Genomic DNA, 51,925 nt, shown 5'->3' with positions numbered 1-51,925 from the left:
GGGTGGGCAAACCAAGCGATTGTCGTGCCTTCTGGCGCCATGCACCGCTTTGGCACATCGATTGCTTGGGTAAGGCCCATGCACCTGGACGCCAACCACCTCGTCAGCCGGCCCGAAGCGCCCGCCACCACCGGCGCCTGGCGCGACCCGCTCGCGCTGCTGCTGGCCTCCACCGGGGAGGGGGTGTTCGGCGTGGACCTCGACGGCCTGTGCGTGTTCATCAACCACGCCGGGGCCCGCATGATCGGCTTCGAGCCGGCCGAGCTGCTGGGCTCCAACATGCACGACCTCACCCACCACTCGCACGCCGATGGTGCGCACTACCCGGTGGAGGACTGCCCGATCTTCAACGCCTTCCGCCAGGGCCTGCCCTGCCGCATCGACAGCGAGGTGTTCTGGCGCCGCGACGGCAGCAGCTTCCCGGTGGAGTACTCCAGCCACCCCATCGTGGACGGCGGCGAGGTGCGCGGCGCGGTCGTCACCTTCGTCGACATCACCGAGCGCAAGCGCGCCGCCGACGCCCTGCGGCGCGCCAAAGACCAGCTGGAAGAGCGTGTAGGTGAGCGCACGCTCGCGCTGGCCACCGCATTGAAGCAGGTGCGTGAACTGGCCGCCCGCTCGGAAACCGTGCGCGAGGACGAGCGCACCCGCATTGCGCGCGAGGTGCACGACGAGCTGGGCAGCCTGCTGGTGGCGCTCAAGATGGACGTGAACTGGATGGACAAGCGCCTGTCCGAGCAGGAGCAGCGCAGCGCCGACGCCGCGCACGACATGCGCGAGCGCATGCGCTGCAAGTGCCAGAACATGAGCCGGCTGATCGAGACCGCGGTGGACAACGTCGGCCGCATCATCACCGACCTGCGCCCCAGCATCCTGGACCACCAGGGCCTGTGGGCCGCGCTGGAGTGGCAGGCGCAGGAATTCGTGCAGTCGGCCGAGCTGGCGCTGGACTGGCACCTGGCCGTGGCCGAGGCCCCCGAGCCGCCCGAGCCCCTGGCCATGGCGGTGTTCCGCATCTTCCAGGAGATGCTCAGCAACGTCGGGCGCCACGCGCACGCCGACCGCCTGGGTGTCCACATCGTCGTGCGGGGGACTGCCTTGCGGCTGACCGTGCAAGACAATGGCGTGGGTGCACCGCCGCAGGCCTTCGAGGCCGCGAATGCCTATGGCGTGATGGGCATGCGCGAGCGGGCGCGCCATTTCGGTGGCGATATTCAAATAGAGAGCGCACCAGGCCAGGGCACCCGCATGTGCCTGACGGTGACGCTGCTCCCGGAGACACAGGCACAGACATGAACACCTCTTTCGACCTGCTGGCCGAGACCATCCGCGTGCTGATCGGCGACGACCACCGCATCGTGCGCGAAGGGCTCAAGCAGATCCTGGCCGACGCGCCCGATGTGCAGGTGGTGGCCGAGGCCCAGACCGGGCCGGACGTGCTGGCGCAGGTGCGCGAGCTCGGCGGCAGCCTGGGGCTGGACCTGGTGCTGCTCGACATCGCCATGCCCGGGCTCGACGGCCTGGACGTGCTGCAGGCCATCAAGCGCGAGCACCCGCGCCTGCCGGTGCTCATGCTCAGCACCTACCCCGAGAAGCAGTACGCGGTGCGCTGCATCCGCCTGGGTGCCTGCGGCTACCTGAACAAGAGCGCCGACCCCGACGACATGCTCGCCGCCGTGCGCAAGGCCGCCGGCGGCGCGGTGTTCGTGAGCCAGGCCACGGCCGAGGCGCTGGCCGCCGCCGTGGGCAGCGCGGGCGCGCAGGGCGGGCCCGAGGCACTCTCGCACCGCGAGTACCAGGTCTACCGCCTGCTCACCCAGGGCCGCACCGTGAGCGAAATTGGTGCACAGCTCGGCCTGGCGCCCAACACCGTGAGCACTTACCGTGCGCGCGTGCTCGAAAAGACCGGCGCGAAGAACGACGTGGAACTCGCGCTCTACGCCGAACGCCACGCGCGCGCGCCCAAAAGCGCCTGAGATCGCCTGAAAGGCCGCGTTTTGTAGGGCTGGCCCTACACCGCGTCGGTCGGCGCGGCACGACTTGCGCCACGCAGCGCGCGGCACCCGGCTTCTGGCCCGGTGCTTGCAAAGAGCCCCTCGTCTTCAACACACGAGGTGCGCCATGTCCGACTTCTTCGATCCCTACAACGCCGATCGTCCGCTCATGATGAAGTGCAGCTGCGGGCGCGAGCACACCGTGGCCGACCACCACGCCGAGGTGGCCGCCGACAGCGCCGCCATCGAACTGCGCCGGCGCAGCGAGACCGCCGAGTTCGAGGCCTACAGCAACGAGTTCATCGAGGCCACCCTGGTCAAGGCGCTGTTCCCGCAGGACGAGGTGCGCCGCCGCTTTCTGCGCGCGGTGGGCAAGGGCACGGCCATGGCCGCCATCGCCAGCGTGCTGCCGGTGACCAGCCTGCAAGCCCTGGCGCAGGAGGCCGGCACCAAGAAAGGCACGCTGGAGAAGACCAACCTCAAGGTCGGCTTCATCCCCATCACCTGCGCCACGCCGCTGATCATGGCCCACCCGCTGGGCTTCTACAGCAAGCAGGGCCTCAACGTCGAAGTCACCAAGACGGCGGGCTGGGCCCTGGTGCGCGACAAGATGATCAACAAGGAGTACGACGCCTCGCACTTCCTCTCGCCCATGCCGCTGGCCATCTCGCTCGGCCTGGGCAGCAACGCCACGCCGATGAACGTGGCCACCATCCAGAACATCAACGGCCAGGCCATCACGCTGAGCCTGAAGCACAAGGACAACCGCGACCCGAAGAACTGGAAGGGCTTCAAGTTCGGCATTCCGTTCGACTACTCGATCCACAACTTCCTGCTGCGCTACTACCTGGCCGAAGCCGGCCTGAACCCCGACACCGACGTGCAGCTGCGCGTGATCCCGCCGGCCGAGATGGTGGCCAACCTGCGCGCGGGCAACATCGACGGCTTCCTCGGCCCCGACCCCTTCAACCAGCGCGCGGTGTTCGACGAGGTCGGTTTCATCCACGTGCTCACCAAGGACCTCTGGAACGGCCACCCCTGCTGCGCCTTCGGCACCAGCACCGAGTTCATCCAGAAGAACCCCAACACCTTCGCCGCGCTCTACCGCGCGGTGCTCACCTCGGCCGCCATGGCGCGCGACCCGAAGAACCGCGAGCTCATCGCCAAGGTGATCGCGCCCAGCCAGTACCTCAACCAGCCCGAGGCCGTGCTCACGCAAGTGCTCACCGGCCGCTTCGCCGACGGCCTGGGCAAGATCCAGACCGTGCCCGACCGCGCCGACTTCGACCCCATGCCCTGGCAGAGCATGGCGGTATGGATGCTCACGCAGATGCAGCGCTGGGGCTACATCAAGGGCGAGGTGAACTACCAGCAGATCGCCGAGAAGGTTTTCCTCATCACCGACGCGCGCAAGCACATGAAGGAACTCGGCCAGCCCTTCGCGGCCGGCCCGGGTTATGCCAAGCACACCATCATGGGCAAGGTGTTCGACCCGGCCAAACCCACCGAGTACCTGAAGAGCTTCGCGATCCAGAAGGCGGCCTGAGCATGAAAGTCGCGAGCCTCAACCTGCGCGCCGCGCTGGTCTCCCTGCTGCTGTTCGCCGTCTTCATCGGCGCCTGGCAGCTCTCCACCAGCGGGCCCAGCATCGGCGGTTCTTCGGCCGGCATGACGGCCGAGGAGATCGAGTACGCCAAGATGATGGGCAAGGACCCCGGCGCGGCCAAGAGCACCGGCTTCCCGCCGCCGATCGAGGTGGCGAAGGCGAGCTGGGCGCAGCTGGCCGACCCGTTCTACGACAAGGGCCCGAACGACAAGGGCATCGGCATCCAGCTCGCGCACTCGCTGGCGCGCGTGGGCCTGGGCTTCGTGCTGGCCATGGCCGTGGCCATCCCGCTGGGCTTTCTCATCGGCATGTCGCCGCTGATGCGCAAGGCCTTCGACCCCTTCGTGCAGGTGCTCAAACCCATCAGCCCGCTGGCCTGGATGCCGCTGGCGCTCTACACGCTCAAGGACTCGGACGTCAGCGGCATCTTCGTCATCTTCATCTGCTCGGTCTGGCCCATGCTGATCAACACCGCCTTCGGCGTGGCCTCGGTCAAGCGCGAGTGGCTCAACGTGGCCAGCACGCTGGAGGTCAACCCGATCCGCAAGGCCTTCCAGGTGATCCTGCCGGCGGCCGCGCCCACCATCCTCACCGGCATGCGCATCAGCATGGGCATCGCCTGGCTGGTCATCGTGGCCGCCGAGATGCTGGTCGGCGGCACCGGCGTGGGCTACTTCGTGTGGAACGAGTGGAACAACCTCTCGCTCACCAACGTGATCTTCGCCGTGCTGCTCATCGGCGTGGTCGGCATGCTGCTCGACCTGATGTTCGCCCAGCTCCAGAAGGCGGTGACCTATGTGGAGTGAGTCCAGCGTGCGCGAAGGCGCGGTGGCCACCCAGCCCGCCGCACCGGCCCCAACGAAAGCCCCCAAGATGACCGGTTTCCTCCAGGTTGAAAAACTCGCCAAGGCCTACCAGGCCGACAAGCCGGTGTTCGCCGACGTGTCCTTCGCCATCGACAAGGGCGAGTTCGTCTGCATCATCGGCCACAGCGGCTGCGGCAAGACCACCATCCTCAACGTGCTCGCGGGCCTGGACACCGCGAGCTCGGGCCACTGCTTCATGGACGGCCGCGAGATCGCCGGCCCCAGCCTGGAGCGCGGCGTGGTGTTCCAGAGCCACGCGCTCATGCCCTGGCTCACGGTGCGGCAGAACATCGCGTTCGCGGTGAAGTCGCGCTGGCCCGACATGCCGCGCGCCGACCTCAACGCCCACGTCGAAAAGTTCGTCGCGCTCGTGGGCCTGAGCCCGGCCATCGACAAGAAGCCCAGCCAGCTCTCGGGCGGCATGAAGCAGCGCGTGGGCATCGCGCGCGCCTTCGCCATCCAGCCCAAGATGCTGCTGCTCGACGAGCCCTTCGGCGCGCTGGACGCGCTCACGCGCGGCACCATCCAGGACGAGCTCATGGGCATCGTGCGCGAGACGCGGCAGACCGTCTTCATGATCACGCACGACGTGGACGAGGCCATCCTGCTGGCCGACCGCATCCTGCTCATGAGCAACGGCAGCGAAGGCGCCAACGGCTACGTGCCCGGCGGCATGGCCGAGGTGGTGGTCAACCCGCTGCCGCGCAGCCGCACGCGCGCGCAGCTGCACCACCTGGATGGTTATTACGACCTGCGCAACCACATCGTGGATTTCTTGGTCTCGCGTGCGCGAGCCCATTGAACCCCCCGCGTCGCCTTCGGCGCCTCCCCCTCAGAGAGGGGGGCGACACCTGGGGCCGGCGGAGCCGGACCCGCGGTGTCCCTGGATCGACCCCTTTCACTCAACCGTTTCATCAACAAGAGGCAACACATGAACCGACTCGACGTCACCGAAAAGATCATTTCCACCAAGGTGTCCAAAGGCATCAGCTGGGCCGACGTGGCCAAGAAGGTGGGCCAGTCCAAGGAATGGACCACGGCGCTGTGCCTGGGCCAGATGACCGCCTCGCCCGCCCAGGCCAAGGTGGTGGGCAAGATCTTCGGGCTCTCCGTGGAAGAGCAGAAGTGGCTGCAGGTCGTGCCCTACAAGGGCTCGCTGCCCACGCCCGTGCCGACCGATCCGCTGATCTACCGCTGGTACGAGATCGTCAGCGTCTACGGCACCACCATCAAGGAGCTGATCCACGAGGAGTTCGGCGACGGCATCATGAGCGCGATCGACTTCAGCATGGACATCAAGCGCCAGGCCGATCCGAAGGGCGACCGTGTGAACGTGGTGCTCTCGGGCAAGTTCCTCCCGTACAAGCAGTACTGATGGAACCGCGCCCGCCGCTGCCGCCGTTCACGCGCGGGTCGGCCACCGAGAAGGTGCGTCTGGCCGAGGACGCGTGGAATTCGCGCGACCCCGACCGCGTCGTCAAGGTCTACACCGAGGACACGCGCTGGCGCAACCGCGCCGAGTTCCCGGTGGGCCGCGACGCGGTGCACGCCTTCCTGGTGCGCAAGTGGGCGAAGGAGCTGGACTACCGGCTCATCAAGGAGCTGTGGGCCTTCGAGGCGAACCGCATCGCGGTGCGCTTCGTCTACGAATGGCGCGACGACTCGGGCCACTGGTTCCGCTCGCACGGCAACGAGAACTGGCAGTTCAACGACCTGGGCTACATGGAACAGCGCCACGCCAGCATCAACGACCGGCCGATCCACGAGAGCGAGCGGCTGTTCCACTGGCCGCTCGGCCGGCGGCCCGACGACCACCCGGGGCTGAGCGCGCTCGGGCTGTGAGCGCGGCCCTCAGGCCGCGGGTGTTCCGGGGGCCTGCAGCTCCAGCCAGTCCTGGAAGGCCTTCATGGCCGCGCTCTTGCGCCGCGTCTTCAGGCGCGTGAGCCAGTAGCCGCCCACGTCCACCTCGGCCTCGAACAGGCGCACCAGCCGCCCGCTCTGCAGGTCGCGGGTGAACAGCGACACCGGCAGCAGGGCCACGCCCGCGCCCTGGGCGGCGGCATCGGCCAGCACCAGCGAAGAGTCGAACATCGGCCCGGTGAGCAGCGGCGCGCGCCCGCCCACTGCCTCGAACCACTGCGCCCACTCGTCCGAGCGGTAGGAGCGCAGCAGCGTCTCGCGCCCCAGGTCGGCCACCGCGCGGATGCGGTGCGCCAGGGCCGGCGCGCCCACCGGCGCCAGCGGCGCGGCCAGCAGGTGCCGCGTCTGCAGGCCGGGCCACTGGCCGTCGCCGAAGCGGATCGCGCAGTCCAGGCCCTCGGCCGCGAGGTCGATACGGTTGTTGTGCGTGAACAGCCGCAGCTCCACGAAGGGGTGGCGCGCCTGGAAGTCGCGCAGGCGCGGCAGCAGCCAGCCCACCGCGAAGGTGCCCACCGCACCCACCGACAGCACCTCGCGCTTGTGCGCGCCCTTGAAGCTCTCCAGCGTGGCCGAGACGCGCGCGAACGCGTCCACCAGCGTGGGCAACAGGGTCATGCCCTCGTCGGTCAGCGCCAGGCCGCGTGGCACGCGCCGGAACAGCGGCTTGCCCAGGCGCTGCTCCAGGTTCTTCACATGCTGGCTCACGGCGGTCTGCGTGAGGTTGAGTTCCTGCGCGGCGCGCGTGAAACTCAGGTGCCGCGCCGACACCTCGAAGGCGCGCAGGGCGTTGAGTGGCAGGTCCATCGCTTTAATCCCCAAGTTTTTCCGTGGTGTGGCCTCGATTATTCCCGTTTGAACGGGTTGGTCGTCCTGCCTACGATGCAGGCCTGATTCACGAGGAACCACCATGACCGACCGACGCACCTTCTGCCTGGCCTCCAGTGCCACCCTGCTGGGCCTGATCCACGGAAATACTTGGGCCGACACCGGTGCGCTGCAGGACGCCCTGCGCGACATCGAGGCCACCGCTCGGGGCCGCTTGGGCGTGCACCTCATCGACACCGCCACCGGGCGCGAACACGGCTGGCGCGCGGACGAGCGCTTTCTGATGCTCAGTTCGTTCAAGCTGCTGGCCAGCGCGCTGGTGCTGGACCGGGCGGACCGGGGCGAAGAGTCGCTGGAGCGGCGCATCCGTTACCGCCGGCAGGACCTCGTGTCGTGGTCGCCCGTGACCGAGCGCCACGTGGGCGGCGAGGGCCTGAGCCTGGCGCAGCTGTGCGAAGCCACCATCACCACCAGCGACAACACCGCCGCCAACCTCATCCTGACCAGCTACGGCGGCCCGGCCGCGCTCACCGCCTACGCGCGCCGGCTCGGCGACCGCGTGACCCGGCTGGACCGCACCGAGCCCGAGCTGAACCGCCGAGCCGCGAGTGGAGAGCCCTGGGACACCACCACGCCGCGCGCCATGGCGCACACGCTGCGCGCGCTGCTGGTGGGCGACGCGCTGGCGCCGGCCTCGCGCGCGCGGCTGCTGCAATGGCTGCTGGCCAACACCACCGGCGGCAAGCGCCTGCGGGCCGGGCTGCCGGCGGGCTGGCAAGTGGGTGAAAAAACCGGCACCGCCGGCGACGACGCCAACGACATCGGCATCGCCTTCCCGCCACAGCGCGCGCCGGTGATCGTGACCGCCTACCTCGCCGAGAGCGCCACCGACGGCGCGACGCGGGAGGCGGCGCTGGCGGGTGTGGGGCGGTTGCTGGCGCGGCTTTGACGACGCAGGGTCAGTGGGGCTGTGACTTTGGAAACAGCACCACGCCGGGGAGACCTTCAAAGTGGGCATCGCAGGTGAGCAACTCAGCCCGTTGTTGCACGGCGGTGGCATACACGATGGCGTCGGCTGTGGCCAGCTTGTGCTGCCGATGCAGATCGGCGGCCAGCAGGGCGGTGGCGGTGTCCAAGGGCATCACCTGGCATTTCATGGTGTAGGCCACCACCTGATCGGCCTGCGACTCGCCGAGTTCGCGCCACAACCATTTGGACAACTCCAGTTGCACGATGGTGGGCACGATACACAAATCTTTGACCGGGATTTCCTTCTCCAGCTTCTTGCCGATCGGCGAGGCAACCAACCACTCGATCCAGGCGGAGGTGTCGATCACCCGCAAGGGCGCGGCCATCAGTAGCGGTCCTTGCGGTCGCGGTAGCCATCTTTGCGAGCGCCCTTGGCGATGCCCGCGAGTTCCTGAAGCTCAGGCACGGGCATGACCAGCACACCCTTGTTCTTGGGGATGAACACGAACTCCTGACCGGCTTCCCAATGCAACTCGTCTCGAACGGCCTTGGGAATGGAAATCTGGAACTTGCTGGAAAGCGTGGCGGTGGCAGACATGTCTGGCTCCTGGTGTATCGATCTTAATTTGGTAAGAATACACCAGATGCCCTTCTGCCGTGGACCCGGCTAGCCCGGCAGCGGAATCCACTCCTGGTTGTCCTCCGGCGGCAGCGGGATGCGGCCGGCGGCCCAGTCGGCCTTGGCCTGCTCGATGCGTTCCTTGCGCGAGGACACGAAGTTCCAGAAGATGTGGCGCTCGCCCAGCGGTTCGCCGCCGAAGATCATCAGCGTGCTCTTGGTGTGCGCGGTGATCACGGCGTCGCTGTCGTCGCCGAACACCAGCAGCTGGCCGGGCACGTAGGTCTGACCGCCGTACTCGACTTCACCGCGCGCCACGTAGGCCGCCTGTTCGCGGTGGCCGCCCGGCAGGGCCAGGCGCGCGCCGGGCTGCCACTCGGTGTGCAGGTAGAACAGCGGCGAGTGCGTGCGCACCGGGCTTTTCATGCCGTAGGCCTCGCCCGCGATCAGGCGCATCCACACACCCCCCTCGTCGCGCACCGGCAGGTCGGCGGCAGGGTAGTGGGTGAAGGCCGGTTCGGTTTCTTCATCGGCCTCGGGCAGCGCCACCCACAGCTGCATGAGCTCGAGCCCGCCGCCGGCGAAGGAGTCCGGGTGCTTGAAGCGCTCGGAATGCGAGATGCCGCGCCCGGCCGTCATCCAGTTCACGTCGCCCGGGTTGATGAGCTGGTGCACGCCCAGGCTGTCCTGGTGCGAGACCTGGCCGCTGAGCAGGTAGCTCACGGTGGACAGGCCGATGTGCGGGTGCGGCCGCACATCGGCGGCGCGCGTGTCCTCGGCCGCCAGCGTCACCGGCCCGGCGTGGTCCACGAAGATCCACGGGCCGACCATGCGGCGCTTCGCGTAGGGCAGCACGCGCCGCACCTTCAGGCCGTGGCCCAGGTCGGCCTCGCGGGCGGTGATCACCATTTCAAGCATCTCTTTTCCTTTCGTGGGTTCAGGCCGTGGCGCCAGCGATGCGGCCCATCTTGCCGCTCTGGAAGTCGGCAAAGGCCTGGTGGATCTCGGCCTCGCTGTTCATCACGAACGGACCATACCCCACGATGGGCTCGTCGATCGGTTCGCCCGCCAGCCAGAGCACGGTGGCGTCTTCCAGCACCTCGAAGCTCACGTCCTGCCCGTCGCGCGAATGCACGGCCATCTGCGCGGCGCTCACTTCCTTGCCGTCGGCCAGGCGCAGCCGGCCGCGCAGCACGAAGGGCGCGGTGGTGTGGCCTTCGGCCGCCGGCAGCGTCACGGTGTGGCCGGCCTTCAGCCGCAGGTCCCAGACCTGCATGGGCGTGAAGGTGCGGGCCGGGCCTTGCGTGCCCAGCAGTTCGCCCGCGATCACGCGCGCCGTGCCGGCCCCATCGGGCAGGTCGATCTGCGGAATCTGATCGCGCGTGATGCCCTGGTAACCCGGCGCGGCCATCTTGTCGCGCGCGGGCAGGTTCACCCAGAGTTGCACCATCTCGAACGGGCCGCCCTGTTTCGCGAAGTGCTCGCCGTGGTACTCCTCGTGCACGATGCCCGAGGCGGCCGTCATCCACTGCACCTCGCCGGGGCCGATGGTGCCGCCGCCGCCGCTGGAATCGCTGTGCGAGACCTCACCGTCGTAGACGATGGTCACGGTCTCGAAGCCGCGGTGCGGGTGCTGGCCCACGCCCCGGCGCTTCGTGGTGGGCTCGAATTTCGTCGGGCCGCCGTAGTCCAGCAGCAGGAAGGGCGAGAAGCGCTCCGCCGCGCCGTTGTACGAAAAGATGCTGCGCACCGGAAAGCCGTCGCCGACCCAGTGGCCGCCGGCGCTGCGTTGGATGAAAGAAACGGTTTTCATGGGGGTGTTCTCCTGTATGAAAGAGCACTGTACCGGGCTGGCGTTCCCTTGATAAGCCGGTAAGATCACAAATCATTTTTCAATGAGATGAACAATCAACACCCCGACCTGAACGACACCCTGGTGTTCGTGCGCGTGGCCCAGGCCGGCGGTTTCAGCGCCGCCGCGCGGCTCATGGGCATGCCCACGTCCACGCTGAGCGTGCGCGTGTCGCGGCTGGAACAGCGCCTGGGCGTCACGCTGCTGCAGCGCACCACGCGCCGGCTGCGCCTGACCGAGGCCGGCCAGGCCTACCTGCGCCAGGCCGCGCGCGGGCTGGACGAGATCCTGCAGGCCGAAGCCCAGCTCGACGCCGGCAAACACGAGGCCCAGGGCCTGCTGCGCATCACGCTGCCGATCGACATGGGCGACGAGCAGCTGCTGGGCATCCTGAGCGGCTACCGCGCGCGCCACCCCGGCGTGGCGGTGGAGCTGGTGTTTTCCGACGCCCGGCTCGATCTGGTGGAGCAGGGGCTGGACCTGGCGCTGCGCGCGGGCGAGCTGGCCGACTCCAGCCTGGTGGCGCGCCAGATCGGCCAGGCGCGCTGGGCGCCCTTCGCCCACCCCGACTACCTGGCGCGCGCGCCCGCCTTGCGCCAACCCAAAGACCTCGCGCAGCACGCCGCCCTGTGCTTCAGCCCGCTCGGGCGCGACAGCTGGACGCTTTCGCGCGGCAAGGCCCGGGTGCAGGTGCCGCTGCGCAGCGCCTTCGCCGCCAACGACATGCGGCTGATCCGCCGCCTCGCGCTCGACGCCCAGGGCGTGGCCCTGTTGCCGGACTACGTGTGCCGGCGCGAGGTCGACCACGGCCAGCTGGTGCCGCTGCTGCCGGGCTGGCACGCGCGCACCGACCCTATCCACCTCGTCTACCCGGGCCAGCGCTTCGTGCCGGCCAAGCTGCGCCACTTCATCGACGAAGCCGGGCCGGCCCTGGCCGCGCTGTTCGACCGCTGAGCCCGGCGCTAAGCTTCTCGTCCCATGCGCATCGAAGACCTCCGCCAACGCCTGCGCGCGCTCGGCGCCAACCCCCGCCACGAGCAGCGCGTGCTGCGCCTGTGGTCGCAGGCCCTGCCGCAGGACGCGGGCCGGCGCCAGGTCGAGCACTTCCTGCCCGCCACGCTGGTGGCGGCCTTGCCGGCGCTGGCCGAGGAGCTCGCGGGCCTGGCGGTGCTGCGCTCCGAACACCCGGGCGAGGACGGTTCGGCGCGCCTGCTGGTGGCGCTGGCCGACGGCCAGACCGTGGAGAGCGTGCTGCTGCCGCGCGACGGCCTGTGCGTGTCCACTCAGGTGGGTTGCGCGGTGGGCTGCGTGTTCTGCATGACGGGCCAGGGCGGCCTGGTGCGCCAGGTCGGCAGCGCCGAGATCGTGGCGCAGGTGGCGCTGGCGCGCACGCGCCGCGTGGTGAAGAAGGTGGTGTTCATGGGCATGGGCGAGCCCGCTCACAACCTGGACAACGTGCTCGAAGCCATCGACCTGCTGGGCACCGTGGGCAACATCGGCCACAAGAACCTGGTGTTCTCCACCGTGGGCGACCCGCGCGTGTTCGAGGCCTTGCCGCAGGGCCGGGTGAAGCCCGCGCTGGCGCTCTCGCTGCACACCACCAAGGCCGATCTGCGCGAGCAGCTGCTGCCGCGCGCGCCTCGCCTCGCGCCCGAGGCACTGGTGGACGCGGGCGAGCGCTACGCGCGCGCCACCGGCTACCCCATTCAATACCAGTGGACGCTGCTCGAAGGCATCAACGACGGCGACGACGAGATCGAGGGCATCGTGCGGCTGTTGCACGGCAAGTACGCCATCCTCAACATGATCCCGTACAACACGGTGGACGACCTGCCGTACCGGCGCCCGAGCTGGGCCCAGGCGGCCGAGATCGCGCGCCGCCTGCACCGGCGCGGCATCCTCACCAAGCTGCGGCAGTCGGCCGGGCAGGATGTGGAAGGCGGCTGCGGCCAGCTGCGCGCGCGGGCGGAAAAACCCGCGCGCCGCACGATCCCGCTGCGCGCGCAAGGCACCCCCAGCGCCTGAGGGCGGTCAGGGCTGTCCGGGGCCCTGACCCGGCGGCGGCGTGAACACCACCTGCACGCCAAAACCGCGCCGCGCGGTGGCGAAGCGGCGCACGTGGTGGCGCCAGGCCAGGCCGTGTCGGTCCTCTTCGCAGTGCTCCAGGTAGGGCGGGCGGGTGTCGTCGTCGAACAGCATGGCATGGGGCAGGCGCGCCAGACATTCCAGCGCTTCCAGGCGGCCGTCGGTGAGGGCGATCACCCCGCCGCCATCGAACTGGTGGAAGAGCGGGGCGCCGTGGCACGCGCTGGCGCGCACGAAGGCGTGGACCTCCTCGTGGCGGGCGGTGGGGATGAGCAACGGGCTCAGCCGCACCAGATCGCTCGTGCCGAAGTCGCGCTGGCCGCGGCCGCCCGGCCGGGGCCGGCCGAAGAACACCTGGCGCAGCCGTTCGCGGGCGGGGTCGTGCGCGGCCACGGCGATGAAGTGGTGCGTGAAACGCGCGTCGTCGGTGCCTGCCGTCAGCGCGTCGTTGCGGTTCAGCAGCTGCCAGACCAGCAGCGCCAGCAGCACCTCGATCTGCTGCTCTCCCTGGGTCAATGCCAGGCGGTGCACGGGCCGCTCCAGCCGCAGCGAGTGCGGGTCCATCGCTTCGTGCGCCATGAGGGTGTCCTGGATCGCCCGGCGCTGCCGGTCATGAAAGCCCTGCCCGCCGCGCAGGCAGATCGCTTCCTGGCCAAACCACCAGCGCAGCAGGGCCGTGGTGGTGGGGGTGAGGCGGGGTGCCACAGCCTGGGTCATCTTTGTCCTCCTTGAGACAATGTGAACAAATCAATCAATATGTGAGTTCAAAACTCAAATGAATATTAATCGCGCGAGCGGCCGAAAACTAGCGTTCGGTGCATGAATCAGAAGCTCGAATTCGCTCAACGGCTGCGCGAAGCCATGCTGGCGGTGGGTCTGCAGCCCCGGCCCGGCGTGCTGCACAACCTGTTCAATGCCCGCTATTGGGGGACCTCGGTGTCCTTTCAGGCGGTGTCGTGCTGGCTCAAGGGCCAAGCCATTCCCGCGCAGGACAAGCTGCAGCTGCTGGCCGAGATCCTGAAGGTGGAGCCCGAGGTGTTGCGCTACGGCCCGGATGTGCGCCGCCGCGTGCAGGAGAAGCGCAAGCGCTGGGACGAGGCCCTGAGCTTCGAGGAGCGCGAGATGTTCGACGCCTACCTCAACCTGCCGGTGGGGCAGCGCAAGGTGGTGCGCGAGGTGATCCTCGCCTTCGCGCTGGCGCACGAGAAGACCCAGGGCTGAGCGCGCGCGCCGCTCAGCTCAGTGCAGCGTGAGCGGGTGCGAGGTGGTCTTGACCCGCACCACCGCCGCGCGCGGTGCGTATGGCGCGCGGGCCGTGCCGCAGAGCTCGGCCGCGATGGCCCGGGCCTGGCGCGCGATCGGTTCGATGAAGCGGCTCGGCTGCCCGTTCACCGCGATGCAGTCGCCCAGGGCGTGGATGCGGTCGTCGCTGGTGCGCAGCGTGGCGGCGTCCACCGCGATGCCCTGGTCCCACGCAAGCCCGGCGCTGCGCGCCAGCCGGGTCGGCGTCTGCAGGCCGGCGGCGGCGATCACCTGGTCGGCCGCGAAGCGCTGGCCGCAGGCGGTGGTGAGCCGGTAGCGGCCGGCCACCGGCTCCAGCCGCGCCACCTGCACGCCCCCCACGAAACGGATGGCCAGGTCTTTCCAGGCATCGAGCAGCGGCGCGCCCGCCTGCTCGGCGGGCCAGCGCGCCAGCGGTGCGGCCTGCACGTCCAGCAGGGTGATGCGGTGGCCGCCGAGCGCGAGGTCGTTGGCGAGTTCGCTGCCGATCAGGCCGGCGCCGACGATGGCCACGTCCTTCGTTGAATTCCCCAGCGCGGCGCGCAGCCGCCGGTAGGCGTCGAGGTGGTTGATGCGCCAGCACAGCGCGGCGGGCAGGGCCGGCGGCAGCGCGGCCTGGGCGCCATGCGCCAGCACGAGGTGGTCGTAGCGGAGCACGCCGCGCGTGGTGCGCAGCGTGCGCGTGTCGGGGCAGATGCGCACGGCCTGGGTGTGGGCGAGCAGGCGCAGGTTCAGGCGCGCGGCCGCCGCGGGGCCGCTTTCCTTGGCGAGGGTGTCGGGCGCGAGCCCGCGCGCCAGCGAGACGGACAGCAGCGGCTTGTCGTACAGGTCGCCCGCGCACTGGCTCACCAGGGTGATCGGTCGCTTCGCGTCGAGCGCGCGCAGCGCCTCGGCCATCTGCCAGCCGGCGCGGCCCGCGCCCACGATCACCACGCCGGCCGCGCCACCGCGCGCGGCCACCGGCGCGCTGCGGGGCAGGGCGGCGCGCAAGGCCTCCAGAGAGGGCGGCGTGTAAGGCCGGAAGTCGGCCTTGGTCACGCCGCACAGCGGGCAGGCCCAGTCGTCGGGGATGTCGGCGTAGCGCGTGCCGGGCGGCAGGTCGCCGTCGGGGTCGCCGTCGGCTTCGTTGTAGAGGTAGCCGCAGGCGTCGCAGAGGTAGGTCTGGTAGGGCGCGAGCGCCTGCATGGCCGCCGCGACCGGGGACAAGGAGGGGGCGGTGTTCATGACGGCATCACCTCGGCGGACAGGCGCGCGATTTCCTTGCGCAGGTGCTTGATGGCGGGCGTGACGATGGCCACGAAGTGCGATTCGCGCACGCGGCGCTGCACGTCCGAACTCATGAGGTAACCGCGCGCGCCCTGGTGCAGCAGGGCCGACTGCGCGGCGCGCAGGCTCAGCTCGGCGCCGTGGGCGCGCGCGTCGAGCACGTCGATGAAGAAGTCCACGCTGTCGTTGAACGGCGTGTCGGCGAGTGCCATCACGCGCGCGGTCAGCGCGTCCAGCTCGGCCTGCAAAGCGTCGGGCCGGTCTTCGAGAAACTGGTTCACGTGGCCCAGCTGCGCCTCCACCGCCCACATGCTGTCGATCGCGCCCTGCGCCACGCCCACCGCCATGCCGCACTGGAGCAGCACGAAGGCCGCGCGGATGCGCGCGATGAAGGGTTTGGCCGGTTCGGCCATGCGCTCGTTCGCGCCGATGAACACGTCCTTCAGGCGCAGCGCGTAGGTGCCGGTGCCTTCCATGGCCGAGAAGCTCGGGCAGTCGCGCAGCTCCACGCCGGGCGCGTCGCAGCGCAGCAGGAACATCAGCTCGTGGCCCAGTGGCTCGCCCTGCGCATCCACCACCGCCGCGAGCGCGCCGCAGGCGTGGCCCGGGCCGAGGTTGCTGACCCAGGGCAGGGTGCCGCTGACCAGGTGGCCCCCCTCGACCGGCGTGGCCTTGAGCAGCAGGCTCTCGATCTGCGCATAACTTTTCATGGGGTTGGACATGGCGGTGCCGCCCAGGGCCTCGCCGCTGGCCAGCGCCCGCAGCGCCGCGCCGCCCAGCGCCGGGTTGCCGCTGGCCTGCATGTACAGGCCGCAGACCAGCTGGCACCAGACCATGAAGCCGGTGGCGCCGCAGACGCGCGAGACCTCGGCCATGGCGCGGATCGCCAGGCCGTAGTCGGCGCGCCCGGCCGGTGCGTCCAGGTGGGCCCCCAGCGCGCCGAGCGCGCCCAGCTGCTGCAGCACCTCGCGCGGGTAGTGGCCTTCGCGGTCGATGGCTTCCACCACCGCGGCCAGCGGGCCTTGCGCCACGGTGCGCACCGCGGCCAGCAGCGCGTCGGCCGTTGTTTCGTGGGTCAGTTCGCGGGGCAGGTCGTTCGGGTTCATGCGCGGTCCAGGAGGTTGAAGGGGCAGGCAGGCAGGCGGCGGCGCTCAGGCCAGGTCGACCGTCATCGGGATCGGGTTGCGCATCGTGTTGGCCACGGGCGAATAGAAGTTGGCGTGTTGCACGATCTCGTCGAGCACCTCGCGCGGGGCGTCGCCTTCCACCAGCACCTTCACGCGGATGGCCTGGAAGCCCATCTCGGGCGGCGTCTTCTCCAGCGCGCCGCCAGCGCCCCAGGCGGCGGGGTTGCCGATGTCGCCCTCGAGGAAGACTTCCAGCCGGCTGAGCTTCACGCCCTTCCAGGTCGCCACCGCGGTGATGCCCACCGCCAGGCAGCCGCCCAGGCCCGAGAGCACGATTTCGCCGGGGGCCGGCGCGGTGTCCTGGCCGAACAGGTGCAGCGGCTCGTCCACCACCACCGGCGCGTGCTGGCCCACGGTGGAGAGCGAGCGGTACTGGCCCTCCATCACGGTGTGGACCTTGTTGGTGCCGCGGCTGGCCGGGTTGGCCTTGCCCTTGGCGGCGAAGGCGGCGAGGCCGGCGCCGTCGATCGGGCGCAGCCACGCCTTCACGGTGGTGCTGGCGGGGGCGGTGGGTTCAAGGGTGTCGGTGGCGGACATGGGGTCTCCAGGGTTGAAAAAACGGGAAGGGTTGAGATCAGGCGGCGAGCGCCAGGCTGGGTTTCTTGCTCGACTTCGCCACCGGCAGGCCGGTCTCGATCGGCAGGCTCTCGTCGCGCGACCACTCGTTCCACGAGCCGAAGTACATGCGCACGTCGCTGAAGCCGGCCTGTTTGAGGGCGAGGAAGGTGTTGGACGCGCGCGCGCCCTTGAAGCAGTAGAGGTAGACGGTGTCGTCGGGCGCGATGCCGGCGGTGGCGCACTCGGCCTTCACCTCGTCGGGCGTCTTGAACACCGGGCCCTGGGCGGACGGCTTCATGAAGCGGTACCACTCGACCCACTTGGCGCCGGGCAGGCGGCCCTTGCGCGGCGCGAAGTCCTTGCCGTAGGGCGAGGAGCTGTCGCCGATCCACTCGTCCACGTCGCGCACGTCGAGCAGCACGGTGTCGGTGCCCAGCGCGGCCTGCACGTCGGCCTGGGTGAGCATCACGTCGCTGCCCGCCAGCTCGGGGAAGGTGGCCGGCGTGGGCGTGGCGGCCTCGGTGGAGACCGGCAGGCCCGAGGCCTTCCAGGCGCTGAAGCCGCCGTTGAGCACCTTGATCCTGGGGTAGCCCAGCCAGGTCAGCAGGTAGTAGCCGCGGCAGGACTGGCCGTAGCCGCTGTTCATCGCGTCTTCGTAGAACACGGCGGTCTCTTCGCCCGAGAGGCCGGCGGCGCCCAGCGCGGCGGCGAAGGTGGCCTTGAGGGCTTGCAGGCCTTCGGGCGTGGAGGTGGCGAGGTAGGTGAAGACCTCGCGCAGGTTCACCGCACCGGGGATGTGGCCGGCGGCGAAGGTCTCGGCGTCGCGGGTGTCGATGACCACCACGGGTTCGGACGACTGCAGGGCCTGCAACTGGGCGGGGGCGATCAGGATGGCGTCGATGCTCATGGAAACCTCACGAAAAAGCGGCCGGCGGGATTGCCTGCGGTGCCTTCTCGCAACCCGCGTGCCAGCCTCGTGAAGTTGCCTGAAATGGCTTTCAAGTCATTGTTTTAGTTGAATTTTGTGCTATCAAAAGCACAGCGATAGCACCGGCGCCAAGTGCCTTTGGCCTTCAATGTGTCGACACAATGTCGACACATTGCGCCTCAGGTGTCGTCCCCCCTTCGGGGGGAAGGCGCCGAAGGCGGCGCAGGGGGGAGCTTCTTCATCCTGTAGGCGAACTGGCGCAGCGTGAGGCCCAGGCTTTGCGCCGCGCGCGACTGGTTGCCCTGGTGCCGGGCCAGCGCCTCGCGCAGGGCCTGGGCGCTGTGCGACTGCGCGCTCTGGTAGTCGCGCACCAGCGGTTCGGTCTCCCCGGTGGGGGCCGCCGCGCCCTGGGCCTGGGGCATGAAGCGCTCCAGCGTGGCGGCCGTCACCAGGGTGTGGTCGGCCAGCAGCACCAGGCGCTCGATCAGGTTGCCCAGCTCGCGGATGTTGCCCGGCCAGTCGTGCGCCTCCAGCCGCGCCAGCGCGTCGGGCGCGAGGTTCACGTTGCGCTGGTGCGCCTGGTTGGCGCGGTTCACGAAGTGCAGGGCCAGCGCGCGCACGTCCTCGCCGCGCTCGCGCAGGCTGGGCAGGCGGATCGGGATCACGTTGAGCCGGTAATACAGGTCCTGCCGGAAGCGCCCGGCCTGCACCTCGCGCGCGAGCTCGCGGTTGGTGGCCGCCACCAGGCGCACGTTCACCTTGAGTTCGCGCGTGCCGCCCAGGCGAACCAGCGTGCCCTCCTGCAGCGTGCGCAGCAGCTTGGACTGCATGGCCAGCGGCAGCTCGCCGATCTCGTCGAGGAAGATGGTGCCGCCGTGGGCCTGCTCGAACCAGCCCGCGCGCGCGGTGTTCGCGCCGGTGAAGGCGCCGCGCTCGTAACCGAACAGCTCGGACTCGAACAGCGTTTCGGGAATCGCCGAGCAGTTGACCTTGATGAAGGGCTGGTCGTGCCGGCCGCTGGCCAGGTGCACCGCGCGCGCGAACAGCTCCTTGCCGGTGCCCGACTCGCCCAGCAGCAGCACCGTGGCCTGCGACTGCGACACGCGCTCGAGCTCGCCCAGCGCTTGCAGCAGCGCGGGCGAGCGGCCGATCAGGCCGTAGCGGGCGCTCGCGCTGTCCAGCGCGCGGGCCAGGGCCGCGTTGCGCGCCAGCAGCTGGCGCGTCTGCTCGGCCACCAGCTGTTCCAGCCGCAGCAGCTGCCCGGCCAGCGTGGCCAGGATGCGCAACACGGCCAGGTCGTCGTTCAGGTGGCGCTGGCGGCTGCGGATGCGGTGGCAGGCCAGCACGCCGATGGTGGCGCCGTTGACCTCGATCGGCAGCGCGATGAAGGCCACGGTCTGCGGCGGCAGGCGCTCGCGCGGCACCGTGCGGAACAGGAACAGCGGTTCGGCGTCCACGTCCTGCACGATGGCCGGCAGGCCGGTGGCCAGCACGCGCCCGGTGATGCCCTCGCCCCAGCGGAACACGCCGCGCTGCACCTCCTCGGCCGTGAGGCCGTAGGCGTGGCGCACCGAGGCCGTGCGCTCTTCGCCCGGCGCGGCCTCGCCGGCCAGCACCATGCGGCCCCGGTTCAGGCCCAGCAATTCGCTCATCAGGTGCAGCATCTCGCGCAGCACGAAGGCCGGCGCCAGGCTGCGGCCCACCAGCTTCATCACCTCGCGCATGAGCAGCAGCTCCTGGGCGTGCCAGTCGGTTGCGGGGCTGTCGGGGTCGCTGGGGCTGGAAGGCATGGGCGCGGGGCAAGCAAACATCGCACCAATGGCGGGCGAAGCCCTCCCTGGCGAGCTAAAATCGCCGCTTCTCAAGGAGCGTTGCAGCGCCGGCGGGCTTTTCGGCCCCCACCGTGCGTCAGGCTTGAGTGGGCGCGAACAGGCCCAAACGGCGCTCACCGGTCTGTTTTTCGCAAACTGCCTTGGTGAGCCTCATGTCCTCCGAATCCGCTTCCCCGTCGTCGTCGTCGTCCACCCCCGTGCCGCCCATGCTGCTCTCCGGCCTGGAGCCGCTGCGCATCGAGCCGGGCAGCCTGTTCGTCAACGTGGGCGAGCGCACCAACGTCACCGGCTCCAAGGCCTTCGCCCGCATGATCCTCGAGGGGCGCTTCGAAGACGCCCTGGCCGTGGCGCGCCAGCAGGTGGAGAACGGCGCCCAGATCATCGACGTCAACATGGACGAGGCCATGCTCGACAGCAAGGCCGCCATGGTGCGTTTCCTCAACCTGATCGCCGGCGAGCCCGACATCGCGCGCGTGCCGGTGATGGTGGACTCCTCCAAATGGGAGGTGATCGAGGCCGGCCTGCGCTGCGTGCAGGGCAAGGGCGTCGTCAACTCCATCTCCATGAAGGAAGGCCTGGACGAGTTCAAGCGCCAGGCGCGCCTGGTCAAGCGCTACGGCGCGGCCGCCGTGGTCATGGCCTTCGACGAAAAGGGCCAGGCCGACACCTACGAACGCAAGGTCGAGATCTGCGAACGCGCCTACCGCGTGCTGGTCGATGAGGTGGGCTTCCCGCCCGAAGACATCATCTTCGACCCCAACATCTTCGCCATCGCCACCGGCATCGAGGAACACAACAACTACGCGGTGGACTTCATCAACGCCACGCGCTGGATCAAGCAGCACCTGCCGGGCGCCAAGGTCAGCGGCGGCGTGTCCAACGTGTCGTTCAGCTTCCGCGGCAACGACCCGGTGCGCGAGGCCATCCACACCGTGTTCCTGTACCACGCGATCCAGGCCGGCATGGACATGGGCATCGTCAACGCCGGCATGGTGGGCGTGTACGACGAGCTCGAGCCCGAGCTGCGCGAGCGCGTGGAAGACGTGGTGCTCAACCGCCGGCCCGATGCGGGCGAGCGCCTGGTGGAGGTGGCCGAGAGCGCCAAGGGCTCGGCCAAGGACGACAGCAAGAAGAACGAATGGCGCGCGCTGCCGATCCGCGAGCGGCTGAGCCACGCGCTGGTGCGCGGCATCAACGACTTCATCACCGAAGACACCGAAGAGATGTGGCGCGAGATCGAGGCCGGCGGCGGCCGCCCGCTCAACGTGATCGAAGGCCCGCTGATGGACGGCATGAACGTGGTCGGCGACCTGTTCGGCCAGGGCAAGATGTTCCTGCCGCAGGTGGTGAAGAGCGCGCGCGTGATGAAGCAGGCCGTGGCGCACCTGCTGCCCTACATCGAGGCCGAGAAACTGGCCCTGCAGGCGGCCGGCGGCGACGTGAAGCCCAAGGGCAAGATCGTGATCGCCACCGTCAAGGGCGACGTGCACGACATCGGCAAGAACATCGTCACCGTCGTGCTCCAGTGCAACAACTACGAGGTCGTGAACATGGGCGTGATGGTGCCCTGCCACGAGATCCTGGCCATGGCCAAGGCCGAGGGCGCCGACATCGTGGGCCTCTCGGGCCTGATCACGCCCAGCCTGGAAGAGATGCAGTACGTGGCCGGTGAGATGCAGAAGGACGAACACTTCCGCGGCCGGGGCATCCCGCTGCTGATCGGTGGCGCCACCACCAGCCGCGTGCACACCGCGGTGAAGATCGCGCCGCATTACGACGGCCCGGTGGTCTACGTGCCCGACGCCTCGCGCAGCGTGAGCGTGGCGCAGGGCCTGCTGTCCGACCAGGCCGCGGCCTACATCGCCGAGGTCAATGCCGACTACGAGCGCGTGCGCACCCAGCATGCCAACAAGAAGCAGGTGCCGCTGTGGCCGCTGGAGCGCGCGCGCCTGAACAAGACGCCGATCGACTGGAAGGCCTACACGCCGCAGAAGCCCAAGTTCATCGGCAAGCGCGTGTTCAAGAACTTCGACCTGCACGAGATCGCCAAGTACATCGACTGGGCCCCGTTCTTCCAGACCTGGGACCTCGCCGGCCCCTTCCCCGAGATCCTGAAGGACGAGGTGGTGGGCGAAGAAGCGCGGCGCGTGTTCAGCGACGGCAAGCGCATGCTGCAGCGCCTCATTGAAGGCCGCTGGCTCAGCGCCAGCGCGGTGGTGGGCCTGTACCCGGCCAACAGCGTGCACGACGACGACATTGAGCTCTACACCGACGAGAGCCGCCGCGAAGTCGCGTTGACCTGGCACGGCCTGCGCCAACAGGCCGAGAAGCACGAGATCGACGGCGTGATGCGCCCCAGCCGCTGCCTGGCCGATTTCGTCGCGCCCCAGGGCGAGGCCAACGACTACGTGGGCATGTTCGCCGTGACCGCCGGCCTGGGGGTGGAGAAGAAGGAAAAGCAGTTCCTCGACGACCTCGACGACTACTCCGCCATCATGCTCAAGGCCCTGGCCGACCGCATGGCCGAGGCGCTGGCCGAGTGCATGCACCACCGCGTGCGCACCGACCTCTGGGGCTACGCGGCCGACGAGGCGCTGAGCAACGAAGAGCTGATCAAGGAAAAGTACCAGGGCATCCGCCCCGCGCCGGGCTACCCCGCCTGCCCGGACCACTCCGTCAAGCGCGCGATGTTCGACGTGCTGCAGTGCGAGGACATCGGCATGGGCCTGACCGAGAGTCTGGCCATGACCCCGGCGGCCAGCGTGAGCGGCTTCTACCTCGCCCACCCGCAGAGCACCTACTTCAACGTCGGCAAGATCGGCGACGACCAGGTGGACGACCTGGCCGAGCGCAGCGCCGTGGCGCGCAACGAGCTGCAGCGCTGGCTCGCGCCGAACCTGTGAGGACGGAGAACGATGACGTCGAAGAACCCACTGCCCAACGACGATCTGCTTTGGAAAGGCGTGTTGCTCGCCGCCATTGGCCTGATCGTGCTGATCGCACCCCACCGCCTCCAGTCGCCGGCGCTGCGGGACATCGTCGCGGGCTCGGCGGGCCTGGGCTGGCTGGCGCTGGTGTTGGGCGCCGGGTGCCTGGCGGTGTGGGGATGGCGCGGGTACAGGCATTGGAAGCGCCAGTAGGTCACCGACCTTGTCACCGGGCGTTGCGGCGGCGCGTGCCGGGAACCTCCTCATGCGGCGGCGGCTCTGCCTTCCGTACATCCCCTTTTTGATGTTGGCTTCTTAAAACCTTTTCACCATGAACCTGCTCAACAACCTTTTCAACCACCCCCGGCTCGGCGTCATCCTGTTGCGCTGGACGCTCGCGCTCCTGATGGTGCTGCACGGCTGGGCCAAGATCACCGGCGGCGTGGGCGGCATCGAAGGCATGCTGGTCGCCAAGGGCCTGCCCGGCTTCCTCGCCTATGGCGTGTACCTGGGCGAGTTCGTGGCGCCGCTGTTCCTGCTCGCGGGCGTGTGGGTGGTGCCGGCGGCCCTGGTCATCGCGATCAACATGGCCTTCGCCGTGGGCCTGGCGCACATGGGCCACTGGTTCGATCTCACCAACACCGGCGGCTGGCGCCTGGAACTGCAGGCCTTCTTCTTCGTGACCGCGCTGGTGGTGGCCTTCACGCACCGCATCGGCCCGAACAAGTGAGGTTGGCGGGGCACCAAGCCCCATCACAGGTCTGACGAGATCCGCTGCTGTGCGTTGAACTGCAGGATCAGTTCCTGGGCAGTTTGCAGCAGCGCTTCCTCTTCCAGGGAGAGGGCGCACAGCGAGCCCTCATCGCTCGCCGCCAGCAACATCCTGGTCAATGCCACGGCGCAGAGAATGCGCATTGCCTGAGGCGATTCCTTGCGCATGAACGCCATGACCAGCACAGTGGTCGTCAGGGCCCAGCCCTGGAGGCGTCCATCGGACAATCCCGGCAGGTCGTTGAATGCGAGTTCAATGACCTGCCGGGCCAGGGTCGCTGGGCGACCCAGAGAAACACCCATGTTGCGGCACAGTTCAAACTGCGTTTGAATGGCCGCTTCGGCCTTGCGCCTTCGGAACACTTCCGGCGCTCCTGAAAAAAAGCCCATACACATCTCCTTGCGGCTGCACGCGAGTTCTTCTGGAATTCGCGTGCAGCAACTGACATTGCGGTATGCGCATCATAATGTGACTTAAAGGAGGCTGACTCAAACACGTCACAGCCAGAGACTTGAGCGATGTCTCGTTCATCGGCCAGCGCTCCCCCAACCCTCATTTCGGCCCGAGAGGCCCTGGCCCTGAACATGATCCGGCTGCGCGCCGAGCGGGGCTGGTCCCAGGAAGACCTGGCCCATGAGGCCGGGTTGCACCGCACGTTCATCGGCCACGTGGAACGGCAGGCGCGCAACATTTCACTGGACAACGTGGAGCGCATTGCCCACGTGTTCGGCCTGCGGGCGCATCAGTTGCTGGCGCCGGTGGCCAGGCCCAGGAACCCGGGTTCCTAGGCCTTCGCATCGAGCGATCAGACGTTCATGATCGCCACGGCGCGCGAGTTCAGGTAGGCCTCCATGGCCTCCGGACCGCCTTCGGAGCCGTAGCCCGAATCCTTGATGCCGCCGAACGGCATTTCCGCCGAGGGCATCGCGGGCATGTTGACCCACAGCATGCCCACTTCCACCCGGCGCGCGAGCAGGTCGGCGTTTTTCAGCGAGCGCGTGAAGGCGTAACCGGCCAGGCCGTAGGGCAGGCGGTTGGCTTCGGCGATGGCTTCGTCCAGGGTGTTGAAGCTGCGCACGGCGGCCATGGGGCCGAAGGGCTCGTCGTTGAACACGCGGGCTTCGAGTGGCACGTCGGTGAGGATGGTGGGCCGCCAGAAGTTGCCTTCGTCGCCGATGCGCTCGCCGCCGGTGGCCAGCGTGGCGCCGCGCTCCACGGCGTCCTTGGTGAACTCGGCCATGGCCGTGACGCGGCGCGGGTTGGCCAGCGGGCCCATCTGCGTGCCCTCGGCCGAGCCGTCGCCCACCGCGAGGCCGGCCGCGTGCTTGACCAGCGCGGCCGAGAACTCCTTGGCGATGCTCTCGTGCACCAGGAAACGCGTGGGCGAGATGCAGACCTGGCCCGCGTTGCGGAACTTGGCGCCGCCCGCGGTCTTCACGGCCAGGGCCACGTCGGCGTCTTCCGCCACGATCACCGGCGCGTGCCCGCCCAGCTCCATGGTCACGCGCTTCATGTGCTGGCCGGCCATGGCCGCGAGTTGTTTGCCCACCGGCGTGGAGCCGGTGAAGGTGATCTTGCGGATGACCGGGTGCGCGATCAGGTAGCTGGAGATCTCGGACGGCGTGCCGTAGACCAGGCCGAGCACGCCCGCGGGCAGGCCGGCGTCGGCGAAGGCGCGCACCAGTTCGGCCGGCGCGGCCGGGGTTTCTTCGGGCGCCTTGACGATCATGGAGCAGCCCGTGGCCAGCGCCGCCGCGAGCTTGCGCACGACCTGGTTGATGGGGAAGTTCCAGGGCGTGAACGCGGCCACCGGGCCGACCGGGTCTTTCAGCACCATCTGGCGCAGGGCCAGGTTGCCGCGCGAGGGCACGATGCGGCCGTAGACGCGCAGGCCTTCGTCGGCGAACCACTCCAGGATGTCGGCGGCGGCCATGGCCTCGCCCTTGGCCTCGGCCAGCGGCTTGCCCTGCTCCTGCGTGAGCAGGCGGGCGATGGCGCCGGCGCGCTCGCGCATCAGGCCGGCGGCCGCGCGCATCACCTTGGCGCGCTCGATGGCCGGCGTGTCGCGCCAGGTTTCGAAGCCCTTCTGCGCGGCGGCCAGGGCCAGGTCCAGATCGGCCTGGCGCGCGTGCGCCACGCGCCCGATTTCCTTGCCGGTCGCCGGGTTGAACACGGCCAGCGTCTCGCCCGCTTGGGCATCGCGCCATTGGCCTTGGATGAAGAGTTGGGTGTTGGGGTACGTCAAGGAAGTCTCCTGAAGCGGTGAAAGCGGCGGTGAAAGCGGAACCTTAACAGCAGTCGAATGGCCGCGCGGGCACGGTGGCATGCGGGAAATCTCGAGCCTTATCGCGTGCGCTTGTCCGCGATAATTCCCGGGCCGCTTCCTGCGGTGATCACGACATGACACTTCAGCAGCTGCGAACTTTCCTGGCCATTGTCGAGTTTGGCAGCTTTCGCAGAGCCGCGCGAGAGCTCGATGTGTCCCAGGCGGGCTTGACCACCAGCATCCAGGCGCTTGAAAACGAGCTGAAGCTGAGGCTGATCGTGCGATCGACCCACGGGATCACCTTGACGGCGGAAGGCCGGCAGATCTACGAGCGCGCGCAGATCGTCGATCGCGAGTCGCGCCAGATCCTCAGCGACGCCGATCGCCTGCGTGGCAAGAGCGGCGGTCATCTCAGCATTGGCCTGGGCCCCACGCCGACCGCGACCCTGTTGCACCACGTGGTGCCGGACTTCCACAAGCGTTTTCCCGACGTGCGGCTGAACCTGACCAGCGGGGTGTACGAGCACCTGGAGTCCGCCTTGCAACAGGGCAAAGTGGAACTCGCGATCACGGCGGTGCCTGGCGAAGGCGTGTCACCCAACCTGACGAGCGTGGAGCTGTTCCGCAGCGATCTGGCCGTGATCGCCCGGGAAGACCACCCGCTGGCGGGCGCCGATTCCATCCGCGAGCTGCTCGAGACCGAATGGGTGCTGCTGGGCTCGCCGGGCGGCCCGGGTGGCACGGTGACGCAGTACCACATCGAGCACGGGTTGCCGGCGCCCCTCATCGCGGCCACGTGCGAGTCCCTGACCCAGCTGGCGGCCCTGGTGCGCGGCACCGACTGGATGGCCGTCATCCCGGCCGTGATGATCGACCGCGGTCTCATGGGCGACGGACTCGCGACCCTCAAGCTGCGGGAGGCGGTGCCGCGCTATGTCAACAGCGTGGTCTACCGCCGCGAGCCCCCGCTCTCGCCAGCGGCCCAGGCCTTCGTCGCCATGTGCCGCTCGTGCGCGCGCGCGCTGGCCCTGGGGGTCAGGCCCTGAGCCTTTCCGCCCGGGTCAGAAGACGTGGCGCATGCCGATCTGGACCCCTCGGACGTCCGCGCCCGCGGCCGGGCTGCCGCCCGCGTCGGCGCGGCTGGGCCACAGGCCGAACGCGGCCGCACCGTCGTTGCGCTGGTGGGCGACGCTCACGTACACCGAGGTGCGCCGGGACAGGGGTTGCAGGTACTGCACCGCCCACAGGCGCGCGTCCGAGCCGGCGGCGTCGTCGACGTTGCGCACCTGGTAGGTGGCGTTGATTTCACCCGGCCCCACCGGCACCTTGACGCCGACGGAGCCGCCGCGCATGCCGAACGAGCCATCGACATCGGACTTGATCAGGTAGCCGTACAGCTTCGCCACCCGGAAGTCGTAGCTCGCGCCCAGGCTGACCGTGTCGGTGGAGACCGAGGCCCGCCCGGGCTGGCCCGCCGAGGCGCCGGTGGTGTTCAGGCGGTCGTAGACGGCGCCGACGTACAGCGCGCCCTGGGCGTATTCCAGGGCATAGCTGGCGGGATGGCCAAACGGTGAGGCGCCCTCGTTGGTCGCGACCATCACGCGGCCCACGAAGCCGCCGACGGTGGGCGAGGTGTACTGGATCGCGTTGTTGTATTGAACCGGATAGCCCAGGTTGCCCGCCGCACCCCCGCGCTGGAACAGCGTCTGCATGGCACCCATGCTCGAGCGCTGGAACGGGTCGATGCGCAGCGACATCGCGATGCTGGGCGTGAACTGGCTGCCCAGGGCCAGGCTGCCCAGCGTGGCGTGGCGCAGGCCCACCACGGTTTCGCGGTTGAAGGCCTGCGTGGGGCTGGACAGGGTGCCGGTGTCGGCGTTGAAGCCCTGCTCCAGCTTGAAGAAGGCCTGATGCCCACCGCCCAGATCCTCCGTGCCGCGCACGCCCCAGCGCGAGGTGTCGCTGGACAGCAGCGTGTGGCGGCGGGCGGCCGTCACGGCCGTGCCGGACATGCGCACGGCGTTGACGGACACGTCCAGGCGCCCATACAGCTGGACCGACGATGTGCCGCCCGGGGCCTGGGCGAACGCGAGGGGCGGCACGAGCAGGCACGCGCCGATCACACTCTTCTTCTTCATGTTGTCTCCTTCCGTGGGAAGCGCTCGGGGCGAGCGCGAATGGCAGCGCCTGGCGGCGCCGCCGGTTACAGATCCAGCACGACCTCCGCATCCGCCTCGGCGGCGCGGGAGCAGCACAGCACCATCCTGGTTTTCCGTTGTTCCTTGCTCAGCACGAAGTCGCGGTGGTCCACCTCGCCTTCGACGTAGGGAACGGCGCACACACCGCACAGGCCGTCGCTGCACTTGACGTCCACCTGCAGCCCGCAGGCGGCGAGCGCCTGGACCGCCGATTGCTCGGCGGTCACGGGAATGGTCCGGGCGGAGCGCGCCAGGCGCAGCACGAAGGGGTGGCGCTCGCGCGCGGGGGCCTCCGGCACCGAGAAGTACTCCCGGTGCAGGCTCTCCTCGGGCCAGCCGAATCCGCTGGCGGTGTCGAACACCGCGTCCATGAAGGCCGAGGGGCCGCAGGTGTACAGGTGGCTGTCCGGCACCGGATCGCGCAGGACGTCCGCGATGTCGAGCCGGCGTTCGTCGCTGAAGTGGAAGTGCACCCGGCTGGCCCAGGGCATGGCCTCGAGTTCCGGAATGAACGCGGCCTGGGCCCGTGTCCTGGACTTGTAGTAGAGGTCGAAGTCGGCGCCCATCGCGTGCAGCTCGTGCGCCATCGCGATCAGCGGGGTGACGCCGATGCCGCCGGCCATGAGCACGTGCCGCCGGGCCGAGGGCACGATGGGGAAGTGGTTGCGCGGCCGCGAGATCACCACCGGCGTGTCCTGCCGCAGCATCTGGTGGATCTTGAGCGAGCCCCCCCGGCCCTGGTCCTCGCGCAGGATGCCCAGCAGGTAGTGCCCGCGCTCGGCGGGGTTGCCCGCCAGGCTGAACTGCCGGATGTACTCCGGCGTGACGGTGACGTCGACGTGGGCGCCGGCCGCCCAGGCGGGCAGGGGCTGGCCGTCTTTCGACACGATCTCGAACAGGTCGATCTTGCCGTCGGCCGAGCTCTGCCAGCGGCGGCCGATGCGCGCGACGATCACGGGCGGCGCCTCGACCAGCGGGCGCAGGGGCGGAACGAGGTTGTCGGTGTCGCCGTCCTTGATGCGCTGCTGGTGTTGCTGGGGGCTGAGCAGCTGCCGGTACGCCTCGATGCCGGCCTCGCGGTCCAGGGGACTGGGCATCGGCAGGGGCAGGGGGGCCAGCGGCGCGGGGTAGGCCGCCAGCGTCTGGTCTTCGTGCTTCAACCGGATGTGCTTGTTCAGGCCGCGCGTGTTGACCTCCTGGGCCTGCACGATCCGGCCGGTGCCATCGTTCGTGATGTCCCACCACCACTTTTTCCTGGCGTTGATGCCACCCCGTCCGAGGGCATCGTCCAGCCGCGCGAGCCATTGGGCCGCGACCGGCATGTGGATGGCCGCCCACCGGAAGGGTTTCTCCTGCACCAGCCCGGGCAGGTTCCAGGGGCAGGCCTTCATGCAGCGGCCGCACATGGCGCCGCCCAGGTTGGTCATCCGGTAGCGCGTGCATTTCTCGACGTCGGCTTTCCAGATCTCGTAGCCGTTGAACATCACCTTCGGACCCGCCGAGATCGCGCCCGATGGGCACTCGCGCGCGCACTTGTTGCAGGAGTCGCAGAAGTTCTGCAGGCCGAAGTCGATGGGTTTGTCGGGCTGGACCGGAAAGTCCGTGGTCATGACGCCGGTCTTGCTGCGCGGGCCCAGGAACGGGTTGAGGATCGTCTCGCCGATCCGGCTGACCTCGCCCAGGCCGGCCAGCAGCACCAGCGGGGTCTGGATGACGTCGCTGTCGGCCGCCGAATGGGCCGTGGCGCTGAAGCCGAGGTTGCGCAGGTGGTCGCCGAGGACCCCGCACACCAGGCCCGCGCGCATGTAGGTGCGCATCGATTGGGCGCTGGAGATCCAGTCGTCGCCCGAGGCGCCTTCCATGGTTTCGTAGCCCTGGTCGATCATCACGGTGGCCGCGAAGGGGTGGGCCACCGGCATTTCGGTGCCGTCCTGCCGGTGCGAGTACCAGACCCACGCCGGCGCGCGGGAAAGGCCCGCCAGGTCCGCGCCGAGGAAGTGCAGCGTCGCCTTCACCAGGTCCGCGTTGTGCGCCGGATCGCTGTAGGGGGCCTGCTCGGCCGCCGGCTCGCCCCGCTGCAGCACCGAGTACACGTTCAGCGCCAGGCGCAGCGCCGCGGCCAGGGGCGCCTTGGCGACCGAATAACCGTCCTTGGACATGTCCTGCGTGGTCTTGCCCAGGTCGCCGAACGCGGCCCGCAGGAAGAACTCGCTGCTCTTGGGCACGCGCGGGATGCGGGCTTCGTCGATGTAGGTGGTGGTCTCGTCGACCCGCTTGAGCGTCTCGACCGGGTAGCGGCTGTCCCGGTAGTGGCGGCCCTGGAAGTCGATCGCATTGGAGGCGTTCTTCGGGCTCGCCGAGCCGATCCACCAGCTCGGGCCCTGGGCATGGAAGCGTTCGGCGAGCGAGGGTGGCGCCAGGGCCTGGTCGGGCTCGAGCGCCAGGTTGGTGGTGACCACGGCCAGGCCGAAACGGTCGCCGATGAAGGGGTTGACGACGGTGTCGCCTTCCCGCCGCGCCAACCCGCTGGACACCGCCAGGCGCAGGAGGTTCACGTTGGTGGTGGTGGCGGTGTGGCTGCGTGCTTCGTAGCCGAGGATGCGCAGGTAGTTGGCCAGGACCGCCGCCGTCTCGGCCGCGCGCAGCGCGGCGCGCCAGGCCTGCATGCCGACGATCCAGTCCGAACCGGGCTCGTCCTTCGAGGGGTCGCGGGGGTGCTCGACCATCAGGACCAGCGCGTGCGTGTGGTGCTCGATGCCCGACTCGCACAAGGCCATCGAACGCTTCATCTGGCGCAGCACGGCGTTGGGGTTGAAGCGCAGCCGCAGCTTGGTTTCCGACTGCTCGTAGGTCGCGGTGCGGAAGTCCGGGTGTTCCACCGGTTGCGCCAGCAGATCACCGGCATCCAGACGGCACACGCCCGCGATCGAGGTGTCCAGAAAGTAGGCGGCGGACTTGAGGTGTTCGGCCCGCTCGCGCGGGCTCGAGGGAATCTCCGCCTCGGTCGGGTTGCGGTCGCCTTCGCGCACCTGGTCGAGCGCGCACATGAAGCGGCTGATGGAGGACGCGAGCGTGGAACGGGGCCCGGGTTCGCGCGGTGGGCGCAGCACGCCGGTCTCGCGAATGTGGTCCAGGTCGGGCGCGGCGGCCCGGCGGCTCAGCCGCTCGCTGGGGTAGGCGCCCAGGTGCACGGGCCGTTCGTCATGGGAGAAGAGGCGCATGGCGGTTTACTCTTTGATGCCGCGGGCTTTGACGATGGCGCCGTAGCGCTCGCTGTCGCGCCGGATCTGCGCCCCGAAGTCCGCGGGGGTCATGGGCGTGGCTTCCGCGCCCAGGGCGCGGATCTGTTGCGCCACCGCTGCCGAGGCCAGCAGCTTGTTGATCTCGGCGTTCATCCGGGCCACGATCGCCGCGGAGGTGCCGGCGGGGGCGTAGACGCCGTGCGTGGTGCCCGCATCGAAGCCCGCCAGGCCCTGCTCCTGGATGGTGGGCGTGGCCGGGAACAGCGGTGAGCGTTTGGTGGTGCCGACCGCCAGCAGGTGAAGCCGGCCCGCGCGGATGTGTTCGAGCGCGATGCCGGGGTCGAAGGCGAACTGCACGACACCGCCCAGCAGGTCCTGCAGCGCGGGCGACGAGCCCCGGTAGGGCACGTGCTCGGCCCGGATGCCGGCCTGCTCCTTGAGCATCTCGGCCGCCACGTGCGGCGCGCTGCCGTTGCCCGGGGTCGCGTAGGACAGCTTGCCGGGGTGGGCCTTGGCGTAGGCCAGGAAGCCCTGGAAGTCGTTGAAGCCCAGGCGCGCATCCGACACCAGGAACAGTTCGATCCGGGCCGCCGCGGCCACCGGCATCAGGTCCTTGTCCGGCTGGATCGGCAGGCGCGGCAGGGTGTGCACGGAAATCGACATCGCGCTGCCGGAGGTCACCAGGAAGGTGTGGCCGTCGTTGGGCGCGCGCGCGACGGCCTCGGCGGCGATCATGCCGGTCACGCCCGACTTGTTCTCCACCACCACGGGTTGGCGCAGCGCCTCCGTCAGCCCCGGCACCAGGGCCCGCGCGATCACGTCCGGGGAACTGCCGGGCGGAAAGCCGACGATCAGGCGGATCGGTTTGCTTGGCCAGTCGGCGGGCGTGTTGGCGCTGGCGGCATGGGCGCCCGGGAGCAGCGCGGCGCAGACCGCCAGGCGGCCGATCCAGGTCGAGAGTCGAGAGCGGTGTGGCCGTGGGGATGTCGTTGTCATGTCGTCTCCTGGTGGGGTGAGGGGGCGCGATCCGATGCGTGGCCGGATCGTCAGGTGGTGGTGTGAAGCGGGGGGTCCACGTCCTCGAGCACGAGCAGCCCGTAGGCCGTGTTCGACGCCGGGACGTGATAGAAGCGGTGCACCACGTCGACCTCGGCTTGCAGGGCCCCGCGCATGACGAGCCACATCACGCACTCCAGCCCTTCCGAGCCGGCTTCGCGCAGGAGTTCGAGGTGGTCCTTTTGAGCGACCTGCTCGGGCGTGGCGACAAAATCGTCCAGCCAGGCGTTGTCGAATTCGGCGTTGATCAGGCCGGCCCGTTCGCCCTGCAGCTGGTGCGAGAGGCCGCCGGTGCCGATCACGGCCACGCGCACGTCGGCGGGGTAGGCCTCGATGGCTTTGCGGATCGCCTGGCCCAGCTTCAGGCAGCGCCGGCCCGTGGGGGGCGGGTACTGGATGACGTTCACGCACAGCGGGATCACCTGGCAGGGCCAGGACGTCGGCTGGCCGAACAGCACGGAGAGCGGCACCGTCAGGCCGTGGTCCACCGTCATCTCGGAAACCACCGTGATGTCGAACTCGTCCAGGATCAGCGATTCGGCCAGGTGCCAGGACAGTTCGGGCGCACCCTGGACCACCGGCACCGGACGGGGGCCGTAGCCCTCGTCGTGCGGCTGGTAGCGCTCGGCCACCCCCAGCGCGAACGTGGGCGTGAGCGCCAGGGAAAAGCAGGACGCGTGGTCGTTGTAGACGACGATGCAGACGTCCGGCTTCGCGCGCGCGATCCAGTCCCTGGCCGCCTGCATGCCGTCGAACACCGGCTTCCAGTACGGCTCCTGCGTCTTGCCGCCATCGACCGCGGCGCCGATCGCGGGCACGTGCGAGGTGCCCACGCCACCAATCACCTTAGCCATGGGCCGCCTCCCGGTTCTGTTGCCGGCTGCGAAGGCCCGCGACCGCGCGGCCGCCGCCCACCATCATTCGCCGGAAGTCCTCGACCGTCGTCGGCGTGGCCGACATGGCGGCCCCGACGTGCTGCATGCTCAGGCCGTCGAAGATGGCCAGCTTGAAGGTGTAGTAGATGTTGCCGCCCAGGCGCAGCAGGGCCAGCCAGTCGCGCTGGAGCACGGCCTCGCGCTGGGCCTCTGTCATCGGGTAGCGGGCCAGGCAGCCCTGCGGGTCGGCGCGGAAGGCGTCGCGGTGGTCCGCGATGTCCAGCGATTTGCAGAACATGTTGAGCCCGTAGCCCATGCGCTGATGGGTGCCGTCGAACACGTAGGTGCCCGGGATGTCGTGGTAGTCGCGTGTCTGGGGTGTCATCAGGTGTGTTCCAAAGGGAGGCCGGCGTACTGTTCGGCAAGGGCCACTTGCGCGCTGGGAGAGGACTTCAGGAAATCCAGCTCGTACTCCTGCGCGCGCTGGTCGAAGGCGGTCGAGGAGGGGAAGCGGTGCAGCAGGTTGGTCAGGTACCAGGACGTGCGCACGGAGTGCCACACGCGCCGCAGCGCCGTCTCGCTGTAGCTGGCCAGCAGGTCCGGGCTGCCGGTGCGGTAGCGGTGATCGAGCGCGCGGCTCAGGTAGTGCACGTCCGAGAAGGCGAGGTTGAGGCCCTTGGCGCCCGTGGGCGGCACGATGTGCGCCGCGTCGCCGGCGAGGAAGAGCCGGCCGTAACTCATGGGTTCGGCCACGTAGCTGCGCAGCGGCGCGATGGACTTCTCGATCGAAGGCCCCTCCACGATCGAGGCGGCCATGCCGGCCGGAAAACGCGCCTTGAGTTCGGACCAGAAGCGCGCGTCCGGCCAGTCCTCGATGTTGGTGTCCAGCGGCACCTGGATGTAGTAGCGGCTCAGCGTCGGGCTGCGCATGGACGCGAGCGCGAAACCGCGCGGGTGGTTGGCGTACACGATGTCCGGCAACGGGGGGTGCGGCGTGAGGATGCCCAGCCAGCCGAACGGGTAGATCTTCTCGAACTCCTTCAGCACGTCGGCCGGGATCGCGCGGCGGGACACGCCATGGAAGCCATCGCAGCCGGCGATGTAGTCGCACTCGATGGTGACGCGGCGGCCATCGAGCTCCAGGCTGACGCTGGGCGCATCGGTGTCGACACCGTGCAGCGCGACCTCGCCCGCGTTGAAGATCACGCGGGCGTTGCGCCGGTCGGCCGCCGCGAACAGGTCTTCCTGGATGCTGGTCTGGCCGTAGGCGACGAAGCGCTTGCCCACGTGCTTGTGCACGTCGATGAAGAACTCGCTGCGGCCGGCCCACACGATCTTCATGCCGTCGTGCGCATGGCCTTCCTGGTCCATGCGCGCCGAGAGGCCGTACTGGCGCAGCATGTCCACGGTGGTCTGCTCCAGCACGCCGGCGCGGATGCGCGCCTGGACGTAGTCGCGGCTCTGGCGTTCCACGACGACGCTGTCGATGCCGTGGTGGTGAAGGATTTCCGAAAGCAGCATGCCCGCCGGGCCTGCCCCGACGATGGCGACTTGGGTTTTCATGGTGATGTGCAAAAAGGCGCTGGTTGAGTGGGGCGGATCGTAGGAAGACCCCCCGCCCGCAACAAGTCAGCGCGGTGCTATAGCGATCGCTTCGAGCGATCACCTGAAACGCGCACGCGGAACCACAATGCCGGCATGAGCAGAAGCAGAGCGGCCGTGCGGGCCATGAAGCAACAGGCCGCGTGCGCCGGGGCGAATCCACAGCGCGCGCAGGAGGCCCTGATGGCGCTGCTGGAGCGCAGCATCCGCTTTCGCCATCGGAGGTTGGCGGTGTTGCGCCTGTGCGATGCCATGGAGTCCGGTGCACCGGTGCCCGAGGCGCAGTGGCGCTACTGCCTCGAGGCCATGCCGTGGGACGACCTCGCGTTGCGGGCGCGGCTGGAACGGGCCGCCCGCCGCCGGACGGCCGACCCCTCCTGGATTGTTCAATCTTCCTGATGAGTTGTTCAAAATCTTCCGCTTGATGCAGGGACGGGCTGGGGCTGTAATTCCCGCTCGGAACCGTTCTTGGCATGGGTCGGGCAAGAGATCTCGTGCGTGGACACCGCCATTTCAATGCCCTCAGGAGACCTCACATGCCCATGTCCGACGACGACCGGAAAAAACTGTCCCACCGCCTCTACACCGCCATGGTCCTTCCGTTGAAGGACGACGAGATCGACGAGCCCGGGCTGCGCCGGCTGGTGCGCTACTACGCGGACCACCGCTTCGCCCAGGTCGGCGGCCTGATCGCGAACCCCGAAGCGGGCGAGGTCTCGTACCTGAGCCGCGAGGAGAAGCGCCGCGTGCTGGAGATCGTGATGGAGGAAGCCGGCGGCCGGCTGCCGGTGCTGGCCGGCACCTTCGGCTGGACGACCAAGGACGCCGTGCAGGCGGCGCAGGACGCCAAGGAATTCGGCGTGGACGGCATCTTCGTCATCCCGCCCGCCGGTTCCATGGACGTGTCGGTGGCCTGGGACGCGGCCCGCTACCCCGAGGTGTGGCTGGACCAGATCCGCCTGCAGCAGGAGGCGGTGGACCTGCCCATCTTCGCGCACCCGATCTCCAACGCCACACCGCAGTGGGGGCTGGGCCTGCCGCTGGAGGCCACGCTGGCGATCTGCCGCGCCGTGCCCAATGTGATGGGCTGGAAGATGACCTATTCGCCCCAGGGCGCCCGGGTGATCGCCCGCGCGCTGCGTGAGCACCTGCCCAACGTGGCGGTCCTGCCGTCCAGCGCCCACCTCTTCCACGACTACCTGGCCTCCGGCTGGCAGTTCGACGGCGCCATCAGCGGCTCCTTCAACTACGCGATGGAGCCCATGCTGGCGCACATCGAGGCCTTCGAGCGGCTCGATCTGAAGGCCGCGCGCGAGATCTGGAACGGCGGCATGGCGCAGCTGCACGAATACGTGTATTCGGAGCCGGGCCGACTGCACGTGCGCTACAAGATCGCCACCTGGCTGCGCGGCCTGATCGATTCGCCCCTGATGCGCGCGCCCATGCCGCGCCCCCGCCCCGAAGAGATTCGCACGCTGGCCCGGCTGATGTCCGCCTGCGGCCTGGACGTGGTGCGCAGCGAAGCCGAACAATCCATCTGACCCGAGGGCCCTCACCATGAACCCCAACCGTCGCACCGTGTTGATCTCCGCGGCCGGCATGGCCGCCGCGCTGGCCATGCCCGCGCACGCGCAGGCGCCTTTCCCGAACCGGCCCATCCGCCTGGTCGTGCCTTTCCCGCCGGGGGGCTCGACCGACGTCGCGGCCCGCACGATCGCCGAGCGCATGGCGCAGGACCTGGGGCAACCCGTCATCGTCGACAACCGCCCCGGCGCCGGCACCACCATCGGGGCGGCCAACGTCGCGGCCGCCGCGCCCGATGGCCACACGCTCTACATCACCGGCACCATCAGCCACGCGTCGGCCGCCGCGCTGTACAACAAGCTGAGCTACGACCCGGTGAAGTCGTTCACGGCGGTGGGCTTCGTCACCGAGTCACCCTTCATCCTGGCCGTCAACAGCGCGGCGCGCGAACACACGGTGCAGGAGCTGATCCAGGCCGCGCGCGCCCAGCCCGGCGAGATCACGTACGCCTCCAGCGGCAACGGCGCGGCGCCCCACCTCTCGGCCGAGCTGCTGGCCCGTTCGGCCGGCGTCAAATTCCTGCACGTGCCCTACAAAGGCGTGGGCCCGGCCCTCACCGCCTTGCTGTCCAACGAAGTGCGTTTCACCGTGGCCGACGCCGGCGCCGTGCCGCACATCGCCGGTGGCCGCCTGCGCGCGCTGTCGGTGCTCAGCGCCAACCCCTCCCCCATGCTGCCCGGCGTGCCCGGGCTGGCCTCGTCGGGCATCAAGGACGTGGACATCTCCAGCAACCTCGGCCTGCTTGCGCCGGCCGGCACGCCCACCGACGTGCTGGACAAGCTCCACGCCAGCCTGAACCGCTCGCTCGCCCAGGAGGGCATCAAGGCCAAGCTGGCCGGCCTGGGGCAGCTGGTCGCCCCGCGTTCGCGCGATGAGTTCATGCGCACGCTGGTGAACGACGTGCAGCGCTACGCCAGCGTGGTGAAGGAAGCGGGCATCCGGATCGACTAACCGCCGGCGCCGGACTGGCGCAGCACGCGCCGGTACTGCACCGCCTCCGCCACGTGCGCGGTGGCCACCGCTTCCGCGCCCGAGAGGTCGGCGATGGTGCGCGCCACGCGCAGGGCGCGGTGCGTGCTGCGCGCGCTCCAGCCCAGGCGCGCGGCGGCGGTGTGCAGGAACTTCAGCGCGGCCGGTTCGGCGTTCACGTGCGCGTCCAGCGCCTGCCCGGCCAGGGTCTGGTTGGTGCTGCCCTGGCGGGCCTGTGCGCGCTGGCGCGCGAGGTGCACGCGCTCACGCACGGTGGCGCTGGGCTCGCCGGCCGCGCCGTGCAGCAGGTCGTCCGGCGGCAGCGCGGGCACCTCCACATGCAGGTCGATGCGGTCGAGCAGCGGGCCGCTGAGCTTGCCCTGGTAACGCGCGATCTGGTCGGGCGTGTCGCGGCAGGCGCGCGTGGGGTGGCCCAGAAAACCGCAGGGGCAGGGGTTCATCGCGCCGATGAGCTGGAAGCGCGCCGGGAACTCGCTCTGCATGGCCGCGCGCGAGATGCGGATGTGGCCGCTCTCCAGCGGCTCGCGCAGGGCCTCCAGCGCCGAGCGTGGAAATTCCGGCAGCTCGTCGAGGAACAGCACGCCCTGGTGCGCCATGGAGATCTCGCCCGGCCGGGGCGGCGAGCCGCCCCCCACCAGGGCCACGGCGCTGGCGCTGTGGTGGGGCGCGCAGGTCGGGCGCTGGCCCCAGCGCTCCAGGCTGAAGCGCCCGGCCAGCGAGGCCACGGCGGCGGACTCCAGCGCCTCCAGCGTGCCCATGGGCGGCAGCAGGCCGGCAAAACGCTGGGCCAGCATGGACTTGCCCGAGCCCGGCGGGCCGACCAGCAACAGGCTGTGGCCGCCGGCCGCCGCGATCTCCAGCGCGCGCTTGGCGGCCACCTGGCCCTTGACGTCGATCAGGTCGGGGTAGCGGGGCAGGGCGGCGCGCGCGGTGGGCGCCAGGCGGGCCCAGCCGGCCTCGTCGGGTGGCGGCGGTGGCGCCGTGTCGGACTCGCGCTCGGGCAGGAAGCGCGCGACCACATCGAGCAGGTGGCGCGCGCGGTAGACCTGCGCCTGCGGCACCAGCGCCGCTTCCTCGGCGCTGCCCGGCGGCAGCACCAGGCGGGTCGGGCGCTCGGTGTCCTGCCGGTGCACGGCCAGGCTCATGGCCAGCGCGCCGCGCACCGGCCGCAGCTCACCACCGAGCGAGAGCTCGCCCGCGAACTCCCAGCCGGCCAGCCGCGCCGCGTCGATCTGCCCGCTCGCGGCGAGGATGCCCAGGGCGATCGGCAGGTCGAAGCGGCCGGAGTCCTTGGGCAGGTCGGCCGGCGCCAGGTTCACGGTGATGCGCTTGTTCGACGGGAACTCCAGCCCCGCGTTGGCGATGGCCGAGCGCACGCGCTCGCGCGCTTCCTTCACGCCGGTGTCGGCCAGGCCGACCAGCGTGAAACTGGGCAGGCCGTTGGCGAGGTGGACCTCGACGCAGACCGGGCGGGCTTCCAGGCCGAGCAGCGCGCGGCTGTGCACCAATGACAGACTCATGTGTGGTTTCTCCCTGTTTCGGTGCGCGCCCAGGCCACCCGCTGGGGCAAAAGGCGCCCCGTGGGCCGCACCCAATTGGTGCGCACAGCTTTGGTGTGGCCGTGGGCGATCGGGGCGGCGGTGGCGCCTGAAAAATCCGGGCGCGCGGCCCAACTGTAGGTGGCCGCCAGGACCCGAACCCGGGGGGGTACGCGGGCGGGGGCCGTTGGCACGGTCCATGCTTGGGGGTGTAAGCGATTGAATCCGGGCCGTGGAGTTCCATGGTCCCTCCGCAAACCGCGGTGTCGGCCCTCCGGTCTGAGCACCCTTCCGTTCTAGAAGAGGAATCACAGCATGAAAATGGTTTCAGCCATCATCAAGCCGTTCAAGCTGGACGAAGTGCGCGAAGCACTTTCCGGCATGGGCGTGCAAGGCATCACCGTCACCGAAGTCAAGGGCTTCGGCCGCCAGAAGGGCCACACCGAGCTGTACCGCGGCGCGGAGTACGTGGTCGACTTTCTGCCCAAGGTCAAGATCGAGGCCGCCGTGTCCGACGAGCTCGTCGAGCGCGTGATCGAAGCCATCGAAGGTGCCGCGCGCACCGGCAAGATCGGCGACGGCAAGATTTTCGTCACTTCCCTGGAACAGGTGGTGCGCATCCGGACCGGCGAGACCGGCAAGGAAGCGCTCTGATCGCCGCCCCCTGAACAAGAAAGATCACGGACATGAAAAAACTCATCGCAACCCTGTTCCTGGGCATGGGCCTGGCCTTCGGTGGCCTGAACGCCATGGCGCAGACCGCCGCGCCCGCGGAGGCCCCCGCGGCCGCCGCCCCTGCCGAAGCCGCGCCGGCCGCGGCCCCCGCTGCGGCTGAAGCAGCCCCCGCTGCCGCCGCCGAAGCCGCGCCGGCCGCTGCCGCCGCGCCCGCGCTGGACACCGGCGACACCGCCTGGATGCTGACCTCCACCATGCTGGTCATCCTGATGACCATCCCGGGCCTGGCCCTGTTCTACGGCGGCCTGGCCCGTTCGAAGAACATGCTGTCGGTGCTGATGCACGTGTTCGTCATCTTCTCGCTGATCACCATCCTCTGGTGCGTCTACGGCTACAGCCTGACCTTCGTGGGCGAAGGCAAGTTCGTGGGCGGCTTCGACAAGGTCTTCCTCAAGGGCATCACGGCCGACACGCTCTCGGGCCTGCTGCCGACGATCCCCGAGTTCGTCTTCGTGGCCTTCCAGTCGACCTTCGCGGCCATCACCTGCGCGCTGATCGTGGGCTCGTTCGCCGAGCGCATCAAGTTCTCGGCCGTGCTGCTGTTCTCCGTGATCTGGTTCACCTTCAGCTACATCCCGATGGCCCACATGGTCTGGGGCGGTGGTCTGCTGGGCGCCGACGGCGCGCTGGACTTCGCTGGCGGCACCGTGGTGCACATCAACGCCGGTATCGCCGGTCTGGTGGGAGCCTACGTGGTGGGCAAGCGCATCGGCTACGGCAAGGAAGCGCTCACCCCGCACAGCCTGACGCTGACCATGGTCGGTGCCTCGCTGCTGTGGGTCGGCTGGTTCGGCTTCAACGCCGGCTCGGCGGGTGCCGCCAACGGCGTGGCCGGTCTGGCCTTCATCAACACCATCCTCGCCACCGGCGCGGCCACGCTGTCCTGGATCGCGGGTGAAGCGCTGCACAAGGGCAAGGGCTCCATGCTGGGTGCCGCTTCGGGTGCCGTCGCCGGTCTGGTGGCGGTCACGCCGGCCGCTGGCTTCATCGGCCCGATGGGCTCCATCGCCCTGGGCCTGATCGCCGGCCTGGTCTGCCTGTGGGGCGTGGGTGGCCTCAAGAAGATGCTGGGTGCCGACGACGCGTTCGACGTGTTCGGCGTGCACGGTGTCGGCGGCATCGTCGGCGCCATCCTGACGGCGGTGTTCGCCGCCTCCAGCCTGGGCGGCGTCAAGGCCGACGACTACGCCATCGGCGCCCAGCTGTGGGTGCAGATCAAGAGCGTGCTCGTGACCATCGTCTGGTCCGGCGTGGTCTCGTTCGTGGCCTACAAGATCGTGGACATGATGGTCGGCCTGCGCGTCAGCGAAGAAGCCGAGCGCGAAGGCTTGGACATCACCTCGCACGGCGAGACGGCCTACAACCGCTGAGTTCTCCTGGGATCGATCTCCCCCTGGTGGGAGGTCCAGCCCGCGAGCCGACAGGCCCGCGGGCTTTTTTCATGCCGGGGCTCGGCGGCGGGCGACGTCCCTCAGGTACAGCAGCAGCAGGCGCACCAGTTCCGAGCGGACCGCCGTCGACGCCAGCTCGCCGCGGCGGATGGCGTTGTGGATGACGCCATCCAGCGCGTCGGACACGAGGGTGCCCGCGAGCGCGTCCGCGGCCGCCGCGGTCGTCTGGCCGCGGTAGTGGGCGACGGCGCTGGCGTGGCAGCCCAGGTAGGTTTTTTCGAAGGCGCTGTGCGGGTCGCGCAGGCCTTCGGCGGCCAGGACCTCGTCGAGCAGGACCTGGTGCAGGCCAGGGTTCCCGGCGTGCACCGCGATCATGTCGTCGACGAGTGCTTCGACGTACCGCCTCAGGCTTTTCCCGGCGGCCGGCTTTTGCACCGCCGACAGGCAATCGTCCAGGTGCTGGCGGCGGATCGCGTCGATCAGCGCGTGCTTGTCGGGAAAGTACTGGTAGAGCGATCCGATGCTCACGCCGGCCGCTTCCGCGACCGCGTTGGTCGTGAACCCCGCCCAGCCGCGCTGGCCCAGAATGCGAGCCCCCGCCTGGACGATCGCGTCCACCGTCGTGCGCGAGCGGGCCTGGCGAGGTTGTTTGCGCACGGGCGCGGACACGGCGGGAATGCGAGTAGACATGCGGCCTCCCAGGTCAGAGGATGTGAGCCATTGACTCACATTCTGAAGGAGATGGACCATGGGCTCTCTGGCATCGCTGCAAAGCCTGTTCCGCTACCAGGCCTGGGCGCACGGCGAACTCGTCGACGCACTCCAAGGGCTCGATGCCGGGGGCCACGCCCCGGCGCGGCACGACGCGCTGCGGCTGCTCAACCACGTCCTGACCGTCAACCGGATCTTCATGGCCCACCTGACCCGCCAGCCGCACGGCTTCACGGCGGACAACGCGCCGGACACGCCGACGCTGGAGGCCTTGAAGCATGACCTGCGCAGCTCGGACCGCTGGTACCTGGACCACCTGCGCGGCCTGAGCCCCGAGGCGCTGGCCGAGCCCTGGCCTTTCGCCTTCACCGATGGAGACCGAGGGTGCATGACGCGCGAGGAAATGCTGCTGCACGTGATCGTGCACGGCAGCTACCACCGGGGCGAGGTGGGGCGCCTGCTTCGCCAGGCCGGCGCGCCACTGCCCTGGGACACCTTCGCGGTCCACCTGCATGGCCGCGAGCCTCAGCGGCGGGCCGCACCGGCGGGGGTTCTCTAGTCGAGCCGGATGCCGGCCTGCCGGACCACCTTGCCCCACTTGTCGTACTCGCTGCGCACGAAGCGCGACAGCTCCTCGGCCGTGCTGCCGGCGGGCTCGGCGCCCAGTGCGCTCAGGCGCTGCAGCAGGGCCGGATCTTTCAGCGCGCTCACCACCTCGGCCTGCAGCCGCTGCACGATGGCCGGCGGCGTGCCGGCCGGCGCGAACAGGCCGTACCAGGCGCTGACCTCGTAGCCGGGCACGCCGGACTCGGCGATGGTGGGCACCTCGGGGAAGGCGGACGAACGCCGCGCGTTGGCCACCGCGATCGGGCGCAGCTTGCCGGCGCGGATGTGCGGCTCCACCGTGGCCAGGTCGAAGGTCATGTTCACCTGACCGGCCACTACGTCGGTGACGCCCTGCACCACGCCCTTGTAGGGCACGTGCACGATGTCCACGTTCGCCATCGTCTTGAGCAACTCGCCCGCGAGGTGCTGCGAGGCCCCCGCGCCGCCGGACGCGTAGGTCAGCTTGCCGGGGTTGGCGCGCGCATAGGCCAGCAGCGAGCGCATGTCGGTGGCCGGCACGGCCGGGTTGGTCACCAGCATCAGCGTGCCGCTGGCCACCAGGCTGATGGGCGTGAAGTCCTTGAGCGTGTCGTAGGGCATGCGCGAGAACAGGTGGGCGTTCACCGCGTTGGTGCCGATCGAGCCCATCAGCAGCGTCAGGCCGTCGGGCTTGCTCTTGGCCACGGTGTCGGCGCCGATGTTGCCGCTGGCCCCGGGCTTGTTCTCCACCACGAAGGGCTGGCCCAGGCGCGGGCTGGCGTGCTGCGCGATCGCGCGCGCCAGGATGTCGGTCAGGCCACCGGCCTGGAACGGCACCACGATGCGCACGGGAGCGCTGGGGTAGTCGCTCGCGCCGTGCGCGGTGAGGCCGCAGGCGGCCAGCAGCAGGGCGGTGATGGTTTTTTTCATGGTGTGTCTCCTCATTGTGGTGGGGGAAGTCGGGATCAGTGCGTGCCGTCCAGGATGGCGCCGTCGGCCTGCAGGCGCGAGCGCAGCGCCTGCACGGGCAAGGTGGCGAAGTCGGCAACACCGGCGCCGCTGTCGAGCAGCAGGGCCGCGGCGGTGCCCGCGGCCTGGCCCATGGCCAGGCAGGGGCCCATCACGCGCGCCGAGCCGTTGGCGCCGCGGTCCGAGGAAAAGATGCGTCCGGCCGCCACCACGTTGCGCACGCCCTGCGGCAGCAGGCAGCCCCAGGGAATGTCGTAGGAACCCCCATCGCGCACCGGAATGCGGATCTGCCCGGTGCCCGACTGGTGGATGTCCACGTGGTGCGAGCCCTTGGCGATGCCGTCGTCGCGCTTGCGCGCGCTCAGCACGTCGTCTTCCGACAGGCTGTCGTGGCCGACGATGCGGCGCGTCTCGCGCACGCCCACGCGGGTGGCGATGCCGCTGAAACCGGCCTGCTCGAAGCCCGGCACATGGCGCTGCATGAACGCGCTGCATTGCCAGACCTGGTCGGACAGCGTGGCCAGCGTGGCGCTGAGGGCCTGCGTGCGCGTGCCGTCGATGCCGCCCACGCGCGTGCTGTTGAGGCAGACCTCGCCGCGCTGGCGCGAGGTGGGCTGGACCATGATGAGCGCGGTGGGGTAGAGCTCGCCGCGTTCGATCGCGCCCGCCACCAGCGGGCCATCGCCCTTGAGGAACACCGTGGGCTCGCCCTGGGCCTGCGCGGCCCGGGCCAGGGCCTGGTCGGTGCGGCCCTGGCGGATCGCCTCGCTCTCGCCCAGCGCGAAGTGCTCGGGGTGCGCGTGCAGGAACTCGAGCAGCGGCGCGGTGCGCACGCCGGCCATGCGGAACATCATGGAGACCGGCTGCATCTCGCCCTGGCTGCCGCCGTGCAGCGCCTGGCCGCCCGCGGCGCGCACGATGTCGGCGTCGCCCGAGCAGTCGATGAACAGCGGCGCGCGGATCTCGGTCAGGCCCTCCTTGTTGCGCACCTGCAGCGCGTGCACCGTGCCGCCGTCGCGCACCACGCCGGTGGCGGTGGTGTGCAGCAGCAGCTGCACCCCGGCGCGCGCCAGGCAGCGCGCCACCGCGAGCTTCATCACCTCCGGGTCCAGGCACACGTACCAGATCAGCCGCCAGTCGTTGAGCGGCCCGATGTAGCCGCCCAGGCGCTCGCACTCGGCCAGCAGCTCGCGGCCCGTGCCGCCCAGGATCCATTCGCCGCGCGCGTTGAGCGCGCCGTCGATCGCCATGCCGCTGACCAGCTCGCCGCCGGGCAGGGCGCCGGCCTCCACCAGCGTGACGCGCGCGCCGCCGCGCGCCGCGGCCAGGGCCGCCGCCACGCCCGCCGCGCCGGCGCCCAGCACCACCACATCGCTGTCCATCGCCTGGCGCGTGGCCGCGAAATCCTCGAATGTCTGCATCGTGTCCCACTTTCCGTTGGTGTGCCGATCCCGTGATCGGCCCTGGGGAAATTATTCCGAGCGCGGTCGATGGCAGGGGCATGGGTGCGCCCGGTTTTTCCGTATAGTGGACAAAATGTCTTCCGCCATTTCTTCGCCCGATGGGGCCCGCAGCCTGCACCGCGCCATCGGCCTGCTGCGCCTGCTGTCCATGCGCACCGCCACCGGCTGGCGGCTGAGCGACCTCGCGCAGGAGGCCGGGCTGGAGCATTCGACCGTGCACCGCATGCTGGCCTGCCTGCTCGACGAGGGGCTGGCCGTGCGGGTGCCGGGCACGCGGCGCTACTCGCTGGGGCCGCTGGCCCACGAGTTCGGCGTGGCCGCCGCGCCGCACTTCGCGATCGAACGCCTGGCCGCGCCCGGGCTCGCGCGGCTGGCCGCCGAAACGCGCGACATCGTGTTCCTGAACGTGCGCAGCGGCGCCGAGTCGGTGTGCGTGGCGCGCTTCGAGGGCCGCAAGGCACTCAAGGCCTACACCGTGGACGTGGGCACGCGCCGCCCATTGAGCCTCTCGGCCGGTGGGGTCGCCATGCTGATCGCGCTGCCCCGCGCCGAGCAGACGCGGCTGGAAGCGCTGAACCTGCAGGCCATCGTGCGCCGGGGCGAAGCGCGCCAGACGGCGGTGCGGCGCATGGTGCAGCGCTCGCGCCGGCTCGGTTATGGCTTCAACCAGGAGGACATCATCCCGGGCATCGCCGCCCTGGGCGTGGCGATCCGCAGCCCGTCGGGGGCGCCGGTGGCCTCGCTGAGCCTGGCCGCGACCGGGGCCGACCTGGCGGCCCGCCAGCCGCGCCTGCTGACCTTGCTGCGTGCCGAGGCCGAGCGCATCGCCGCGCAGCTGGCGCCGCTGCGATACCCCCCCTGATATCGCCTGCCGGCCGCGCCTATGATGCGCGCCCGACACCCACATTCAGGAGGAGTCCCATGTTCCGTGCACCACCGCGCCTTGTCGCCCTCGTTCTGTTCGCCAGCCTGGGCCTGAGCAGCCTGCCGGGGCAGGCCGCCAGCGGCGGTCAGCGAAAAGCGCCGTCCAAGGTCACGTTCCACAAGGCGCCGTCGGAAGAAGCGCCGGCCGCGCGCGACAAGCGCCTCAAGCGCGAGTGCCAGGGCCGGCCCAACGCCGGCATGTGCATGGGCTACACCCGGTAGGGCACGCCGCGATTGCATCGCGGCGTGCAGAAAATTCAAAGCCGGAAAGAGGTCGGGCGACTACCATCGTCGCCATGTCTTTCCCGCCCCACGAGACCCCCGGCGAACTGATCGACCGGGTCCGCGCCGCCGCGGCCGCGCACGCGCCCCTGCACATCGCCGGAGGCCGCACCAAGGCCTTCTACGGCGAGGCCGTCGCGGGTGACACCCTGTCCACCACCAGCTGGTCGGGCATCGTGAGCTACGAGCCGACCGAGCTGGTGGTCACGGTGCGCGCGGGCACGCCACTGGCCGAACTGGAGGCGGTGCTGGCCGAGCGCGGCCAGTGTTTCCCGTTCGAGCCACCGCACTTCGGCCCTGGCGGCACCGTGGGCGGTATGGTCGCCGCGGGCCTGGCCGGCCCGGCGCGCGCCAGCGCCGGCGCGGTGCGCGACTACGTGCTCGGCGCGCGCTTCATCAACGGGCGCGGCGAGCTGCTCACCTTCGGTGGCCAGGTCATGAAGAACGTGGCCGGCTACGACGTGAGCCGCGTGCTCGCGGGCTCCCTGGGCACGCTGGGCGTGATCACCGAGGTCAGCCTCAAGGTGCTGCCGGTGGCGCCGGCCGAGGCCACGCTCGTGTTTGCACTCGGCCAGCACGAGGCGCTGGAGCAAGTGCACCGCTGGGGCGGCCAGCCGCTGCCGGTCAACGCCAGCCGCTGGGCCGCGGACCGCCTCACCGTGCGCTTGCGCGGTGCCGTCGCGGCGGTGGAGGCCGCCTGCGAGCGCCTGGCGCGCGAGGCCGGCGGCACCCGCCTGGACCCCGCGCAGGCCGGCCGCGACTGGGCCGATGCCCGCGACCAGCGCCTGCCGTTCTTCGAGGCACCGGCGGCCGACCTGGGCCTGTGGCGCCTGTCGGTGCCGCAGACCGCGCCGGTGCTGGACCTGCCCTGGGCCCCGCTGATCGAATGGCAGGGCGCGCAGCGCTGGCTGTGGGCGCCCGCGGGCGCGGCCGGCCAGATCCGCGCGGCCACCGCGGCCGTGAACGGCCACGCCACGCTGTTCCGCGCCGGGGCCGACGGCGCGCCCGGCGTGCCGCGCTTCCACCCGGCGGCCACCGCCATCCAGACCATCACGCAACGCCTGCGCGCCGAGTTCGACCCGGCGGGCATCTTCACCCCGGGCCGCATGGGCTGACCGGAACCGAGCGACCATGCAAACCCAGCTCTCTCCCGAATACCAGCAGCGCGCCGACGGCCGCGCGGCCGAGGCCATCCTGCGCAAGTGCGTGCACTGCGGCTTCTGCACCGCCACCTGCCCCACCTACCAGCTGCTCGGCGACGAACTCGACGGCCCACGCGGGCGCATCTACCTGATGAAGCAGGTGCTCGAAGGCGCCGAGCCCACGCGCAAGACCCAGCTGCACCTGGACCGCTGCCTCACCTGCCGCAACTGCGAAAGCACCTGCCCGAGCGGGGTGGACTACGGCCACCTGGTCGACATCGGCCGCCAGATCGTGGACGAAAAGGTGCCGCGCCCGATGGGTGAAAAGGCCGTGCGCTGGTTGCTCAAGGAGGGCCTGACCTCGCCGCTGTTCGCGCCGGCCATGAAGCTCGGCCAGATGGTGCGACCGCTGCTGCCCGGCCTGCTCAAGGACAAGGTGCCCGCGCCGCGCGCGGCCGGCGCCTTGCCCACGCGCACGCACGCGCGCCGCGTGCTCTTGCTCGCGGGCTGCGTGCAGCCGGCCATGATGCCCAGCATCCACGCCGCCACGGTGCGCGTGCTCGATGCGGCCGGCATCCAGGGGGTGCTCGCACCCGAGGCCGGGTGCTGTGGCGCGGTGAAGTTCCACCTGAACGACCAAGACGGCGGGCGCGCCCAGATGCGCGCCAACATCGACGCGTGGTGGCCGCTGATCGAAGGCGGCGTCGAGGCCATCGTGATGAACGCCTCGGGCTGTGGTGTGACGGTGAAGGCGTACGGGCACATCCTTCAGGGCGACCCGGCCTATGCGGCCAAGGCCGCGCGCGTGAGCGAACTCACGCGCGACCTGAGCGAGCTGCTGCCCGCGCTGGTGCCGGTGCTGCGGCCCTTGTTGAAGCAGGCGCCGGACGCGGCGCGCGTGGTGGCCTTCCACCCGCCCTGCACGCTGCAGCACGGCCAGCAACTCAAGGGCGGTGTGGAGCAGCACCTGGGTGCCTTGGGTTTCACGGTGCAGGTGGCGAACAACGAGGCGCATCTGTGCTGCGGTTCGGCCGGCACCTACTCGGTGCTCAACCCCGAGATCGCGCACACCCTGCGCGACCGCAAGCTCGGCCACCTGGATGAGCTGCGGCCGGCGGTGATCGCCAGCGCCAACATCGGTTGCATCACGCACCTGCAGAGCGGCACGGCCACGCCGGTGCGGCACTGGGTCGAGGTGCTAGACGAGGCTTTGGGGTTCTGAGTTTTCCGCTCCACCGGGTTGGCGAGGTCGGGTGGTCCGGGCAGGCTGGCGCCGGCCTCTCGCGGGCGTCTGCCCGGGCCCACCGCCACCCTTTCGTCAACACCGGGTGGGCGCGCACCCTCTGTGGCAACCGCGAATGGGGCCGGCGCCCTCCTGCCCGGACCACCCGCCCCACGACAAAAGTAGGCGTGCCAAGCTGGGTGTGCCCACGCTTCTTGCAGGACAGTGGCGGCGTCCGAATGCGCAGGCCCCCATTCGCGGTTGCCACAGAGGGTGCGCGCCAACCGTGGTGTTGATGAAGTGACGTTTGCGTGCCCGGGCAGACGCCCGCGAGCAGGGCCGGAGCGGTCGGATCCCGCCACTGTCCTGACGCGAGGTCTCCCGCCAGGGCCTTCAGCGCGCCGCCGCCGCTGAGCCGGGTGACACGCGGCCGCGCTGGCCGATCGCATCCCGATGGCGGCGGCTGCAAGGCACCGTGGAGCCATCGCGCATGGTCAGGCGCGCATCGCCGCTGTCCAGCGGCTCGATCTCGGCGACATGGTCGAGGTTCACCGCGTGGCTGCGGTGCACGCGCACGAAACGCTCCGGGTCCAGCTGCTGCAGGAACTCGGTGAACGTCGAGCGCAGCAGATAGTCGTGCCCATTGACGTGCAACCCCACGTAATTGCCCTGGGCCTGCACCCACTCGATGTCCGACGCGGCCACCAGGAACTCGCGGCGCAGCTTGCGCACCAGAAAACGCGCCGGACGCGGCGCGGGCAAGGGCGCCGCGTCGGCGCCGCCAGGGGCCGGCTCCGGGGCATCGAGCAGCTTCGCCTCGCCGGTGAGCCGCAGCATCAGAAAGCGGTAGCTCATCAGCGCCGCGACGATCAGGGCGTAACTGCGCACGTCCTTCAGGTACTCGTAAGCCAGCTGCAGCGGCCAATCGCCGAAGCCATAGCGCGCGCCCACGAGCGCGTAGGCGGCCTGGCGCAGCAACACCATGCCCGCCACATGCAGGACGCAGAACACCACGCTGGCCACCAGATGCAGCGGCAGGGCGGTGCGCAGCGTCTCCCAGCGCAGCGGCACGCCGCGCTCGAACACCACGATCGCCGGGATCAGCAGGCCGGTGGCCAGGGCGCTGGAGACCTCCCACACCACCGGCTGCCACGCGGCGACCCGCGGCAGGTCCACCCAGGCCACCAGGGTGTTGAAGGCCGCCTGCAGCGCCAGCACCCCCACCCAGAACGCCACTTCGACCCGGCGGCGGATCGCCGGGTAGCGCGCAAACCAGTCGGGTGCATAGGCCATGGCCGCCAGTCTAGGCCCGAGGGGCCGCCCCGCCCATCCCTGCGGTGAGCCACCCGTCACAGCCGGCCCACGGGTCGTCCCAAAGCGCTGCGTGGGAGCGCGCGCCGGGCCAAGAATCGGCGCCTTTCCCGTCCGACCGAGGGGCCCTTCATGAACCGCCGACACGACATCGATGCCCTGCGCGCCCTGGCCTTCGGCCTGGTCATCCTGTACCACGTGGCCATGTACTACGTCGCCGACTGGCATTGGCATCTGAAAAGCCCGCACGTCGCCGAATGGCTGCAGTGGCCGATGCGCGCGCTCAACCTCTGGCGCATGGACCTGGTGTTCCTGATCTCCGGCGTGGCCTTCGGGTTCCTGCGGCAGGGCCACGCGCCGCTGAGGCTGATCGGGCGGCGCAGCCTGCGCCTGGGGGTGCCGCTGGCGTTCGGCATGGCCGTGGTCGTGCCTTACCAGGTGTATGTGCAGGTGGTCGACAACGGCAGCATCGGGCCGGGTTTCCTGGCCTTCCTGGCGCGTTACTTCACCGGCGGCCCCTGGCCGCGCGGCGCCTTCGACGGCTGGGAGGCCGGTGTCACCTGGAACCACCTCTGGTACCTCGCCTACCTGTGGGTGTACACGGGGGTGCTGGCGCTGCTCACGCCGGTGCTGGACTCGGCCGCGGGCCAGCGCCTGCGCATAGCGTTCACCCGGCTGCGCGGCCCGGCGCTGCTGCTGTTGCCCGTGGTGCCGCTGGCCCTGTACTCGTTCACCCTCTGGCCGCGCTTTCCACCCACCCACGACCTGATCCACGACGCCTGGCTGCACGCGGTGTACTTCACGCTGTTCGTGTACGGGTACTGGATCGGGGTGGACGCGGGGCTCTGGGCCTCGCTGCGCCGCCTGCGCTGGATCGCCCTGGCGCTGGCGCTGGGCTGGTTCGCGCTGCACGTGGGCCTGCGCACCGCGGCGGTGGGTGGGGCCCCCGCCTGGCGCCTGGCGGCGCGGCTCGCGGCCGACGCCTACCTGTGGACCAGCCTGGTGGCGGTGCTGGGCTGGGCCCACCACCGGCTCAACCGGCCCTGGCCCTGGCTGGGTTGGGCCAACGAATCGGTGTACCCCTGGTACGTGCTGCACCAGACGCTGATCCTGGCGCTGGCCGTGCTGCTGGCGCCGCTGGCGCTCGGGCCGGTGGCGGAGCCGGCCGTGCTGCTGCTGGGCACGGTGCTGGGCTGCTGGGTGCTCACCGATGGCCTGGTGCGCCGCTCGGCGTGGCTGCGCCCGCTCTTCGGCCTCAGCCCGCGAGCGCGGCCTCGATGTCCTTCGCCAGCTTCTCCGGCGCGTCCTGCGGCGCGTAGCGCTTGAGCACGCGGCCGTCCTTGCCCACGAGGAACTTGGTGAAGTTCCACTTGATGGCCTTGCTGCCCAGCAGGCCCGGGGCCTCGGCCGTGAGCCACTGGTAGAGCGGGTGCGCGTTCGCGCCGTTGACGTCGATCTTGCCCATCATGGGAAAACTCACGCCGTAGTTGAGCTGGCAGAAGCTGGCGATCTCGTCGTTGCTGCCCGGGTCCTGGCCGCCGAACTGGTTGCTCGGAAAACCCAGCACCACCAGGCCGCGCGCGCCATACGCCTGGTGCAGCTTCTCCAGCCCGCCGAACTGCGGCGTGAACCCGCAGGCGCTCGCGGTGTTGACGATCAGCAAAGGCTTGCCCTCGAACTGCCGCAAAGGCACGGGCTTGCCGTCGATGGACTGGGCTTCGAAGTCGTAGATGCTGCTCATGCGGGCTCCTGGGACGGGGGTGGGTGCAGTGTGACGGATTGTGCGCCGCAGCGGGGATGTACGACGAAAGGTGCATTCGCGGGCGCTGGCGTAACGCTTCCCCCTTCCCCCGGCCTGGGCGGTGCGGGCATACTGACCCGCAACATCCAATAACGAATCTGGGGCTGGAGATGGTGGCTGCATACACCGTGGCGCTGGTGGGGTTCTCCCAGACCGAGTCGTCGACATTCGAATCGTTCTTTCGCCTGGCCTCGCGCCGGCCGCCGGGCTACCTGGTGCAGGACGAGGTCATGGACGCGCAGATCCTGATCGTCAACGCCGACAACGTGCGGGCCGTGGTGCTGGTGCGCGACGCCGAGCTGCCCGGCCGGGTGATGCTGGTGGGCAGCTCCGACGGCGGCACCGGCTGGCCGCTGCAGCGCAAGCCCGTCAAGCTGGTGGCCATGCTGGCCGCGCTCGACGAGATCGTGGGCGCCACCCGGCCCCCGCCCGCGCGGCGCCGCGCGCCCGATGCCGCGAACGGCGGCGAGCCCTTCCCGCCGTCCCAGTTCCAGGGCCTGGACGCGAGCATGCAGCTGGCCAGCGGGCGCGCGATGCCCACCCCCCAGCAC

The 51,925-nt window shown here is 69.9% G+C and carries 52 protein-coding genes, 1 pseudogene and 1 riboswitch; of the genes and pseudogenes, 28 read left to right on the top strand and 25 right to left on the bottom strand.

Features of this window, described 5'->3' with window-relative positions:
- Positions 1 to 78: 78 nt before the first annotated feature.
- The 7 genes from AC3WPZ_RS13255 (at position 79) to AC3WPZ_RS13225 (ending at position 6,308) form a co-directional block, all read left to right on the top strand.
- A complete protein-coding gene (locus AC3WPZ_RS13255) occupies positions 79 to 1,296 on the top strand; it encodes a sensor histidine kinase (protein WP_492440001.1) in 1,218 nt (405 codons plus the stop codon).
- A complete protein-coding gene (locus tag AC3WPZ_RS13250; RefSeq protein WP_382163426.1) occupies positions 1,293 to 1,976 on the top strand; it encodes a response regulator in 684 nt (227 codons plus the stop codon). The genes AC3WPZ_RS13255 and AC3WPZ_RS13250 overlap by 4 nt, the downstream gene beginning before the upstream one ends.
- Positions 1,977 to 2,121: 145 nt before the next feature.
- Positions 2,122 to 3,540: a CmpA/NrtA family ABC transporter substrate-binding protein gene (locus tag AC3WPZ_RS13245; protein WP_492439999.1), complete on the top strand. Its 1,419-nt coding sequence runs from the start codon at positions 2,122 to 2,124 to the stop codon at positions 3,538 to 3,540.
- Between the two features lie 2 nt (positions 3,541 to 3,542).
- Entirely contained in the window at positions 3,543 to 4,406 is an 864-nt protein-coding gene (ntrB, locus tag AC3WPZ_RS13240; protein WP_382163424.1) for a nitrate ABC transporter permease, read from the top strand.
- Positions 4,396 to 5,268, top strand: a complete 873-nt coding sequence (locus AC3WPZ_RS13235; protein ID WP_492434571.1) for an ABC transporter ATP-binding protein — start codon at positions 4,396 to 4,398, stop codon at positions 5,266 to 5,268. Before ntrB ends, AC3WPZ_RS13235 begins: the two co-directional genes overlap by 11 nt.
- 129 nt (positions 5,269 to 5,397) lie before the next feature.
- Complete coding sequence (gene cynS, locus AC3WPZ_RS13230) at positions 5,398 to 5,841, top strand: cyanase (protein WP_492439997.1); 444 nt, start codon at positions 5,398 to 5,400, stop codon at positions 5,839 to 5,841.
- The gene (locus tag AC3WPZ_RS13225; protein WP_492439995.1) at positions 5,841 to 6,308 is read left to right on the top strand and encodes a nuclear transport factor 2 family protein; all 468 of its coding nucleotides are present in this window, start codon (positions 5,841 to 5,843) and stop codon (positions 6,306 to 6,308) included. The genes cynS and AC3WPZ_RS13225 overlap by 1 nt, the downstream gene beginning before the upstream one ends.
- Positions 6,309 to 6,317: 9 nt before the next feature.
- On the opposite strand, the gene AC3WPZ_RS13220 is transcribed toward AC3WPZ_RS13225, so the two are convergent.
- Positions 6,318 to 7,190: a LysR family transcriptional regulator gene (locus tag AC3WPZ_RS13220; RefSeq protein ID WP_492439993.1), complete on the bottom strand. Its 873-nt coding sequence runs from the start codon at positions 7,188 to 7,190 to the stop codon at positions 6,318 to 6,320.
- Positions 7,191 to 7,293: 103 nt separating this feature from the next.
- On the opposite strand from AC3WPZ_RS13220, the gene bla reads away from it, so the two are divergent.
- Positions 7,294 to 8,160, top strand: a complete 867-nt coding sequence (gene bla, locus AC3WPZ_RS13215) for a class A beta-lactamase (RefSeq protein ID WP_492439991.1) — start codon at positions 7,294 to 7,296, stop codon at positions 8,158 to 8,160.
- Positions 8,161 to 8,170: 10 nt separating this feature from the next.
- On the opposite strand, the gene AC3WPZ_RS13210 is transcribed toward bla, so the two are convergent.
- The 4 genes from AC3WPZ_RS13210 to AC3WPZ_RS13195 all read right to left on the bottom strand — a co-directional run bounded on the left by AC3WPZ_RS13210 (position 8,171) and on the right by AC3WPZ_RS13195 (position 10,612).
- Positions 8,171 to 8,566 (bottom strand): type II toxin-antitoxin system VapC family toxin, encoded by a 396-nt coding sequence (locus AC3WPZ_RS13210; RefSeq protein ID WP_382327731.1) that lies wholly within the window; start codon positions 8,564 to 8,566, stop codon positions 8,171 to 8,173.
- Positions 8,566 to 8,778 (bottom strand): AbrB/MazE/SpoVT family DNA-binding domain-containing protein, encoded by a 213-nt coding sequence (locus AC3WPZ_RS13205; protein ID WP_382322720.1) that lies wholly within the window; start codon positions 8,776 to 8,778, stop codon positions 8,566 to 8,568. The genes AC3WPZ_RS13210 and AC3WPZ_RS13205 overlap by 1 nt, the downstream gene beginning before the upstream one ends.
- A 69-nt stretch (positions 8,779 to 8,847) precedes the next feature.
- Positions 8,848 to 9,717: a pirin family protein gene (locus AC3WPZ_RS13200; RefSeq protein WP_382322721.1), complete on the bottom strand. Its 870-nt coding sequence runs from the start codon at positions 9,715 to 9,717 to the stop codon at positions 8,848 to 8,850.
- 19 nt (positions 9,718 to 9,736) lie between these two features.
- On the bottom strand, positions 9,737 to 10,612 hold the full coding sequence (locus AC3WPZ_RS13195) for a pirin family protein (RefSeq protein ID WP_382322722.1): 876 nt from the start codon (positions 10,610 to 10,612) through the stop codon (positions 9,737 to 9,739).
- Positions 10,613 to 10,699: 87 nt separating this feature from the next.
- Between AC3WPZ_RS13195 and AC3WPZ_RS13190 the strand changes: the two genes are divergently transcribed.
- Positions 10,700 to 11,605, top strand: a complete 906-nt coding sequence (locus tag AC3WPZ_RS13190) for a LysR family transcriptional regulator (protein WP_382322723.1) — start codon at positions 10,700 to 10,702, stop codon at positions 11,603 to 11,605.
- A 24-nt stretch (positions 11,606 to 11,629) separates the two neighbouring features.
- Positions 11,630 to 12,676, top strand: a complete 1,047-nt coding sequence (locus AC3WPZ_RS13185; protein WP_492439988.1) for an RNA methyltransferase — start codon at positions 11,630 to 11,632, stop codon at positions 12,674 to 12,676.
- 6 nt (positions 12,677 to 12,682) lie between these two features.
- On the opposite strand, the gene AC3WPZ_RS13180 is transcribed toward AC3WPZ_RS13185, so the two are convergent.
- Positions 12,683 to 13,453, bottom strand: a complete 771-nt coding sequence (locus tag AC3WPZ_RS13180) for a hypothetical protein (protein ID WP_492439986.1) — start codon at positions 13,451 to 13,453, stop codon at positions 12,683 to 12,685.
- Positions 13,454 to 13,555: 102 nt separating this feature from the next.
- On the opposite strand from AC3WPZ_RS13180, the gene AC3WPZ_RS13175 reads away from it, so the two are divergent.
- On the top strand, positions 13,556 to 13,957 hold the full coding sequence (locus AC3WPZ_RS13175) for a transcriptional regulator (protein ID WP_291115161.1): 402 nt from the start codon (positions 13,556 to 13,558) through the stop codon (positions 13,955 to 13,957).
- 18 nt (positions 13,958 to 13,975) lie between these two features.
- Here the strand turns inward: AC3WPZ_RS13175 and AC3WPZ_RS13170 are convergent, their stop codons facing one another.
- The 5 genes from AC3WPZ_RS13170 to AC3WPZ_RS13150 all read right to left on the bottom strand — a co-directional run bounded on the left by AC3WPZ_RS13170 (position 13,976) and on the right by AC3WPZ_RS13150 (position 19,746).
- Positions 13,976 to 15,241: an FAD-dependent oxidoreductase gene (locus tag AC3WPZ_RS13170; protein ID WP_492439984.1), complete on the bottom strand. Its 1,266-nt coding sequence runs from the start codon at positions 15,239 to 15,241 to the stop codon at positions 13,976 to 13,978.
- The gene (locus AC3WPZ_RS13165) at positions 15,238 to 16,389 is read right to left on the bottom strand and encodes an acyl-CoA dehydrogenase family protein (RefSeq protein WP_492439982.1); all 1,152 of its coding nucleotides are present in this window, start codon (positions 16,387 to 16,389) and stop codon (positions 15,238 to 15,240) included. Before AC3WPZ_RS13165 ends, AC3WPZ_RS13170 begins: the two co-directional genes overlap by 4 nt.
- Before the next feature lie 45 nt (positions 16,390 to 16,434).
- Positions 16,435 to 17,007 (bottom strand): OsmC family protein, encoded by a 573-nt coding sequence (locus AC3WPZ_RS13160; protein ID WP_492439980.1) that lies wholly within the window; start codon positions 17,005 to 17,007, stop codon positions 16,435 to 16,437.
- Positions 17,008 to 17,044: 37 nt separating this feature from the next.
- Positions 17,045 to 17,935 carry a sulfurtransferase gene (locus tag AC3WPZ_RS13155; protein ID WP_492439978.1) on the bottom strand — a complete coding sequence of 297 codons (891 nt, stop codon included), beginning with the start codon at positions 17,933 to 17,935 and terminating at the stop codon, positions 17,045 to 17,047.
- A 200-nt stretch (positions 17,936 to 18,135) separates the two neighbouring features.
- Positions 18,136 to 19,746 carry a sigma-54 interaction domain-containing protein gene (locus tag AC3WPZ_RS13150; protein WP_492439976.1) on the bottom strand — a complete coding sequence of 537 codons (1,611 nt, stop codon included), beginning with the start codon at positions 19,744 to 19,746 and terminating at the stop codon, positions 18,136 to 18,138.
- Positions 19,747 to 19,813: 67 nt separating this feature from the next.
- A riboswitch (S-adenosyl-L-homocysteine riboswitch) is annotated at positions 19,814 to 19,910 on the top strand.
- A gap of 84 nt (positions 19,911 to 19,994) precedes the next feature.
- Here AC3WPZ_RS13150 and metH point away from each other — a divergent pair.
- The 3 genes from metH to AC3WPZ_RS13135 all read left to right on the top strand — a co-directional run bounded on the left by metH (position 19,995) and on the right by AC3WPZ_RS13135 (position 23,445).
- Positions 19,995 to 22,691 carry a methionine synthase gene (gene metH, locus AC3WPZ_RS13145; RefSeq protein ID WP_492440003.1) on the top strand — a complete coding sequence of 899 codons (2,697 nt, stop codon included), beginning with the start codon at positions 19,995 to 19,997 and terminating at the stop codon, positions 22,689 to 22,691.
- Between the two features lie 12 nt (positions 22,692 to 22,703).
- A complete protein-coding gene (locus tag AC3WPZ_RS13140; RefSeq protein ID WP_492439974.1) occupies positions 22,704 to 22,928 on the top strand; it encodes a hypothetical protein in 225 nt (74 codons plus the stop codon).
- 118 nt (positions 22,929 to 23,046) lie between these two features.
- Complete coding sequence (locus AC3WPZ_RS13135) at positions 23,047 to 23,445, top strand: DoxX family protein (protein WP_291120091.1); 399 nt, start codon at positions 23,047 to 23,049, stop codon at positions 23,443 to 23,445.
- Positions 23,446 to 23,468: 23 nt separating this feature from the next.
- On the opposite strand, the gene AC3WPZ_RS13130 is transcribed toward AC3WPZ_RS13135, so the two are convergent.
- The gene (locus tag AC3WPZ_RS13130; protein WP_492439972.1) at positions 23,469 to 23,876 is read right to left on the bottom strand and encodes a hypothetical protein; all 408 of its coding nucleotides are present in this window, start codon (positions 23,874 to 23,876) and stop codon (positions 23,469 to 23,471) included.
- A 129-nt stretch (positions 23,877 to 24,005) separates the two neighbouring features.
- Between AC3WPZ_RS13130 and AC3WPZ_RS13125 the strand changes: the two genes are divergently transcribed.
- Entirely contained in the window at positions 24,006 to 24,275 is a 270-nt protein-coding gene (locus AC3WPZ_RS13125) for a helix-turn-helix transcriptional regulator (RefSeq protein ID WP_492439970.1), read from the top strand.
- Positions 24,276 to 24,292: 17 nt separating this feature from the next.
- On the opposite strand, the gene AC3WPZ_RS13120 is transcribed toward AC3WPZ_RS13125, so the two are convergent.
- A complete protein-coding gene (locus AC3WPZ_RS13120; RefSeq protein WP_492439968.1) occupies positions 24,293 to 25,732 on the bottom strand; it encodes an NAD-dependent succinate-semialdehyde dehydrogenase in 1,440 nt (479 codons plus the stop codon).
- A gap of 155 nt (positions 25,733 to 25,887) precedes the next feature.
- Between AC3WPZ_RS13120 and AC3WPZ_RS13115 the strand changes: the two genes are divergently transcribed.
- Positions 25,888 to 26,799 carry a LysR family transcriptional regulator gene (locus tag AC3WPZ_RS13115; RefSeq protein ID WP_382322731.1) on the top strand — a complete coding sequence of 304 codons (912 nt, stop codon included), beginning with the start codon at positions 25,888 to 25,890 and terminating at the stop codon, positions 26,797 to 26,799.
- Between the two features lie 15 nt (positions 26,800 to 26,814).
- Here the strand turns inward: AC3WPZ_RS13115 and AC3WPZ_RS13110 are convergent, their stop codons facing one another.
- The 6 genes from AC3WPZ_RS13110 to pobA all read right to left on the bottom strand — a co-directional run bounded on the left by AC3WPZ_RS13110 (position 26,815) and on the right by pobA (position 34,687).
- Entirely contained in the window at positions 26,815 to 27,891 is a 1,077-nt protein-coding gene (locus AC3WPZ_RS13110) for a porin (protein WP_492439966.1), read from the bottom strand.
- 65 nt (positions 27,892 to 27,956) lie between these two features.
- Positions 27,957 to 31,172 carry a 4Fe-4S dicluster domain-containing protein gene (locus AC3WPZ_RS13105; protein ID WP_492439964.1) on the bottom strand — a complete coding sequence of 1,072 codons (3,216 nt, stop codon included), beginning with the start codon at positions 31,170 to 31,172 and terminating at the stop codon, positions 27,957 to 27,959.
- Between the two features lie 6 nt (positions 31,173 to 31,178).
- Complete coding sequence (locus tag AC3WPZ_RS13100; protein ID WP_444687861.1) at positions 31,179 to 32,189, bottom strand: Bug family tripartite tricarboxylate transporter substrate binding protein; 1,011 nt, start codon at positions 32,187 to 32,189, stop codon at positions 31,179 to 31,181.
- Between the two features lie 50 nt (positions 32,190 to 32,239).
- A complete protein-coding gene (locus AC3WPZ_RS13095) occupies positions 32,240 to 33,103 on the bottom strand; it encodes a class III extradiol dioxygenase subunit beta (protein ID WP_444687862.1) in 864 nt (287 codons plus the stop codon).
- The gene (ligA, locus tag AC3WPZ_RS13090) at positions 33,096 to 33,509 is read right to left on the bottom strand and encodes a protocatechuate 4,5-dioxygenase subunit alpha (RefSeq protein ID WP_382163377.1); all 414 of its coding nucleotides are present in this window, start codon (positions 33,507 to 33,509) and stop codon (positions 33,096 to 33,098) included. Before ligA ends, AC3WPZ_RS13095 begins: the two co-directional genes overlap by 8 nt.
- Positions 33,509 to 34,687: a 4-hydroxybenzoate 3-monooxygenase gene (gene pobA / locus AC3WPZ_RS13085; protein WP_492439961.1), complete on the bottom strand. Its 1,179-nt coding sequence runs from the start codon at positions 34,685 to 34,687 to the stop codon at positions 33,509 to 33,511. Before pobA ends, ligA begins: the two co-directional genes overlap by 1 nt.
- Before the next feature lie 135 nt (positions 34,688 to 34,822).
- On the opposite strand from pobA, the gene AC3WPZ_RS13080 reads away from it, so the two are divergent.
- The 3 genes from AC3WPZ_RS13080 to AC3WPZ_RS13070 all read left to right on the top strand — a co-directional run bounded on the left by AC3WPZ_RS13080 (position 34,823) and on the right by AC3WPZ_RS13070 (position 37,261).
- Entirely contained in the window at positions 34,823 to 35,125 is a 303-nt protein-coding gene (locus tag AC3WPZ_RS13080) for a hypothetical protein (protein WP_382163373.1), read from the top strand.
- 137 nt (positions 35,126 to 35,262) lie between these two features.
- Positions 35,263 to 36,267 (top strand): dihydrodipicolinate synthase family protein, encoded by a 1,005-nt coding sequence (locus tag AC3WPZ_RS13075; RefSeq protein ID WP_382163372.1) that lies wholly within the window; start codon positions 35,263 to 35,265, stop codon positions 36,265 to 36,267.
- 16 nt (positions 36,268 to 36,283) lie between these two features.
- Positions 36,284 to 37,261 (top strand): Bug family tripartite tricarboxylate transporter substrate binding protein, encoded by a 978-nt coding sequence (locus AC3WPZ_RS13070; RefSeq protein WP_382163370.1) that lies wholly within the window; start codon positions 36,284 to 36,286, stop codon positions 37,259 to 37,261.
- Here AC3WPZ_RS13070 and AC3WPZ_RS13065 read toward each other — a convergent pair.
- Entirely contained in the window at positions 37,258 to 38,820 is a 1,563-nt protein-coding gene (locus AC3WPZ_RS13065) for a YifB family Mg chelatase-like AAA ATPase (protein ID WP_492439959.1), read from the bottom strand. The genes AC3WPZ_RS13070 and AC3WPZ_RS13065 overlap by 4 nt on opposite strands.
- A gap of 333 nt (positions 38,821 to 39,153) precedes the next feature.
- On the opposite strand from AC3WPZ_RS13065, the gene AC3WPZ_RS13060 reads away from it, so the two are divergent.
- Both AC3WPZ_RS13060 and amt read left to right on the top strand, forming a co-directional pair.
- A complete protein-coding gene (locus AC3WPZ_RS13060) occupies positions 39,154 to 39,492 on the top strand; it encodes a P-II family nitrogen regulator (RefSeq protein ID WP_291124926.1) in 339 nt (112 codons plus the stop codon).
- A gap of 32 nt (positions 39,493 to 39,524) precedes the next feature.
- On the top strand, positions 39,525 to 40,943 hold the full coding sequence (amt, locus tag AC3WPZ_RS13055; protein ID WP_444687923.1) for an ammonium transporter: 1,419 nt from the start codon (positions 39,525 to 39,527) through the stop codon (positions 40,941 to 40,943).
- 69 nt (positions 40,944 to 41,012) lie between these two features.
- On the opposite strand, the gene AC3WPZ_RS13050 is transcribed toward amt, so the two are convergent.
- On the bottom strand, positions 41,013 to 41,654 hold the full coding sequence (locus AC3WPZ_RS13050) for a TetR/AcrR family transcriptional regulator (RefSeq protein WP_492439957.1): 642 nt from the start codon (positions 41,652 to 41,654) through the stop codon (positions 41,013 to 41,015).
- A 58-nt stretch (positions 41,655 to 41,712) separates the two neighbouring features.
- Here AC3WPZ_RS13050 and AC3WPZ_RS13045 point away from each other — a divergent pair, with 58 nt between their 5' ends.
- The gene (locus AC3WPZ_RS13045) at positions 41,713 to 42,234 is read left to right on the top strand and encodes a DinB family protein (protein ID WP_492439955.1); all 522 of its coding nucleotides are present in this window, start codon (positions 41,713 to 41,715) and stop codon (positions 42,232 to 42,234) included.
- On the opposite strand, the gene AC3WPZ_RS13040 is transcribed toward AC3WPZ_RS13045, so the two are convergent.
- Positions 42,231 to 43,190 (bottom strand): Bug family tripartite tricarboxylate transporter substrate binding protein, encoded by a 960-nt coding sequence (locus AC3WPZ_RS13040; protein WP_492439953.1) that lies wholly within the window; start codon positions 43,188 to 43,190, stop codon positions 42,231 to 42,233. The genes AC3WPZ_RS13045 and AC3WPZ_RS13040 overlap by 4 nt on opposite strands.
- 35 nt (positions 43,191 to 43,225) lie before the next feature.
- A complete protein-coding gene (locus AC3WPZ_RS13035) occupies positions 43,226 to 44,650 on the bottom strand; it encodes an FAD-dependent oxidoreductase (RefSeq protein WP_492439951.1) in 1,425 nt (474 codons plus the stop codon).
- 115 nt (positions 44,651 to 44,765) lie between these two features.
- Here AC3WPZ_RS13035 and AC3WPZ_RS13030 point away from each other — a divergent pair, with 115 nt between their 5' ends.
- The 4 genes from AC3WPZ_RS13030 to glcF all read left to right on the top strand — a co-directional run bounded on the left by AC3WPZ_RS13030 (position 44,766) and on the right by glcF (position 48,262).
- The gene (locus tag AC3WPZ_RS13030) at positions 44,766 to 45,554 is read left to right on the top strand and encodes an IclR family transcriptional regulator (protein ID WP_492439949.1); all 789 of its coding nucleotides are present in this window, start codon (positions 44,766 to 44,768) and stop codon (positions 45,552 to 45,554) included.
- Between the two features lie 59 nt (positions 45,555 to 45,613).
- The gene (locus AC3WPZ_RS13025; protein ID WP_382163356.1) at positions 45,614 to 45,838 is read left to right on the top strand and encodes a hypothetical protein; all 225 of its coding nucleotides are present in this window, start codon (positions 45,614 to 45,616) and stop codon (positions 45,836 to 45,838) included.
- A 74-nt stretch (positions 45,839 to 45,912) separates the two neighbouring features.
- The gene (glcE, locus tag AC3WPZ_RS13020) at positions 45,913 to 47,013 is read left to right on the top strand and encodes a glycolate oxidase subunit GlcE (protein ID WP_492439947.1); all 1,101 of its coding nucleotides are present in this window, start codon (positions 45,913 to 45,915) and stop codon (positions 47,011 to 47,013) included.
- A gap of 16 nt (positions 47,014 to 47,029) precedes the next feature.
- Positions 47,030 to 48,262: a glycolate oxidase subunit GlcF gene (gene glcF, locus AC3WPZ_RS13015; RefSeq protein ID WP_382322747.1), complete on the top strand. Its 1,233-nt coding sequence runs from the start codon at positions 47,030 to 47,032 to the stop codon at positions 48,260 to 48,262.
- Between the two features lie 393 nt (positions 48,263 to 48,655).
- Here the strand turns inward: glcF and AC3WPZ_RS13010 are convergent, their stop codons facing one another.
- Positions 48,656 to 49,555: a LytTR family DNA-binding domain-containing protein gene (locus AC3WPZ_RS13010; RefSeq protein WP_382322748.1), complete on the bottom strand. Its 900-nt coding sequence runs from the start codon at positions 49,553 to 49,555 to the stop codon at positions 48,656 to 48,658.
- A gap of 150 nt (positions 49,556 to 49,705) precedes the next feature.
- Between AC3WPZ_RS13010 and AC3WPZ_RS13005 the strand changes: the two genes are divergently transcribed.
- Positions 49,706 to 50,899 carry an acyltransferase family protein gene (locus AC3WPZ_RS13005; protein ID WP_492439945.1) on the top strand — a complete coding sequence of 398 codons (1,194 nt, stop codon included), beginning with the start codon at positions 49,706 to 49,708 and terminating at the stop codon, positions 50,897 to 50,899.
- On the opposite strand, the gene AC3WPZ_RS13000 is transcribed toward AC3WPZ_RS13005, so the two are convergent.
- The gene (locus AC3WPZ_RS13000; RefSeq protein ID WP_382163347.1) at positions 50,829 to 51,314 is read right to left on the bottom strand and encodes a glutathione peroxidase; all 486 of its coding nucleotides are present in this window, start codon (positions 51,312 to 51,314) and stop codon (positions 50,829 to 50,831) included. The two genes, AC3WPZ_RS13005 and AC3WPZ_RS13000, sit on opposite strands and share 71 nt — an antisense overlap.
- Before the next feature lie 170 nt (positions 51,315 to 51,484).
- Between AC3WPZ_RS13000 and AC3WPZ_RS12995 the strand changes: the two are divergent.
- Positions 51,485 to 51,925: pseudogene (locus AC3WPZ_RS12995) on the top strand (hypothetical protein); the annotation flags it as partial.

The sequence above is a fragment of the Hydrogenophaga sp. FW305-3-2-15-A-LB1 genome (assembly GCF_058787875.1).
The sequence above is the reverse complement of the archived record's forward strand: the minus strand, read 5'-3'. Positions and strand labels throughout refer to the sequence as shown.

What these genes read in the sequence shown, in the direction of transcription:
- AC3WPZ_RS13255 (WP_492440001.1), top strand. Translation starts at nt 79, where the DNA reads ATGCACCTGGACGCCAACCACCTCGTCAGCCGGCCCGAAGCGCCCGCC.
- AC3WPZ_RS13250 (WP_382163426.1), top strand. Translation starts at nt 1,293, where the DNA reads ATGAACACCTCTTTCGACCTGCTGGCCGAGACCATCCGCGTGCTGATC.
- AC3WPZ_RS13245 (WP_492439999.1), top strand. Translation starts at nt 2,122, where the DNA reads ATGTCCGACTTCTTCGATCCCTACAACGCCGATCGTCCGCTCATGATG.
- ntrB (WP_382163424.1), top strand. Translation starts at nt 3,543, where the DNA reads ATGAAAGTCGCGAGCCTCAACCTGCGCGCCGCGCTGGTCTCCCTGCTG.
- AC3WPZ_RS13235 (WP_492434571.1), top strand. Translation starts at nt 4,396, where the DNA reads ATGTGGAGTGAGTCCAGCGTGCGCGAAGGCGCGGTGGCCACCCAGCCC.
- cynS (WP_492439997.1), top strand. Translation starts at nt 5,398, where the DNA reads ATGAACCGACTCGACGTCACCGAAAAGATCATTTCCACCAAGGTGTCC.
- AC3WPZ_RS13225 (WP_492439995.1), top strand. Translation starts at nt 5,841, where the DNA reads ATGGAACCGCGCCCGCCGCTGCCGCCGTTCACGCGCGGGTCGGCCACC.
- AC3WPZ_RS13220 (WP_492439993.1), bottom strand. Translation starts at nt 7,190, where the DNA reads ATGGACCTGCCACTCAACGCCCTGCGCGCCTTCGAGGTGTCGGCGCGG.
- bla (WP_492439991.1), top strand. Translation starts at nt 7,294, where the DNA reads ATGACCGACCGACGCACCTTCTGCCTGGCCTCCAGTGCCACCCTGCTG.
- AC3WPZ_RS13210 (WP_382327731.1), bottom strand. Translation starts at nt 8,566, where the DNA reads ATGGCCGCGCCCTTGCGGGTGATCGACACCTCCGCCTGGATCGAGTGG.
- AC3WPZ_RS13205 (WP_382322720.1), bottom strand. Translation starts at nt 8,778, where the DNA reads ATGTCTGCCACCGCCACGCTTTCCAGCAAGTTCCAGATTTCCATTCCC.
- AC3WPZ_RS13200 (WP_382322721.1), bottom strand. Translation starts at nt 9,717, where the DNA reads ATGCTTGAAATGGTGATCACCGCCCGCGAGGCCGACCTGGGCCACGGC.
- AC3WPZ_RS13195 (WP_382322722.1), bottom strand. Translation starts at nt 10,612, where the DNA reads ATGAAAACCGTTTCTTTCATCCAACGCAGCGCCGGCGGCCACTGGGTC.
- AC3WPZ_RS13190 (WP_382322723.1), top strand. Translation starts at nt 10,700, where the DNA reads ATGAACAATCAACACCCCGACCTGAACGACACCCTGGTGTTCGTGCGC.
- AC3WPZ_RS13185 (WP_492439988.1), top strand. Translation starts at nt 11,630, where the DNA reads ATGCGCATCGAAGACCTCCGCCAACGCCTGCGCGCGCTCGGCGCCAAC.
- AC3WPZ_RS13180 (WP_492439986.1), bottom strand. Translation starts at nt 13,453, where the DNA reads ATGACCCAGGCTGTGGCACCCCGCCTCACCCCCACCACCACGGCCCTG.
- AC3WPZ_RS13175 (WP_291115161.1), top strand. Translation starts at nt 13,556, where the DNA reads ATGAATCAGAAGCTCGAATTCGCTCAACGGCTGCGCGAAGCCATGCTG.
- AC3WPZ_RS13170 (WP_492439984.1), bottom strand. Translation starts at nt 15,241, where the DNA reads ATGAACACCGCCCCCTCCTTGTCCCCGGTCGCGGCGGCCATGCAGGCG.
- AC3WPZ_RS13165 (WP_492439982.1), bottom strand. Translation starts at nt 16,389, where the DNA reads ATGAACCCGAACGACCTGCCCCGCGAACTGACCCACGAAACAACGGCC.
- AC3WPZ_RS13160 (WP_492439980.1), bottom strand. Translation starts at nt 17,007, where the DNA reads ATGTCCGCCACCGACACCCTTGAACCCACCGCCCCCGCCAGCACCACC.
- AC3WPZ_RS13155 (WP_492439978.1), bottom strand. Translation starts at nt 17,935, where the DNA reads ATGAGCATCGACGCCATCCTGATCGCCCCCGCCCAGTTGCAGGCCCTG.
- AC3WPZ_RS13150 (WP_492439976.1), bottom strand. Translation starts at nt 19,746, where the DNA reads ATGCCTTCCAGCCCCAGCGACCCCGACAGCCCCGCAACCGACTGGCAC.
- metH (WP_492440003.1), top strand. Translation starts at nt 19,995, where the DNA reads ATGCTGCTCTCCGGCCTGGAGCCGCTGCGCATCGAGCCGGGCAGCCTG.
- AC3WPZ_RS13140 (WP_492439974.1), top strand. Translation starts at nt 22,704, where the DNA reads ATGACGTCGAAGAACCCACTGCCCAACGACGATCTGCTTTGGAAAGGC.
- AC3WPZ_RS13135 (WP_291120091.1), top strand. Translation starts at nt 23,047, where the DNA reads ATGAACCTGCTCAACAACCTTTTCAACCACCCCCGGCTCGGCGTCATC.
- AC3WPZ_RS13130 (WP_492439972.1), bottom strand. Translation starts at nt 23,876, where the DNA reads ATGGGCTTTTTTTCAGGAGCGCCGGAAGTGTTCCGAAGGCGCAAGGCC.
- AC3WPZ_RS13125 (WP_492439970.1), top strand. Translation starts at nt 24,006, where the DNA reads ATGTCTCGTTCATCGGCCAGCGCTCCCCCAACCCTCATTTCGGCCCGA.
- AC3WPZ_RS13115 (WP_382322731.1), top strand. Translation starts at nt 25,888, where the DNA reads ATGACACTTCAGCAGCTGCGAACTTTCCTGGCCATTGTCGAGTTTGGC.
- AC3WPZ_RS13110 (WP_492439966.1), bottom strand. Translation starts at nt 27,891, where the DNA reads ATGAAGAAGAAGAGTGTGATCGGCGCGTGCCTGCTCGTGCCGCCCCTC.
- AC3WPZ_RS13105 (WP_492439964.1), bottom strand. Translation starts at nt 31,172, where the DNA reads ATGCGCCTCTTCTCCCATGACGAACGGCCCGTGCACCTGGGCGCCTAC.
- AC3WPZ_RS13100 (WP_444687861.1), bottom strand. Translation starts at nt 32,189, where the DNA reads ATGACAACGACATCCCCACGGCCACACCGCTCTCGACTCTCGACCTGG.
- AC3WPZ_RS13095 (WP_444687862.1), bottom strand. Translation starts at nt 33,103, where the DNA reads ATGGCTAAGGTGATTGGTGGCGTGGGCACCTCGCACGTGCCCGCGATC.
- ligA (WP_382163377.1), bottom strand. Translation starts at nt 33,509, where the DNA reads ATGACACCCCAGACACGCGACTACCACGACATCCCGGGCACCTACGTG.
- pobA (WP_492439961.1), bottom strand. Translation starts at nt 34,687, where the DNA reads ATGAAAACCCAAGTCGCCATCGTCGGGGCAGGCCCGGCGGGCATGCTG.
- AC3WPZ_RS13080 (WP_382163373.1), top strand. Translation starts at nt 34,823, where the DNA reads ATGAGCAGAAGCAGAGCGGCCGTGCGGGCCATGAAGCAACAGGCCGCG.
- AC3WPZ_RS13075 (WP_382163372.1), top strand. Translation starts at nt 35,263, where the DNA reads ATGCCCATGTCCGACGACGACCGGAAAAAACTGTCCCACCGCCTCTAC.
- AC3WPZ_RS13070 (WP_382163370.1), top strand. Translation starts at nt 36,284, where the DNA reads ATGAACCCCAACCGTCGCACCGTGTTGATCTCCGCGGCCGGCATGGCC.
- AC3WPZ_RS13065 (WP_492439959.1), bottom strand. Translation starts at nt 38,820, where the DNA reads ATGAGTCTGTCATTGGTGCACAGCCGCGCGCTGCTCGGCCTGGAAGCC.
- AC3WPZ_RS13060 (WP_291124926.1), top strand. Translation starts at nt 39,154, where the DNA reads ATGAAAATGGTTTCAGCCATCATCAAGCCGTTCAAGCTGGACGAAGTG.
- amt (WP_444687923.1), top strand. Translation starts at nt 39,525, where the DNA reads ATGAAAAAACTCATCGCAACCCTGTTCCTGGGCATGGGCCTGGCCTTC.
- AC3WPZ_RS13050 (WP_492439957.1), bottom strand. Translation starts at nt 41,654, where the DNA reads ATGTCTACTCGCATTCCCGCCGTGTCCGCGCCCGTGCGCAAACAACCT.
- AC3WPZ_RS13045 (WP_492439955.1), top strand. Translation starts at nt 41,713, where the DNA reads ATGGGCTCTCTGGCATCGCTGCAAAGCCTGTTCCGCTACCAGGCCTGG.
- AC3WPZ_RS13040 (WP_492439953.1), bottom strand. Translation starts at nt 43,190, where the DNA reads ATGAAAAAAACCATCACCGCCCTGCTGCTGGCCGCCTGCGGCCTCACC.
- AC3WPZ_RS13035 (WP_492439951.1), bottom strand. Translation starts at nt 44,650, where the DNA reads ATGCAGACATTCGAGGATTTCGCGGCCACGCGCCAGGCGATGGACAGC.
- AC3WPZ_RS13030 (WP_492439949.1), top strand. Translation starts at nt 44,766, where the DNA reads ATGTCTTCCGCCATTTCTTCGCCCGATGGGGCCCGCAGCCTGCACCGC.
- AC3WPZ_RS13025 (WP_382163356.1), top strand. Translation starts at nt 45,614, where the DNA reads ATGTTCCGTGCACCACCGCGCCTTGTCGCCCTCGTTCTGTTCGCCAGC.
- glcE (WP_492439947.1), top strand. Translation starts at nt 45,913, where the DNA reads ATGTCTTTCCCGCCCCACGAGACCCCCGGCGAACTGATCGACCGGGTC.
- glcF (WP_382322747.1), top strand. Translation starts at nt 47,030, where the DNA reads ATGCAAACCCAGCTCTCTCCCGAATACCAGCAGCGCGCCGACGGCCGC.
- AC3WPZ_RS13010 (WP_382322748.1), bottom strand. Translation starts at nt 49,555, where the DNA reads ATGGCCTATGCACCCGACTGGTTTGCGCGCTACCCGGCGATCCGCCGC.
- AC3WPZ_RS13005 (WP_492439945.1), top strand. Translation starts at nt 49,706, where the DNA reads ATGAACCGCCGACACGACATCGATGCCCTGCGCGCCCTGGCCTTCGGC.
- AC3WPZ_RS13000 (WP_382163347.1), bottom strand. Translation starts at nt 51,314, where the DNA reads ATGAGCAGCATCTACGACTTCGAAGCCCAGTCCATCGACGGCAAGCCC.